Consider the following 56175-nt stretch of genomic DNA (forward strand, 5'->3'; position numbering starts at 1 on the left):
GCGTCCCCGAAAGACAAGGGAAGCTACGCCCAAATCGCAAGCACGCGTCGGGCACATTTCCAGCCATCGCGCTCTACTCGTGGACTCTGGCGGCAGGCACCGCGGACTCTGGCAATTTGGCAGGCGGCGGAGTGGAATCCAGGTAATGCCCGAAACGCTCGAGCAGTCGAGCACCGGCCTTCTCCAAGAACTCCACCGAAAATGGTTGGGCCATCCGCCGATTGACACCCGGCGCAATGCGCAGCATGAAGTAGCCCAGCCACGCCTCGGTGCGCACGGGCACGACGGCCAGGTCGAACCGCACCGCGCGAGTGACGGCGCGCGCCACCAGGTTCGGGCTCATCGGCGCGAACGGCAACTGCTCGGCGAACTCCTGAAGTCTGCGCTGGACCTGCAAGCCACGGTCGAGGAGCTCCTGATCGACGCCGACCGTGACCGCGTGCTCGCCGATGTTGGTGTTGATCACCCCGGGGCAGATCGCACTCACGCCAATTCCCTTGGGGCCCAGCTCAAGGCGCAGACATTCGGTCAGCATCTTCACCCCGGCCTTGGACACCGAATACGGCGCCATCACCGGTGTCGGCGTGAACGCCGCCGCCGACGCGATATTGACAATATGCCCGCCGCCCCGCTCGACCATCTGCGCACCGAACACCCGGCAGCCGTGCACCACACCCATCAGGTTCACACTCAGCTGGTGCTCCCAGTCCGCGGGGCTCAGCTCCAGGAAGGGCCCGCCCACCACCATTCCGGCGTTGTTGACCAGCACATCGGTGAAGCCGTGGTCAGCGAGCACGTTACGGGCAAACGCCTCCCAATCGTCGGGATCGGTGACGTCGAGGCGTGCCGCCGATGCCCGGTGCCCGTAGCCGCGGATCATCGCCGTGGTGGCCTTGGCGGCATCGAGGTCGATATCGGAGACGACGACGTGCGCGCCCTGCTTGGCGAACCGGATGGCCGTGGCTCGGCCGATACCGCTGCCGGCGCCGGTTACCACCACCAACCGCGGTTGAAGTCTGTTGAGCTTCACGCGTTCTCCTTCACACCCACGACCGACGACTCGGACGGCAACGCGTCCGGGGCGCTATAGCGATAGACATTCAAATCGTAATGACGGTTGTGCCAGTACATTTCGCCGTGCGTGGACGGCCGGAACGGGGAATCGCCGTGATGATCCAGATAGTAGGTGTTCGACCCCGCGCAAGTATCGGTGAACAAGAAGTTGCGCTCCTGGCGCTTCAGGCACTTCTGGAAATACTCGTCATGGGCTTCCTGACGGATCTCACACACCGTCGCGCCCAGACGCTTTGCCTCGGCGATGGCGCGAGAAAGATGCGCCGACGTCGCCTCGATCATCCACAGGTAGGAGCCCAGCACGAATCCGTACGGACCGGTGATGGTGAACATGTTCGGGAATCTGGGCACTGAAACACCCTGGTACGACTGGAATCTCTGCTCATCCCAGAACGTGCCGAGGTCCAGCCCGTCGCGTCCGATGACGGGGAACGGCGGCACCGCTCCTTTGTCCCACAGCTTGAAGCCCGTCGCGCAGATCAGCACGTCCACCTTGTGCTCGACGCCGTCGACCGTACGCACACCGTCGGGCGTGATGCACTCGATCGTTTCGGTGACCAGGCTGACGTCGTCGCGGTTGAACGTTTTCAGGTACTCGTTCGACATCGACGGACGCTTGCAGCCGAGCCCGTACCGCGGAATCAGCTTCTCCCGGGTCACCGGATCCTTGACCTGGCTTCCCTCCAGGCGCGGGTGGGCACCTCGGCCGCCTGTCGGCTGAGGTTCATCAGCCACGACGGGCCGGTCAGCATGCCGCTCATCCCGACCTCGGTGGCGACGGTTCCGATCAACCGGACGGCGGAGCGAATGTGCTTGCGCTCCATGACCCACCGGCTGAGGCCGGTGATCTCCATGTCGAATTTCGGGAACACCCAGATCGGTGTCCGCTGAAAGACGGTGAGGTGCTCGACCTCGTCGACGATGGCCGGCACCAACTGTAAGGACGTCGCGCCGGTGCCGATCACCGCCACACGTTTCCCGGCCAGCGCGACGTCGTGGTCCCACAGAGCGGTGTGCATGAGCGTGCCAGCGAAATCGTCGAGGCCCGCAATGTCGGGCATCTTCGGCCGCTCCAACCCGCCGACCGCCATCACCGCGAACCGGGCCGTGACTTCCTCATTGCCATCAGTTGTCAACCGCCACAGGCTGTTATGCTCATCGAACACCGCCGAGGTGATGGTGGTGTTCAGACGCAGCTTCTCACGTAGCGAGTACTTGTCCACCATGTCGTCGGCATAGTCCCGAAGCTCTTCGCCCGGGGCGAACACCCTTGACCAATCGCCTCGTTGTTCGTAGGAGAAGCTGTAGATGAACGACGGAATGTCCACCGCGACGCCCGGGTAGGTGTTGGCGTGCCAGGTGCCCCCTACCCGATCCCATTTGTCGACGATCACGAAGTCGTGAATGCCTCTGCGCTGCAGGGCGATACCTGCGCCGATTCCACCGAACCCGGCCCCGACGATGATCACCTCGTGGTCGGGTGTCACTCTCTCGGCGGTCGGCGCTTCTTCGATATCGATGCTCGTGGTCAATGGATTCCCCCGCTACTTCAGATGGCCGACGAGCGCGCCCTGCGTACCGAACAATTCCTTGCGCCACTTGTCCAGCAGCGCTGTGGTGTCGACGTCATCGGGATGGAACCCCGGTTTCATGTAGACGCGCAGATCGCGCATCAATCCTTTGACCAAGGGCCCGCGGAAGATTCCGTAGGTCTGGCGCAGTACCTTGAACGGCCGCCATCCGCGGGGATCGGTGGCAATCGACACCATGACGACGACCGTCACGAGCGGCAGCGTGAGCACGTACATGATTCCCATCACGCCGATGCGGATCCATTCCGGCCTGCCGACATGGCGGTACACGTCGAACGCGACGGACTTGTGCTCAAGCTCCTCCATCGCGTGCCAGTTGAGCAGATTCCATACCTCGGGATCGCCTGGGATGGCCTGCATCTCGTCGAGGAATAGGCGCTCGGCCAGCGTCGCCGTGTAGTGTTCGGCCGCCGCGGTGAACGCCAGGTGGACCTTCGCCGGGACCATGTTCTCGATGCGCATCAACGCCCGTTGCCGTCGGCTGTCGTGGTCGAACATGAAGAAGCGCACCAGCGGAAAGCCCATATCGATCAGCTTCTCGTTGAGGTGGCGGTGCTCCTGGCCGTGCACGGACTCCTGACCGATGAACCCGGCCACCCGCTTCTTCAGCACCGGATCGGTGATCTGGTCGGCGAATTTGCGCACCGACCGGATGAACGACTCCTCGCCTGGCGGAAAGGCTCCCGACAGTATCGCGACGAGGTGGGTCAAGGGGATGTTTCCCTCGACGAAGTGCCGGTTCATCGGCGTGGGCTCGCCGAACCGGAACCGGATTCGCCGCACCTTCGGGTATGTGCTCGGAGATGCCTCGCCGTTGCGGGCGGCGACCGCCTGTTGAGCAACCATGGCTCGTCTCCTTTGATCTATCGGCTATTTCAGGTGGTCGACCAGGGCGCCGTCGGCGCCGAAAAGCTCGGCCTGCCAACGTTCGAGGAGCGCCGAGGTGTCGATGTCGTCGGGATGAAATCCGGGGCGCAGGTACTTTGCGAGTTCGGGCATCAGACCCTTGAACAGCGGACCGGTGAACAGCCGGTATGCCTCGCGAGCCAGCCGCACCGGTTGACGCCGGGCCTGCGGGTCACGCGCCACCGACACCGCCAATGCGGACAGCGTGAACGGGAATGTGAGCGCAATCATCGTCGCCATCACCGCAATTCGGCGGGCCTCCGAACCGCCCGTCGCGCGGTAGACATCGAAGGCGACTGATTTGTGCTCCAACTCTTCGAGCGCATGCCAGTTCAGCAGGTTCCACACTTCCGGCTCACCCGGGATCGCCTGCACCTCATCGCTGGATAGCACCCGCTGCGCCAGGACGGCCGTGTAATGCTCGGCGGCCGCGGTCATGGCCAAGTGCGTGTGGTCTTTGATTCTCTGCTCAAATCGCTTTTGTGCCTGGATGACTGAGTCACGATCGAACCATTCGATGCCGTAGCCCATGTCGATGAGCCGCTCGTTAAGCCGGCGGTGTTCTTGCCCGTGCATGGATTCCTGCCCGATGAATCCGGCCACCCGCTTCTTCAACACCGGGTCGGTGATCTGATCGGCGAATCGACGCACCGAGCGGATGAACGCTTCCTCGCCGGGCGGAAAGCCGCCCGACAGTCCGGCGACGAAGTGGCTGAACACCATGTCGTCGTTGACGAAGTACTTCCCGGACGAGTCGTTCTCACCGAACTGGAAGCGGATCCGCCTGGTCTTCGGATACCTGGACTTGACTGCCACGTTGCTCGCCATGCCCGCGCCCTTTCTCGAACACTCAGTAGCTAGTACTGTGGGTATCGAGTACTGTACGTCCGCCGCCAGACAGGCACAAGGGATTGGCGAAATTGGCAAGCCGACGGTGGGACTCAGGGACGCAATGGCTTTGGGTCGAGGATTGTGGCCAAATAGTGGCTCGAATCCTCTACCTAATCGATGTCGTCAGCCGATAACAGCTGTTCGTCGGGGTCGAGGACGACGCCACGCGACGCGGCGGCCGCCGAGAACCCGCCCCAGATGAATGTGGTCAATTCCTCGACAAGCGCGTCCTTGTCGATGGTCGGGTTGTTCAGCCAACGCAGCACGCCAAGGCCAACCGCGCCGAGCTCCGCGTCGATCACGTACCCGAGTTCGTCGTCCCGGCCCCCGCGCGCACGCAGCACGGCCCCGACGACTTCGGCGATGGCGTCCGACAGCGGCCGGCCACTGTCGATCAACGAGCTGGGCGAACGGCCTTCGGTGAAATGCGAATTCACCAGGAAGCGAAAGATGTTGGGCCGCTCGTCGACGAGATCGATATAGGCGATCAGGGCCGAGCGGACGAAGTCCAGCGCGGTGCCGGTCAGGTCGAACTGAGGCATCACCCGCTCGATGACCATCTCCTGTACCCGCTCGCCGACCGCAGCGAACAGCGCGTCTTTGTCGTCGAAGAACCGGTACAGCTTGGGCCGCGGTATCTGTGCGGTCCTGACCACGTCATCGATGGACAGATCCGGGCCGTACTCGTCGATGGCGCGCAGTGTCGACTCGATGAGTTCCGCCCGCACTGCGGCGCGATGCTCGCGCCAGCGGTCGACCCGGGCGTCTCCCGTCAGTTCCGGCAGGCGCCCACGACCTGTAGATACGCCCGTCGACACGAGGCAATGCTAATCCACCACGCCAGTTGCCGTGGTCACGCCGCTTTCGGCGCCGACATCTTGACAGAATGACATATCAGTCTGATTATTTGTGGGCGTCTTGTCTACCGCTTCCCGGGGGGTTCAATGCATCCGTCGCCCGACTACAACGTCGCCATCATCGGCGCCGGCCCGGGCGGCATCGCCGCCGGAGCCCGGCTCAAACAGGCCGGGAACGACGACTTCGTCATCCTGGAACGGGCGAGCGAGCTGGGCGGCAGCTGGCGCGACAACGATTACCCCGGCATCGGGGTCGACGTGCCGTGCTTCACCTACCAGTACTCATTTGCCAAGAACCGCAACTGGTCTCGAATGTTTCCGCTCGGCGCCGAGGTCAAGGAGTACCACATTGGCGTCGCCCGTCAGCACGGGCTCTTCCCGCACATCCGGTTCGGCGTCGACGTCGTCAAGGAAGTGTGGCACAACGGCGCTCAGCTGTGGCGGCTGTACACGGCCTCCGGCGAGACGATCACGGCTCGGTTCGTCATCAGCGCGATCGGTGCGTTCATCAACCCGAAAATCGATCCGGGCATCCCGGGGTTCGAGTCGTTCCGCGGCAAGGTGCTCCGTCCGACCGCGTGGGACCACAGTTATGACCTGACCGGCAAGCGCGTCGGCGTCATCGGCACCGGTGCCAGTTCGGTGCAGATCACCCCGTCCATCGCTCCCCGCGTGGCCACTCTCACGGTGTTCCAGCGGACGCCGGTGTGGTGCCTACCCAAGCCCGACTTCCGCATCGGCCCGGCTCTGCGCCCGCTCGTCGGATCCCCAACCACCCAAACGGTTTTGCATGCCACGGCGCTGGGATTGGTCGAGATGCTGACCAGGATGCTGGTGTACACGCCGCCACGGCTGGCCAATGCCGCGATGGTCGTCATGGACGGCGGAGCGCGGGCGTTGTATCGGGGGTACCTGCGCGCCGTCGTCCGTGATTCGCATGCCCGACGCGCCCTGCTTCCCCGCTACGGCGTACTGGGCAAGCGGCCGACGTTGTCCAACAGTTTCCTGCAGGCGTTCAATCGCGACAACGTCGACCTCGTGGACGCCGCCGTCACCGAGATCACCCCCGACGGCGTCCGCACGGCTGACGGGCGGACCATCGAACTCGATGCGTTGGTGCTGGCCGTGGGCTACGAGTTGTTCTCCGATCCCGAGACGTACCGCCGCGGAGCGGTGGTGGGCGCCAACGGGTTTGACCTCGGCGCGTTTTACGCCGAGAACCGACTGCAGGCCTACGAGAGTGTCGCCGTGCACGGGCTGCCGAACCGGTGGATGCTGGTCGGACCGTACTCCTGGACCGGCACCGGCTGGCACTTCATGGTCGAGTCGTCGGCGCAACACGCCGTCCGCGCCATCACCGAGGCCAACCGTCGTGGCGTGGGCGTGGTGGAAATCTCCGCGAGCGCACAGCGCGACTACCACCGCAAGATCCGCCACCAAGGCCGAAACATCCAGCACTACTTCAATGTTCGCAATCGGGGGCTGCGGACGTACTACGTCAACTCCCAAGGTGATATGCCGTATATCCGGCCCACCACCGCGATCCAATCCCGGCGCGCCGCAGCGTCGTACCCGTTCGACGACTACGAGTGGCATCCCGCCGTCGCGTCGGCGCTCGGGGAGGCGGGATGACACGCGCGTATCCGGAGATCCCGCTGACCGGCGCGGTGGTCGCCGTCACCGGCGCCGCCCGCGGGATTGGGTTGGCTACCGCACAGCGGTTCGCCAAGCGCGGTGCCCGGGTGGCAATCGGTGACCTCGACGGGGCGGCGGCTACAGACGCTGCGGGCGCCATCGGGCCGCAAGCACGTGGCTACCAGGTCAACGTCACCGAGCGTGACAGCTTCGAAGAGTTCGTCGACGCGGCGGAGCGCGACCTGGGAGCCGTCGACGTGCTGGTCAACAACGCCGGCATCATGCCGATCGGCCCGTTTCTCGACGAGCGCGAGGAGGTCAGCGCAACGACCTTCGACGTCAACGTCTTTGCCCACATGCACGCCGCGCGTATTCTCGCGCCGCGGATGATCCGCCGTGGCCGCGGCCACATCGTCAACGTCACCTCCGCGGCGGGGCGGCTGCACTCCCCCGGGTTAGCCACCTACACCGCGTCGAAACACGCCGCGCTCGCCTTCAGTCGCAGCCTTCGCGAGGAGATCCGTCCGCACGGCGTCTCGGTCACCGCAGTGCTGCCCTCGGCGGTCAACACCCAACTGGTCGATGGAATCCCGTTGGGCTTCATCCGGTTCGGCGTTATCCCCCCGTCGATGGTGGCGCGGCGCATCGTCGCCACGGTGCGCAGCCGTCCACCACTGGCCGGCGCGCCGATCGGGATGACGCCGCTGCTCGCCGCGGCGAACCTGGTCCCGGAACGGCTGTGGCTGTTGGGCCGTCGCATCGTCAACGCCGACCGCACGATGGGGCCGATCGACCGCGACGCCCGCGCCCAGTACGACGCGCGCATCGACGCCAACCTGCGAGCTGCCCCGTGACCGTCACCGAAGCACGAGCCGACGTCACGACCACCGCCCGGCGTCAGCCCGATATGCTCGTCGCCATCATCGGCGGCGGCATCGGGGGCCTCGGCGCGGCAATTCAACTGCGGCGGAACGGTTATACCGCGTTCACCATCTTCGAACGCGCCGACGACATCGGCGGCACGTGGCACACTAACCGCTATCCCGATGTCGCCGTTGACATTCCCGGCATCGTCTATCAATTCTCGTTCGAGAAGAACCCGTCCTGGTCGCGGACCTTCCCCAAGGGGTCCGAGGTGCAGAGCTACATCGCGCATCTCGCCGACAAGTACCGGCTACGCGAGCACCTACGACTGCGCACCGAAGTGATGCGCCGGGAATGGGATGAGGACAACCACTACTGGATTCTGACGCTCAGCGACGGCACGACGGTGACCGCGCGGTTCGTCATCACCGCGCTCGGCGCTTTCGTCGAACCGCGAGTGCCGGACATCCCCGGGCTGGAGGATTTCTCCGGGCGGGTGATCCAGACCCAGGCGTGGGATGACGACGCCGATCTGACCGGCAAGCGGGTGGCCGTGATCGGCACCGGCGCGACGGCGGTGCAGGTTGTCCCGCAGCTGGCTCGGACCGCCGCGCAGCTCGACGTCTATCAGCGGCGGGCGATCTGGGTGTTCGCCAAACCGGACTTCGCGATCCCCAGACCCGTACAGGTGGCGTTCAAGTATCTGCCGTTCCTGCAGAGCGCGATCCGCGGTGTCGTAGCCGGCTTCGTCGAGCTCGGCCTGGTCGGAATCACCGTGTACGGCAAGCAGATCGCCCCACTGGCGAAGATCCCGGAGTGGGGCTGCCGCGCCTACCTCTTCACGCAGGTTCGCGATCGCGAGCTGCGCCGCAGACTCACGCCCGACTACGGCTTCGGCTGCAAACGCCCCAGCGTGTCCAACGTCTACTACCGCACCTTCACCGAAGAGAACGTCTCGCTGATCACCGAGGCGATCGAATGCATCACCCCGACTGGAATCCGAACCCGCGACGGCCGGCACCGCGAGATCGACACGCTGGTGCTGGCGACCGGATTCGAGATGTCCAACAGCCCGATCGTCTATCAGCGCCGTCCCGTCAAGGGCCGCAACGGCTTCGATCTCGCCGCTTTCTACGAGACGCAACGCGCCGCGGCGTACGAAGGGGTTTCGATGCCCGGTCTGCCGAACACGTTCATGATTTTCGGTCCGTATTCGTGGTCGGGTAGTTCGTGGCATGTCATGGTGGAGAATGCGTCCCGGCATGCGCTGCGGGTTATCGACGAGGCCCTGCGCCGCGGTGCCACGGCGGTGGAAATCTCGACAGCAGCCAACGACCGATTCCATCAGTTCGTCAGCAAGCGAGGCTCCGAGACGCTCATGCACGGGGCCGCGTGCGTCGGCTCCAACAGCTATTACCTGGACCGCAACGGCGACTTCTCGTTCTTACGCCCCACCACCGCCTACCAGTCCACGCGGGCGTCGAAGACCTTCGATCTCGACGACTACATCTACGAGAAGTAGAGTCTGCTCGCGCTACGACGCCTTGCGCCGCGAACGCCACTGTGCCTCGGCAACCCCGAGCGGGGTGGCCGGTGGCGTGTCGTAAATCCATTCGGAGGCAATGCGATACCAGTTACCACCCGCTCCAATGTGGCTGATTGTGCCGAATACGAGAAAGTCAAGGCGTCGCGAGAACAGATGCTCCGGCGGTAGGCGCTCGCTGCGCATCGACTGGAACGAGCGCGTCGCGGGGCTCACCACACCCAGCATCGCCGAGCTGACGTCGATCGGCTCGACGACGACATACTCGTCGACGAAATTCCAGCCGGCCGCGTCAAGCGTGTACTGCAGGCACTGCTCGGCGGTGACACTCGAATTCGGCCTGACCACACCGGCTTCCATCAACAGCTCGCGCAACCCTTCGCCGTCTGCGGCGCTGCACAACTGCGCGGCCCGTCGCTCCATGGCGACGGCTTCCGGCGACATCTGTTTGTAGAGACCGAAATCCAGGAAGGCAACCCGTCGGTCGGGCATGTACACGAAGTTTCCCGGATGAGCGTCGCCATTGAATTCGCAGTCCTGAAACAGTGATCCGATGTAGAAGCGGTAGATGATCTCACCGACGCGGTCGCGCTCCTCGGAAGGCAACTGCGCGACCTGCTGCGCGTTCATCCCCTCGACGAATTCGGTGGTGAGCACCGAGTCCGAGCACAGCTCCTCGACCGGGGCCGGCACATGGATGAAGGGGTGATCATGAAACCGCTCCGCGAGGCGGGCCTGATTGGCGCATTCCTGGCGGTAATCCAGTTCGCTGGAAAGCCCGTCGGTGATCTCCTCGAGAAAGTCCTGGGCGGCGACGGTCGGCACCGTCGACTTCCACATCCGCAGGAACAACGCCAGGTTCTTCAGATCCGCGCGGACGGCCGAGCGCACACCCGGGTACTGGATCTTCACCGCGACATCGCGACCGTCGTGAGTGCGGGCACGATAGACCTGACCGATCGACGCCGCGGCGAATGCATCGGTGTCGAACGAGGCGAACAATTTGTCGACGGGCCCGAGCTCGGATTCGATCACCGGACGGACGGTTTCGAACGGCATGGCGTCGATCGAAGCCTGCAGCCGGGAGAGCTGACGACGAAACGCTTCCTGAGACCGCTCGTCGACGATGCCCAGGTCGATGACCGACAGCATCTGGCCGATTTTCATTGCGGCACCGCGCATTTGACCCAAAACGGCCGCGAAATCGCGTGCCATCCGTTGATCTGCCTGGTTGAGCAACTGCTCCCGTCGAGTCTCCGACACGGCGATCGTGCCCGCCTTGACGATGACCCGCCGCAGCGTCTGCTTGGCGGCAAGCTTGCCCAGTGCGGCGCCGCGACTCACCCGCGACGTGGCGATCGAAGAACCTTCGCCGGCGGTGGTCATCGTCGTACCCTTATCACCGAGTGCGGTGTACCCATCGTGTTATATTAGATTAGGTGCCTGACGGATCAGTCGGCTAATTCTGGGAGTGTTCCTCTAGCCCTGCATCGAGTTTGCAACATCGCCCGGTTCAGCCGCCCGGTACAGATGAGGTCACGGTGACGCCCAGTTCAGACCACGGCGGCGCTGTCGCCGATGCCGCAGCCGTCGCCACCGATGCTCCACGTCGCGGTCGCGGCCGTCCCCCGACCCCGGGACTGGAAGAGCGCCGCCGGGCACAGATCATCGAATCCGCGGTGGCGGTGTTCGTCGAACGCGGCTACCACGCCACAACGATGGCCGACATCGCCGCCGATGCCGGCATCGGGCAGGGCACCCTCTATCGCTACGTGCCGAGTAAGCGGGAACTGCTCGATCTGGTCTTCGACTATTCCGTCGAGGAACTGATGGGCGTCGTGCATCCGGTGCTGCACCCCGACAAACCGCTGAAGTCGCCCGCCGACATGATCGCCCGTATCGATGCCGCGCTCGACGCGTTGACCGACACCTTCGACCGCCGCCCCGAACTGCTTTCGTTGGTGCTGGTGGAAGCCGGCGCCATCGACGAGGAACTCAAAATGCGGATGCTCGGCTTGGAGGCCACCGTGGCGCGCATGGCGGTTCGGCTGTGCGAGGACGCGCAGGATGCCGGGTTCCTTCGCCCGGGAGTCGATCCCGAGGTCTTTGGCCATTTCGCGACGAAAATGTTGCTGCCGCCGGGATTGCAGGAGGTCCTCGGACGCGCCACCGCAGAGACTCGTGCCCGGTACCGCGGCGCCATCATCGACCTTGCCGAGCATGCCCTGCTCGCCCCGGAGTGGCAGGGCAAGCGATGAGCCCACGCACGATCAAGGACCGTCGAATGCAGCTGACCCAAGCCGCCTTCGACGTCTTCACCAGCCGCGGTTACCGCAACAGCTCGGTTGCCGACATCACCAGCGCCGCCGGGCTCAGCCACGGATCCTTTTACAACTACTTCGCCAACAAGCGCGAGATCCTGGACGCCACAATCGATTTCGGGCTTGAGTCGTTGGGACCCCAACTACTGCCGTCGGACGAACCGGCCGACAACCTCGAGGACTTCCTGGAGGCCATGGCGGCTCCGCTGCGCGCGCTGCACGAGTTCTCGCTGACCAACGATCGGCTGATGTCGCTGATCGTGTTCGACGCCGCAGCCATCGACGAAGCGCTGACCGCGCGCGTCGTCGAGATCTTCGACTCGTTCGCGAAGACCTCGCAACAGCACATCGACCACGGCGTGGCGGCGGGCTATCTGCGGCCCGGCATCGACACCCGGGTGATCGGCGAGTGCCTGGTGGCACTGAGCCTGGTGGTGTTGCTGCCCGGACAGGGCGGCGCTCCCCTGCCCGGTGGTATCGACCACGTCATCGATCAGTTCACCGACTTCCTGCGCGCGGGCCTGGCCCTCAATCCCGCGGACGCCGATCTCTGACCGACAAAACCGTGACAGCGGGCCGCATCGCATGCTTCACTAGAGCGGATTGACAAGTCAGTCCGGTATTTAGGGGGGTATCGACGTGTCGCTCACTGCCGTTTCGGCCGAGCCCACATCCGAACGGGCATCCGCGGTGGTCCGATTTCCTGGACCAGGTGCAATGTCTCTGGTACTGGCCACGGCGCTGGCCGTCTTCGTACGCCCGGTCATCAGCGCGTTCGCGCGTTGGCCCCACGGACCGTGGCCCTTCGGAGCAGTCGACGCGATGGCGCGGTTGCTGCTGCGGCCACGACACACCTACCGCCGCGCCGTGCGGCTGCCAAACTGCCCCGCCGAGATGATCACACCGGTATCCGCCCGCCCCGGCGACGCAATCCTGTACCTGCATGGTGGCGGCTTCATCACCTGCGGGCTCAACACCCATCGCAGGCTGGCGGCCGATATCGCACGCGCGGCCGCGTCAACCGCGCTCGCCGTCTGCTACCGCCAACTGCGGAAGGCCAAGCTGGCCGAGGCGCTCGACGACGCGGTCGACGGGTACCGGGAACTTCTCGCCAGGGGGCACGCACCGGGCGACATCAGCATCGTCGGCGACTCGGCCGGCGGCTACCTGGCGCTGGCGACGGCACTCGCGGTCCAGCGCCTCGGCCTGGGCCGCCCCGGTGCGGTCGTGGTGATATCGCCGGTGACATCGGTGGATGCGGAGGCGCCGAGTCTCATCGACTTCGACGATCCGCTGCTCACCGCTCCCGCACTTCGCGCGATCTGGCGGATGCTCTCCGACGGCGGGCCGGACGCCGACCGTTACCTGCCGCTGAACGAGCTGGCCAACCTTCCGCCCACGCTGATCCAGGTCGGCACTCGCGAGGTCGTCTACCCGGGCAGCCTGGTTTTGGCCGGACAACTGGCGGTCGCCGGTGTGCCGCACCAGTTACAGATCTGGGAGGGGCAGTTCCATGTCTTCCAGGCGGCCGCGCCGGTGCTGGAGCCCGCTCGCCGTGCCGTGGCCGAAATCGGCACATTCCTGCAGGACAAGACATTTCATCACTGACAGTGCCGTCATCGATCACCACGATGAAGGATTCTTCTTGTGGGCAAACCGCTTTCGCCTGACCCGGTGCCACCGCTGGCGCCCGACACACGGTTCGACATCGGCCCGCAGCAATATCCAGCGATCCATCGCGATACCACGATTGCCATCCCGATGTCGGACGGCGTCGTGCTGTGCGCCGACCTGTTCCGGCCCGCACGCCATCCGGCGACGCCCGTGGCCGAACCGTTGCCCGTGGTCGTGAATTTCACCTCCTATAACAGGTTGGGCAATCGCTACGTTGCGCTGCTCGCTCGCACCGCAGAGCGCGCAGCACAACGGATCACGTCGTCGGACTGCCAGCGCTTCGGCGCCAGAGACCTGCTACATACTCCCGCCGGCGGGGCCCTCGACGTGTAGGCCACCAATCGCACGCTGGTTCCGCGCGGCTACGCGATATTGGTGGTCGACGTGCGGGGCACCGGATCATCCACCGGCACATGGGATTTCTTCAGCCCGCGCGAGCAGCAGGACTATCTTGAAACGCTCCGGTGGGTGGTCGTGTCGGCCAGCCAGAAGACCCGTAACCTGCAGCACCCACAGCCACGCGTCTCGCTGATCCTGCTACAGGCCACCCTCAACAAGGTCGACGGCAGGTGGCAGGTCTCCGATATCGGCCCGAAGACCGGAACGCAGGCGCCCGACGCCCGCGCGATACCGCCCGGTCCCTAGGCGCGGCGAGCCGGTCTTCGAGTGTGCGCTGACCGCATCCAGTGTGCGCTGACTGCGCGTTTTGTCGACGATCAACGCAGTGGCTTCACTCTCGGCGCGGTGTGTGCACACTCGCTGGCGTAGCGCCGAGCTGCACTCAGATCGCGTAGGTGACCCCGGTCATCTTCTCCGACTCCTCCCAGAGCCGACGCCACAGCTGCTGATTCTGCGACAGCCGGCTCGACGGCGACGGCTTCACCGGGCCGCGCGCCTGCATCAAACCGGTTGGGCCCCAGTAGATATTTGGATCGGCGTCGGGCATCGTCGCGGCGAACAACGTTGAGTGTGCGGCCAGCTCCGGCGGATGTCCCACCAGCCGTGCGCCGTGTTTGGCAAACAGGTCCAGGATCGTTTCGGTCCTGGTGAACAGGTCGGTGCCCGACACACCGGGATGCACCGCATACGATCGTTTGGCCGACCCGGCTGCAGTGAGCCGGCGCTGCAACTCACGGGCGAACATCAGATTGGCCAACTTTGACTGAGCGTACGCCAAATTCCTTTGGTAGCGCCGTTTCTCGTAGTTGAGGTCGTCGATCCACAACTTCGGCGTCTGTTTATGGGCAATGCTCGACAGGGTCACCACCCGATCGGCGATCTTGTCGAGCAGCAGACCGGTCAGCGCGAAGTGGCCGAGGTGGTTTACCCCGAACTGTGTCTCGAATCCGTCCTTTGTCCGGCTGAACGGGATGTTCATCAGCCCCGCGTTGTTGACGAGGACGTCGAACGGGCCTTGCCGCGCGGCGAATTCGCGGACCGAACTGAGGTCAGCCAGGTCCAGCTGCTCGACACGGACATCGCCGTCGATCCCGTCGGCGACCGACTGTGCCTTCTGCGCGTTTCGGCATGCCATCACCACGCTGGCACCCTTGTCCGCGAGGACGCGGGTGGTGATCTCGCCGAGCCCGCCGTTGGCACCCGTCACCACGAAGGTGCGGCCGCGTTGATCCGGGATCTGTTCTGGTCGCCATGCCATTGGCGCTACTCCTTGGTTGCTACGACGGTCTGCGACAGTCCGCCGATGTGCCGCTCGATCTGGGTGAAGCCGACGTCGCTGACCAACCCGGTCACCTCGTCGCGGCCGAACCATCGGATCCCACTGATGGTGTCCAATGCCGATGCTCGAATTCCTCGGGGCGCCAGGCTCGTCAGAATCACCAGTCTGCCACCCGGTTTCAGCACCCGGGCAAACTCGCTGATGGCCTGGGCGGGCTGGTTGATCAGGTACAACGCTGCCAGACAACTCACCGCATCGGCGACGCCGTCGGCGAACGGCAGATGCTCGGCGTCCCCGCGCAGATAAGCAGTGCAGGGGCCGCAGTTGTCCACAACGGCACGGCGCAGCATCGCATGCGAGGCGTCCACGCCGACCGCAAGCCCGTCTGGCGCTACCTGCGAACCGAACCAACCGGTGAAATTGCCTGGACCGCAGCCGACATCGAGGACGACGGAATCTGCGCCGAGGCCGAGCCACGCTGCCACTTGTGTCCGGTCCTGGTCTCGGCCCGGCGCTTGCCGGCCGCTCACCAGCTTGCGTGCGATGGGACGACCGATCTGGTAACCCGTTGAATAAATCCTCGAGCGCATGAGGCGCTGGACGATGCTGTGCACGGGCGGATCGCTGTCGCCGAGCACGTCGTAATAGCCGTGGTTCGTCGCGTCGACCCGGGGGTACCGATCCGGATCGAGCAGCTTGAGGGTTCGTGCCGTTGCGGTTTCGCGGGTGGTGTCTGCCATTATCACGCCTTCTGTGCCATTGCCACGATGTAATCGGTGTTGAGTGCGGTGAGCTGAAACCCCAATGGAGTGAACGTATATCGCAGAACCGGATTGACATGACGCATGTCTGGGTCGCGGAGTCGGGTGCGCAAGAACCTGCCGAGAGGCGGGTAAACGTCGTCGCTGATACAACGGGTGAGTGCGTGCGCAAATCCGACGTCGAGCAGTAGGTCGCGGTAGCCGATGAGGTCCACGGCCTGGCGCACCGCTCTCGCCGAGGCCTGACGCCAACCGCGCCGCGAAACCTCCGCGCGGGCAAGCGCATTGAGAGGTGTCCGCTTCGGAACGATGTCAGCGGTAACCAATCGGCCGCCTGGTTTGAGCACCCGCAGCGCCTCTGCGAAGAAGTCCACCCGGGAGGGGAAGTGAAAGGCGGATTCCAGTGCCAGCACCTTGGTGCAGGATGCGTCCTCTTGCGGCAGTGCGGTGGCCGACGCCTGCACGTAGTCGATCCTCTTCCCCAAGCCCGCCTCTTTGACGCGGCGGGTGGCGATCTCGATCTGTTCGGAGGCTAGGTTCACTCCGGTGATGTGCTTGGGGCCAAACTCCTTGGCCCACAAAATGTCTTGGTCCCCGTAGCCGGGTCCGCAGTCCACGACGATGTCCGACTTGTTCAACTCCGCGGTGCGGGCGACCAGGCGCGCCAGGTCGCGACTGGCCTCGTCCAGAGTGACGGGATCGTTGGCCCAGTAGCCCAAGTTGATGAACAGCGATTCCTCGCCGAACAGGTTCTGCGGGCCGATAATGTCGTATATCTGCCCGGTCTTCGGCTGGTCGGAGGGCGATACCGCGACGCGAACCATCCGAATCCACTCGTCGGCCCAGCGACGCAGGCGGTCGCCCGTGGTTTCGTCGTCAACGTGCCGCGGAATGGTGACCTCCACCGCTCCCCCGTCCCACGCGCTGCTGTCCAGCGCGACCCAGCTTAGTTGAACACATAGTATCCGGTACCACAAGTACCGCATAGCGACGGGAGCAAGAGAAATGGCGACATCGACATCTGGCCGGACGCCCAGCGGATTGCGATCTAGCCATTCCCGTGATTTGCCGCACAGATTAGCCGCATCGGCGCTAAGTTAACGACTATTCAGTGGTTGTGACGAGGCACTATCTTGACGTAAGAGTGTGACCGGTGGCACACTCAATCAACTTGTTGGTGGGGGATTGATACGTCAGTCCAGATATTGGACGCGGCGTGCAGTCGAGGAATTTGTGGTAGCTGGGGGTTTGGCATTTGAGTCCGTTGGTCGCGCGCGCCGTGGGGGCTGAGCCCGACTCGAAAGCGGGTCGTTGACCGTCACCGACGGCTCGCGGCCCTCCGTCGACGAGCAATCGGCAGTCGAGGAGATCGGCGATTGGGGCCGGCGGTACGTCAGAAACCATCCGCTGGAGTCGCTGCAAACCGTCGGCGCCCAGATGGTGCTCGGCATCCGAGCGATCCAGTACTTGTTCATCGATCTGTTCACCGGTCGCTTCAGGGTCGGGGAGTTCATCCAGCAGGCCGCCTTCATGGCCGGAACAGCGTTTCTCCCAACAGTTCTCGTGACCATTCCGATCTGCGTCACATTGGCGATCCAGTTCAGCCTGCTGGCCGGGCAAGTCGGCGCGACCTCGCTGTCCGGCGCGGCGACCGGCCTAGTGGTCATCCGACAAGGCGCGCCACTGGTGGCCGCGATGCTGCTCGCCATGGCCGTGGGTTCCGCCGTGACCGCCGACCTGGGCGCGCGGACGATGCGCGAAGAAATCGCGGCACTGGAGGTCATGGGCATTTCCCCGGTGCGGCGGATGGTGGTTCCCCGGCTCGCCGCGCTGATCCTGATCGCGATCCTGTTGACCGGGATCACCACCTTCGTCGGGTACATCGCCAGCTACCTGTTCAACGTGTACCTACAGGACACCACCCCTGGTTCGTTCATCTCCACCTTCTCGTCCTTCGCCACCGTCGGCGACCTGACGCTGGCGCTGGTCAAAGCGGTCATCTACGGGACGATCGTGGCGATCGTTAGCTGTCAAAAAGGGCTGGATACCCGCGGCGGTCCCGCCGGGGTGGCCAACTCGGTGAATGCGGCGGTCGTGGAATCGATGCTGCTGCTGATGATCGTCAACGTCGTGCTCAGCCAGCTCTACATCATCGTCTTCCCACGGCAGACCCTCTGACTCATGGCAACACCTACCAGGTATCCGATCCGCGGCCTCGACCCGGCCATCCGGGCTGCCGGCGCGGCGAGCAAGGTGGTGTCGAAGGCCGGCCACATCATCTACTTCTTCGGGCGGATCCTGACCTCCGTTCCGACCATGTTCCTCAAGTTCCGGCGCGAGATGATGCGGGTGCTGGCCGATCTCTCCTGGGGTAACGGGTCGATCGTTGTCGGCGGCGGCACCGTGGGCGTCGCGGTGGTGCTGGGCGTGACCGCGGGCGCACTGGTCGCCATCGAAGGCACCAACGCGCTGGACTTGCTGGGACTCGGCCCGGCAACTGGCCTGGTCTCCTCATTCGCGGTTACCCGCGAACTCGCGCCGATCATGATCTCCCTGGCGTTCATCGCCCAGGCGGGATGTCGTTTCACCGCGCAATTGGGCGCGATGCGGATCAACGACGAAATCGACGCGATGGAGGTGTTGGGCATCAACTCCATCGCCTACCTGGTGACCACCCGGGTAGTGGCGTCCACCATCGCGGTCATCCCGCTGTTTCTGGTCACCCTCGCGGTCGCCTTCCTGTCCAGCCAGCTGGTCAGCGTGTTCGCCGCCGGACAGTCCGCGGGGTCGTATCTGCACTACTTCGGGTTGGGTGTCGCCGCGCGCGATGTGGTGTTCGCGACGCTGAAAGCGGTCGTCTTCACCTTCATCGCCTCGACACTGCAGTGCTACTACGGGTTCGTCGCCTCCGGCGGTCCGGCTGGTGTGGGTGCGGCCGCAGGGCGGGCGATGCGGGCGAGTGTCACCGTCGTGATGGTCATGAACATGTTGATGACCATGGCGCTGTGGGGCGTCGAGTCCGGGGCGAGGTTTGGGGGGTAGCGATGCCAAACTCATTCGACTTCGACCCGCGAAGCCCCTCCAACCGCCTACTTTTCGTGGTGGGTACGTGCTTCCTGGTGATCGCGGCCCTCATGGCGGTGTTGAATGGTCGCCAAATCCGAAGGCAGATTCGACAAGCTGGTGAAGGTCGACGTCCATCTGGTCAACATCGGCGACGGGCTACCGGAACGCTCGGATGTGAGGTTCCACGGTCTCATCGTCGGGTCGGTGCGAGATGTGATCCCCGCCGAAATCGGACGGCCCAACATCGTCAAAGTCGATCTCAAACCAGAGCAAGCCGCCAACATCCCCAATACCGTTACCGCGCGGGTGATTCCGAGCAACGTGTTCGCGGTGTCATCGGTGCAGTTGGTGGACAACGGGCCCGGTACCGGGTCGTTGCGCAACGGCTCGGTGGTGCCTGAGGACACCAGTCTGCCCACCGTGCTGTTCCAGAACGTGTTGGCCAAGCTCCGCGCGCTACTCAAGGACCTGGGACGCAAGCCCGACGACAACACCGTCGGCGTGATAGCCGCCATCGGCGAGGCAACCGAGGGTCGCGGCGACGAACTGACCGACTCCGGGCGTCAGCTGAATGAGATTATGACTCAGCTGAATACGGTGGTCAGCCTCGACGACGCCGGCCCGACCACGCTCTCGGCGCTGACCGCTGCGACGGAAGGTCTGCGCGACACGTCCCCCGAACTCTTCAATGCGCTCGACAATGCGGTCCGGCCGATGCGGACCATCGCCGAAAAACGTTCGCAGCTCACGAATTTCCTGTCGGCGGGACTCGGGACAGCCGGCACGCTCGGCGATGCCTTCGACCACGAGACGGACCGGTTGATCACCATCAGCACCGCGTTCACCCCACCGCTCGGTGTAATCGCCGATCACGCAGGCGATTTCCACGGCATCTCCACCCGGATGCAGACGCTCGCCAATAGGTTCTACGACGAGGTGTGGGATCCGGAGAAGAAGCAACTCGTCGCCAAGACAGTGATCGGGTTGACGCCTAGCCGTACCTACGTACGCGCAGACTGCCCCCGCTACGGCGCGCTGGAGGGTCCCAGTTGCAAGACAGCGCCGGAAGTGCCGACCGCTCCCGATCTGTTTCCGGCGTTGGGCTCCAAGGGATTCGAGCCCACACCGGGACTGTCGGAGAATCGCCCCAACGTGACCCCGCCGCGGCACTCGATGCCCGGGATGCCGCAGGGACCCCCTCTCCCCGGCCCACCACCGGGTCTCGCGCCGCCGCCTGCGGTGGACTACGAGGCCCCGCCACCGCCCCCACCCCCGCCGCCAGCCGCCCCACCGCCTCCCCCGCCTCTGCCTGCCGAATCCGCTGCAGTGCAACCGCAGTCCGCGATCATCGGCGGAAACGTCGGCCCGGTCGGTAGCCGCCACGAAAAAGAGCAACTCAGCCGCATTGTGGGTGGCCCGGCCAGCGCGGCCACCGAGCTGCTGTTGGGACCGTTGGCGCGCGGCGCGACCGTTCACATCGCACCTGACCCAGGAGGCGGCCAGTGAGGATGTATCGCAAGGCGCTCATCGGATTGGCCATCTTCATGGTCTTTGCCGTCACCGTCACCTGGATGGTGTTCGCCACCCTGCAGCGCAACATCGCGGGTCCGACGAACACGTATTCGGCGATCTTCACCGACGCGTCGGGGCTGAAGGCTGGAGACGACGTCCGGGTCGCCGGGGTACGGGTCGGCCGCGTGGACAAGATCGAACTCGAAGGCACTCTGGCCGAGGTCACGTTCCGGGTGCAACGGTCACAACAGCTGTACACCAACACCATTGCGTCGGTGACTTACCAGAACATCATCGGACAGCGATACCTCGGGCTGTCGGAGGGGCCGGACGGCGATCAGAGGCTGCTGCCCAATCACGCTCAGATACCCAAGGAGCGGACCAATCCGTCGTTCGACATCTCCTACATGCTCAACGGGTTTGAACCGCTGTTCACCCAGTTGGATCCGCAGCAGGTCGACAACATCACGAACGCACTCGTCCAAGCGTTTCAAGGAGATTCGGGTTCGATCCTGGCGTTGACGACCCAGGCGTCGGTGTTGGCGGAAACGTTGGCGGGGCCCGACGAGGTCCTCGGCGACCTGATCGGCAACCTGAACGAGCTGATGATCAGCCTTGCCGCGCAAAACGACAACCTGCAGACGATGATCCGCCAGGCCCGGGGTGTGATGGCCGACCTGGCGAGCCGTCGAGAGGCTCTTGTCGCGTCGGCGGGATCGATCAACTCCACGGTTGCCCGCTTGGCGACGATCGTCGACAACGTCACCCCGGATGCGCAGGAGTTCATCGCCCGGCAACCCGGCCTGCTCGGCTACGGCGTGAATGAGGGCCGGGAGCGGTTCGCCTATATGGGGGCCAACCTTCCGCACCTGCTCAAGTCCCTGGCACGCATCAGCCAGGACGGCAGTTACATCAACGCCTACGTGTGCGACGTCGACTTCGCCTTCTGGCGCGGCCTGTTCCACTGGTTCCGGGCCTTCATCGCCTCGGCGACCCCGGGCGACGGCGTCACCCCGGGTTACCTCAACAAGGTCAAACACTCCCCGATATGCAGGTAGCCACCATGTTCGAGCGTTTCAAGCGCCCACTGGAGTCATACAACAAGATGTGGCTCGGGACGATCGCGATTGTCGCCATCGCTGCGGTCCTCGGCGTCGTCGTCTTGTTCAGCACAACGAATGTGGGCAAAGCCCGCTACCACGCCGAGTTCGCTCAGGCCGCACAGATCGAAGCGGGTAACCAGGTCACCGTCGCCGGTATCCAGGTGGGCACCGTCGACGACGTGAAACTCGCCGGCGATCACGTCGTGGTCTCGTTCAACGTCGAAAAAGACGTGCACGTGGGCAGCGACAGCCGGGCGGCGATCAAACTGACCACGATTCTGGGCAGCCGCTATCTGGAGTTGTCGCCCGCCGGCGACGGACGCCTCGAGGATCAGACGATTCCGTTGGCCAACACCGAGGTCCCCTACGACCTGCAGAAGACCCTCGCCGGCGCGACAAGCACATTCGAACCGCTCGACGCCGAACGCGTCGTCGACTCGGTGAAAACGATGACCCAGAGCCTGCAGGGGGTGCCCGAAGCGCTGCCGGAAGCGCTGGACAACCTCCAATCGCTGGCCACCATCATGTCGGATCGGCGCGACCAGCTCGGCACCCTGCTGACCAACGCCGACGCGCTGCTGGCGATGCTGCGTGACCAGAAAGCCGATCTCGGAGTGCTCGTGCTGCAGGGCCGCGACCTACTGGGCGAGATCGCCACCCGGCGCGCCGCGGTCCAGCAGCTCCTCGACAGCGCCACCACGCTGGTGGACCGGGCCAACACGATTCTGGGCGACGAGCCTGCGCTCAATCAGCTGCTCGCCGACGCGCGCGAGTTCACCCGCATGATGGCCGAGCATGACGCGCTGATACGCAACATCTTGCAGTCGGCGCCCCCGGCCCTGCGCAACCTCGCCAACGCCACCGGCAGCGGCAACGCGATCACGGTCAACTTCCCGGCCGGTCCTTTTGTCGACTCGTGGATGTGTGCGCTCAGCGGGCGGGCCAAGCAATTCAACCTCGTCGAGTACTTCAAGGACTGCGAATGAGCCGACAGGTCAAGGTGATTGCCGTGGCACTGGCTGCCGCGGTTGCACTGGCGGTGGTGGGAGTGCTCGCGCTGAAGCCACGAGTGCTTCCGGAGCAGATCACGGTAACCGCACACTTCGAGGACGCCGTCGGACTCTATGAAGGCAACGGGGTTTCGGTGCTCGGCATGTCGGTGGGGAAAGTGACCAGCATCGTCTCCAAGGGCAGCTATGTGGAAGTGAAACTCGCGATCGACAAGGACGTCGACATCCCGGCAGACGTGCAAGCCGTGACCTTGTCGAAGTCGCTTCTGACCGACCGCCACGTCGAGCTCACACCGCCCTATCAAGGCGGCGCGAAGCTGAAGAACGGCGACGTGCTGGGCCTGGGCCGCACCCGCACACCGGTCGAGTTCGACCGGACCCTCTCGATGATCGACAGGCTGGGCAGCGCCCTGCGTGGCGACGAGCAAGGCGGCGGTCCGCTGGGGGATCTGGTCAACCTCGGCGCCGAGATCACGACCGGCAACGGACCCGACATCAAGGCAACGCTGGACAAGCTGTCGCAGGCGCTGCGCGTGGGCTCCGACAAGGGCGCCCGCAGCAAGGAAAACATCCAGCAGATCGTCACCAGCCTCTCCGAACTCACCCAGGCGGCCGTCGACAACGACGCCGCCATCCGCGAATTCGGGTCCTATCTGCGGCAACTCAGCGACATCCTCGCCGCCGAAGACCTCGGCACCGGCAGCACCGGCGCGAAGGTCAATCAGATTCTCGATGAGGCGTCCCGACTTCTGCAGGGCAACCGCGAGGGGCTGAAAGAAACACTCGCCGACACCCGATCCATCACCACCACGATCACCGATTACCGCCGGGATCTGGCGGAAACCCTCGACGTCGCGCCGCTGACAATCGACAACCTCTACAACATCATCGACCCCGTCGCCGGCAGCGCTCGTGCGCATGTGGTGACCGACAAGGTCATCTTCAACAGTCAGTTCGGCAAGGAAATCTGCAATCTCATGGGCCTCAAACAGCTGGGATGCGCCACCGGAACGCTGCAAGACTATGGCCCGGATTTCGGCCTGACCTCGGTGCTCGACCTGATGGCCAACGGGATCGGCGGTAGGCCATGAACCGCGTAAAGCGTCTTCTGCGCTGCGCCCTGGCGGCCGGCTTGGCCACCCTGTTGACGGGTTGCGCCGTCGGCCTGGAGCGCCTGCCGCTGCCGGCCCCGGTCGCCGGCGGCGAAAGTTACACGCTGACAGCGGTTTTCTCCAACGCGCTGAATCTGCCGGCCAACGCCAAGGTGAGGCTGTACGGCGCCGACATCGGCGAAGTCGAGTCGGTCGAAGCGAAGGACTTCACCGCGCATGTGCACATGCGGGTCGCCAGCGATGCGCCACTGTATGCGGGCGCCACCTCCGAACTGCGGTCGGCAACACTGCTGGGGGATGTCTTCGTTCAGATCAAACCCGACCCGAACCAGGCCCCGGACGCGCCGCGGCTGCGCGACGGTGACACCATCCCGCTGACATCCACCGCCGCCGCCCCGACCGTGGAAGAACTGCTCAACTCGATGGCGATGCTGGTCAACGGAGGCACGGTCGGTCACCTGGTGAAGACGCTCAACGGCGCGGGTCGGGCACTCGGCGGCCGTGGCGAGAAGGTCAACGCGCTGCTGCAGCAGACCCGAACTCTGTTGTCCCGCATGACCGCGCGGTCGGCGCAGCTGAACGAGGCCTTACATCGCACGTCCGAGATGTCGGCGGCGATGGCCGCGCGCCGGGGCACGCTCGACCAAGCGCTCAGCGCCGGCGCGCCGGCCGTGGCGGTTATCGCCGACAACGCCAACCGGATCGCCGACCTGACCGATGAGGTGGCACGGATCACCCGCCAACTCTCCCGTTTCCCGTCCATCCAGGGCACCGACACGCGCAGCCTGACCGCCGATCTCAACAATCTCGCGGGGGTGTTCAACGACATCGCCATCGACCCCAACCTGAGACTGCACGCGTTCAACCGGCTGATCGGCATCGTGATGAACAGCACCAACTCGACATCGATCCATGGCACCGGCGATATCAGAAAGCTTGCGCTGGTCCCCTGGCCCGACAAGAACTACCCCGGCGATCCCGGCTTCCATTGGTCGGATGGGACCGACTGGCATCTGATGATCGGCAGCCTGCGATACGAGTGGAACCTGTTGTTGGACAGGATCTATGGGGCGCAGCGATGGAACCCGGCGGCGCCGCCCCCGCCACCGCCTGGGGCGCCTGCACCACCGACGCCGGCTGCGCCGCCGGAGTCGCCCGCACCACCGCAACCGCCATTGCCGGCGGAATCGCCCGCACCGCCAGCACCGGAGGCGCCGCGATGACGGCGTCGCGCAACCCGGTGGAGTGGGCGGCCCGACTGGTCGTCGACGCGGTGAAGGCGGTCGCCAGCCGCCGGCTCCTGGTGTCAGCCGTCGCTCTGGCCCTCGCGCTGGTGGTGGCATTCGCCTACATCGCGATCGGTGGCCTGAGGATCAACCCGGCACGCAAGACGATCGCGGTGCGGGTGCTTCTACCGGAGTCGGGTGGGCTGCTGCCAAACCAAGATGTCACCCTACGGGGAATCCCGGTCGGCCGCGTCCGATCGGTCACCGTGACCCAGGATGGAGTGGAGGCAGTTGCCTCCATCAATGCCGACGCGCCGATTCCGAAGGACAGCCCCGTGCGTGTCTCGGGTCTCTCGGCGGCCGGTGAGCAGTACCTTGACTTTCGCCCGGAGCACGCCAACGGCCCGTATTTGTCCGACGGGACGGTGATCGGTGAAGGCCAGGCGACGATCCCGGTGACGCTGCCGCGGATCATCGACGACAGCCGCGGTGCGCTGGCTCAGCTAGACGAGAAGAAGCTGACTGCTCTCTTCAGTGAGGTGCGCGTCAGCCGCGAGGGTCCCGAGAAGCTGGCGGGCCTCTTCGACGGCGTGATCTTCTTGTCCTCCACGCTGCACGGCGTGCTCCCCGAAACCGTGAACCTGGTGCAGGACATGCAGAGCGTGGCCACCACGCTGTCTGACGTCAACGCGGGTCTGCGGCAGACGTCGGTGAACCTGCAAAACGTGCTGGGCGGTGTGAACAAAATGGACGGCGGGTTTCGCACCCTCGTGGACCGCGGCCAGGGCCAGCTCGCCGATGTCGACAATTTCATCGCCGACAACCGCGAAAACATGGTGCAGCTGCTGGGGAATCTGACCACGCTCGGTCAGTTGCTCTATCTGCGCACACCGGCGCTGCAGGCGTTGTGGAATCCCGAGCACGAGTCGCTGATCGACCGGCTGAACACGACCATCCGCGACGGCGGCATCTGGCTGATCGGTGACATCTACCCGAAGTACCGGTGCGACTACAACATTCCGCGGCTCCCACCGGCGCAAGCGGACTTCCCCGAGCCCTACCTCTACACCTATTGCGACAACCCCGACCCCTCGGTGCTGATCCGCGGTGCCCGCAACGCGCCCCGGCCCCCCGGCGACGACACCGCAGGCCCGCCGCCCGGACACGACCCCAACGCGAAGACCGACCCAACTCCCAACTACCCGCCGTACACGCTGCCCACCGAGTATGGGGGACCCCAGCTGCCGGCATGGGTACCGGAGTGACCACAAATCTGGAAGGCCCGATGACCCGCCATGTCTAAGCGAACATCAACCAAGTCCCGAGACGTTTTCGACAGGCTCGCCGAGCAAGATGAACCCGTCGAGGTCGAATCCGCCAAACCTGCAACGGAATCCGATGACGTCGAGGATTCGGAGCGTGAGACCACCCCGACCGACGGCGAATCGGACGACGAGGCCGATGTCGAGAGCGCGGACGGCACTGAGCAGGCCGCACCGCAGCCCGGTCGGCGTCGTCGCCGCATCGTAGCGGGACTACTGTGCGTTGTTTTCGTTGCGGCGCTGGGCTTATCGGCGTTCTTGGGGTGGCGGGTCAAACAGCTCGAGGCCACCGCAGCCGCTGGTGAGGCGGCACTGGAGGCCGCGCGCAACTACGCCGTCACGTTGACCACGCTCGATGCCAAAGACATCGACAAGCACTACCAACAAGCACTCGACGGCGCCACGGGAGTATTCAAGGACGAATACAGCCAGGGCTCCGCGCAACTGCGCCAACTTCTGATCGACAACAAAGCGACGGGCAAGGGCATCGTCATCGATGCGGCCGTGAAGTCGGCGACCGAGAACAAAGTCGAGGTGCTGCTGTTCGTCGACCAATCGATCACCAACGCCATCCTCCCCAGCCCGCGAATCGACCGCAACAGAGTGCGGATGACCATGGAGCTCATCGACAATCGTTGGCTCGCAAGCCAAGTCGAAATCACCTAGTAAAGGCTGAATTATGAACACCAAAACTCCGGAAACGGTTGACGCGTCGCCTGAGGTCGACAGCGTTGAGACCGTTGAGACCCGTGCCGAGGAGTCGGCAGCTCCGGAGAGGCGCAACTGGATCGGATCGGCGATCCGATGGGCCGCTGCCGCCGGCTTCGTCGTCGTGCTAGCCACAGCGGGCTACGAAGGGTGGCTGCTGTATCAGCAGCACCAAAAGGACGTCGCCGCTCGGGATGCACTCAACGTCGCGGAGCGCTACGCCGTCACGCTCACCAGCGCCGACCCCAACACGATCGACGAGAAGGTGACCGGCATCATCAACGGGGCCACAGGCGATTTCAAGGATAAGTATGCCAACGCCAGTTCTCAGTTGCGAAAACTGTTTCTCGACAACAAGGTGACCACGCAGGGCAGCGTCGTCGAATCGGCGGTCAAATCCGCCACCGCGAACAATGTCGAAGTGATGCTGTTCGTCAAACAAACGGTCACCAACTCGACCAATCCCGAACCGGCAGTTGATCTCACGGCCGTCACCATCACCATGGAGAAGGTGGACGGCCAGTGGCTAGCCAGCAAGGTCGACCTGCCCGGTGAGCCGGGGTAAGCGAGATGAAGCTTTCGGCGGGCCTAGCGGTAGTGGGGGCAGTGGCTGTCCTGGTCGCGACGGCGCCGGCCGCGAACGCATCCGCTGCGGAATTCTGCAGCGAACTCGGCGCGACGTGGGACGGGACGAACTGCACGACGCTGGTCACATCGACGCGCAACGCGGACAGGTTCATCTCGCTTGGCCTGCCGGTGCCGTTGCTGGACGACCCGACAGCTGGGCCCGTCCTGCGCGACTACTACCGCAGGCTGATGGACGGCTGGCGCAAGTCGGCCGCCGATACGCCCCGCGAGAGCAGCGCATCCAGCTACTACGAGATCTTGTCCGGGCCGGGTGCGGTGCAGTCAGTGGTCGTCCATGAGAACTTCGAGCCCTTCGGGATCCAGGCCAACAACGCCTATCGGACATTCGTCTTCGATATGGCACAAGGGCGCAGGCTCAGCCTCGCCGACCTGTTCAAGCCGGGCGTCGACCCGATGACGGCAATCCCTCCGGCCGCAGCACCAGTTCTGCCGGCGGCGCTCGACGCTGCCGCACCCCCGCACGCGCCCAACACCTACCCGTTCACCGTCCAGGAGTGGCAACCCGGCCCTGATGGCCCTAACTACACCGGCGAATACCGCGCCTTTGCGCTCTCGGCCGACCACCTGATGCTGTACATGCCCGACGAGCCGATGCAGCGCGAAGACCCCTTCCCCCGCGACCGGCTGGTCTGGTCCATGGACGGCGGAACCGTCAGAATCCGGGTGCCGCTTTCCGTGCTCGCCGGATCGCTACGCCCGGAATACGGTGGGACGTAAGGGAATTGGGGTCGATCAGCCATGGACCAACAGATTTCTCGTAACACCTCTGGGTTGCCGTCTCGAGTCGAGGGTACGGCCGACCCAAGTTTCACGTGGGCGGTGCGCGCATTCGCAAGCCTGTTTCCGCGCCGGCCGGGGTTCGGCGGTGGCGCGCTGGCGGTGTATCTGGACGGCGTGCCGGTGGTGGATGTGTGGACGGGATGGGCGGATCGCAGCCGCACCGTGCCGTGGTCGGCGGACACCGGTGCCGTGGTGATGTCGGCGACCAAGGGAATGGCCGCGACTGTCATTCACCGCTTGGCTGATCGTGGGCTGATCGACTACGGCGCCCCGGTTGCGCACCATTGGCCTGCGTTCGGCGCCAACGGGAAAGCGACTATCACCGTGCGAGACGTCATGGGGCATCGCGCTGGGCTATCGCGGTTGAACGGCATCACGAAGGCCGACTTCCTGGACCACCGCGCGATGGAGGAACGCGTCGCGGCGGCGGCGCCTGACCGGGTGTTGGGCAAGTCGGCCTACCACGCGTTCACCTACGGCTGGCTGCTGGCCGGCCTGGCGCGCGCGGTCACCGGCAAGAGCATGCGCGAGTTGTTCCGGCTCGAACTGGCTGCGCCGCTGGGTACGGACGGCCTGCACTTGGGCCGGCCGCCCGCGGGCGCGCCGACGCGGGCCGCGCAGATCATCACCCTGAAAAGAACGGTCGCCAATCCGCGGTTCAACTCCCTGGCGCCCAAGGTGGCGGCGTGGCCGCGGTCGGGCCTGTTCGGCGCGATGTACTTCCCCGAAGTGAGAAGCATTGTGCAGGGCGAGATTCCGCTACTCGACACGGAACTTCCCGGCGCGAACGGGGTCGCGACGGCGCGGGGGCTGGCTCGGATGTACGGCGCGATCGCCAACGGCGGAATGATCGACGGTCGGCAATTCTTGTCAGCGGGTGTGGTCGCCAATCTGACGGGTCGGCGCAGCCTGCGGATCGACGGCAACCTGTTGCTGCCGGTGGCCTTTCACCTCGGCTACCACGCGGTGCCCGTCCCCGGCGTGATGCCGGGGTTCGGTCACGTCGGGATGGGCGGTTCGGTGGGCTGGGCCGATCCCGCCTCCGGTCTTGCGTTCGCCTTCGTGCACAACCGGTTACATCCCTTAACGGTCAGCGACCAGGTCATGTTCGTTCCGCTGAACGCGTTAATTCGCCGAGGCGCCGCGCTGGCCCGCAACCGTGGCTTCGCAGCGGTGCCCGACTTTGGTGCCCCAATTACCGAGCCGCCGACGACGGCGGCGAGCTAGACGAGAGCCGTCAATGATGGATGCAATGAGCGTTGGTCGCGCGGATCAGCGGGCCGAATTCCCTTGCGCGCGCGGCTCGGCGCCGGATCGTGGCAATTTGCTGCTCGCCGACGCCTTGGTCGTTACCGTTCACAAGTGACCAACTTTTTCGATCGCCTCCATGTCGTCGAGCGCACCGCCGAGGTGGCCCGCTTCTGGCTCAATGTCACCAGTTGGACTGAGGAACAGCTGCGGCACCGGCTCGACGAGATCTCGCCGCCGGCGTCGACGCCTACGTCTGCGCCCGTGGACGCGCCGCAGCCCGCCCCCGCGGAGCAATCGTTGAGCGCCAAGATGAGCAGATTGCTGGACCGGGCATTGGACCAGAGCACACGCGGCGGCCAGGTCGAACTCTTCCACCGCATCCTCGATCAGTTGGTCGCCGATGAGGCCCGGATTATCTGCGCGCTCTCGGACGGATCTGCGTCGCCGTTGGTCAACGTTCACGCCTGGACACGGCCCCGCGTACCGGGCAGCGCCGTACTCGAAAATGCTTCGCTGATCGGCCGCACCGCCAACCTCGCACTGCCCGCCATGGTCCCGACGTACGTCGGCCACCTGCTGTCGCTCGGCCTGCTGGAGACGGGCCCCGAGGACCCGGAGATGAAGACGGACTACGAGGTGCTGATGGCCGAGACGATGGTCCTCGAGGCGATCAAGCGTGCCTCCCGCGGCCCGTTGACGGCAAAGGTGGAAAAGCTCACGCTGCGTCTGTCCGGGCTCGGCCAATCCCTGTGGGCGGCAACAATGCAGGAAGACTCGTCGTGAACGATGTCCTCCTCATCGGCATGCAGTCCTGGGAGGAGATCAAGCATGACATCGGCGCCAACTACCTGATCTATTTGTCCATGCCGCTGGTGGCTGCCTTCGTCGGGTGGAGCACCAAGATCGTCGCGATGGAGATGATCTACCGGCCGCTGGAATTCAAGGGCATCGGGCCGATCGGCTGGCAGGGCGTCGTACCCCGCCGCGCCGGCAAGGTCGGCTCCAAGACCATCGAGCTGCTGACCGCGAACCTGATCAAACCCGAAGAGCTGCTGGAGCGGATCGACGCCGGCGAGGCGGTCGAGGCCCTGCGAGCCCCGCTGGGCCAAGCGGTCGACGAAATTTCCCGTGACCTCGCCGAGCAGATCCGTCCGGGACTATGGGACTCACTTCCCGATGCCGCGCGGGCGGCGATCCAGGCCCGGATCCACGACCACGTGCCGCGGATCACCGAGAACATGCTCAACGAGATGAAGGCCGACCTGAGCCGCTACGTCGACCTCCAGTTTCTCGCCGTCACCACACTGGTGCGCAACAAGGACAAGCTGGTCAAGTTGATGCGCTCGGTGGCCGACGATGCGATGGCGTTTGTTCGGCGCAGCGGAATCTACTTCGGGCTGGGCATCGGTCTCGTACAGATGGTCGCGTGGGCGTTATTCAAGAATCCGTGGATCATGCCGGCGTTCGGTTTCGCAGTCGGCTTCCTCAGCGATTACATCGCACTGAACATGTTGTTCCGGCCGGTGCAGCCGACCAAGTTTCTCGGTTTCATCCCATACCAAGGGCTGCTACATGCCCAGCGGGACAAGATCACCCGCGACTACGCGAAAATCCTTGCAGAGGATCTCTTCTCACCCGAAATCCTTTTCGACGGCGTACTCAAAGGCCCCGGGTCGGACAAACTCTTCGCACTCCTGGCGAAGGAAGTCGATGCGGCGATCGATGCGCAAACCGGTGTCGCGCGCCCCATCGTCGTGCTCGCCGTGGGCACCGAGCGCTACCGCGCACTCAAGGACAAGGTGGTGCAAATGGTTCTCGATCGGCTCCCGTCAACACTGACTGAAGCGCAGGACTACGCGACGAGTGTGATCGATCTGGAGAACACCATCGTGGAGAAGATGAACCAGCTCAACAACGAGGAATACGAATCGATTCTGCGGCCGATCTTCAAAGACGATGAGCCGCTGATGATCACGGTCGGCGGTGTGCTCGGCGGCATTGTGGGCGAGCTGCAGGTCTTGGTCATGGAATTGCTCGCGCACTGACGCCGCGGTGCCGGCGTCCGAGTGTGCGATTGTGTCACGCTCTGCGCCGCCGAAGCGTGCCGGTAACCAACGTTCGGTCGGTGTTAGGTCAAGGGCGTATCGGCAAACACTGTGTCATCTGCGTGACATATTCGTGTGTCGTTGTGCGACGCTGTCTGTCCTGCTCGACGCCCGTCCTCTGGTCAAGAGCGCGGTCTCGTCCCTGAAAGGTTGAGCGCCGACAACCGGTCGGCACCGACCCGGTAAGGGGACAGCGAATGAACGCCGAGAATCTGGTCCGCGTCACGATCCAGGTCGACCTCTGGGTTGACCGCAGCCAGGTGGAGGACCGGCAGCGCCTCCACTCGATCGTTGGCAATGAGGTGCGCGCGCAGACAGACGAGGTGTGGCGCGCAACGGTGGCCGACTAGTCGCCGCACCGCCGCCCGGGCTGTTCAGCACCACGCAGTNGCAGACAGACGAGGTGTGGCGCGCAACGGTGGCCGACTAGTCGCCGCACCGCCGCCCGGGCTGTTCAGCACCACGCAGTACGCCGACAGCGGCGGCGCGTGTGGACCACCGCGTCGCGAGGTCCGAGGTGTGGACGCCGTGCCTGCACCATGACATCATGGTGTCATGACAGCCGAAGAATCGACCCCGCGCACCACAGGGGTGACCGTGCGCCTGCCCGCAGAACTGGCCGACGCGCTGAAGAACTACGCCTTCGTCACCGACACCTCGGCGAACGAGGTGATCAAACGCGCGCTGATTGAGTACCTGAAGATCCACGGGCGGGCCGAGATCATGGAGTCGGCGTTCCAGCGTGTCGTCCGCCAGCACAGCGTGGCGCTGGAGAAGCTGGAGAACATGTGATCATCTACCTGGTCTCCGACGATGTCGTGCTGATCAATCAGCGCTTCGTCGGCCCCGATCAACTGCGCGACTTCGGCCTCCTCGATGCAGCCGTCACCCGCCCGCAGATGAGCGCCTTCGGTGACGACGCCTTCCCGACCATCCACGAGAAGGCAGCAGCACTGCTGCACGGGGTGGCCCGAACGCACCCGTTCGTCAACGGCAACAAACGCACGGCCTGGACGGCCACTGCGATGTTCTACATGGTCAACGGTTACAACCTGTATGCGGAAGCGGGTGAAATCGTCGGTCTCACAGTGGATGTCGCAGAAGGCCAGCTTGGCGTACAGGACATCGCCGCCACCCTCAAGGGATGGGCTCAGGAATTCGAAACGCCTGACGAGTGGAGCGACGTCGAATGACCGCGCACGTCGCACGAAAGTTGCCAGTGGCGCAACCAACTAAGAATCTGCGTGAAGGGTACGTCGCTCGGCGCGACGATGTACATCGACGGGCATTGCACAGCGAGAAGGCACCGCTGCTGAGCTTTCTCGCGGATGTTCACCACCCAACGCCGGACAAGGTCTACCACTGGCGCATTCAACTGGACTGCGGCTGCATCGTAGACAGGCTGGGGCACACGAACGAAGTGACCTGGCTGGCCGACTACTCCGACGACTACTGGCCCGGCGGCAGAAACAAGACGAAACTGCCTGTTGGACAATGGATCTGTTACAACACCAAGTGCCCGCGATACCGTGAGACCGGTGGCCCGATGCGCGACATCGTTGAGTGGGTCAGTCGCGACGCAGAGCCCTACATTATGGAGGCATTTGAGATCAACGGCGAGGTTGTCAGTCCCGAAAAGACTTTTGCGCGTTGGGACGTGGCGCTCAGTTGCGGTCATCGGAATACCGAACTGGTTGGCGATCTCGACTGGCGGCCGGAGAACGGACTGACCTACGGTCCCGCACCTAAGCAGCGGGTTTTGCGCACAGTGCTCAAGGAGGTTTGCAGGAACGCCGACGACGAGGAGTTTTGGCGGCGCATATATACCGAGAACCATCCAAGACCAAGGCCGTTCACGCAGTGTCATACATGTGCCGACGTTCGCACCGTGAACGCGTATCAGTGCGTGGGAACACTTGCGCCGAAACCGAAGTCAAAATCGCTTCCACCGCCATCGCAACCGAGGCGAGCCACCCTTGAGCGAAGCCTGAAGAAGGCCGAGGCGCAAGTGGCTGAACTTCAGGAGCGGCTGCGCAAACTCGACGACGAGGGATGACATCGCCCAGCCATTACTTCACCACGAATCTGGTTGATGCCCAGAATAATTCGTTACCGCCCGGCCAATTCAACACGCTGCAGAGCGCGATGCTCTATGCCGACGAGCGACCCACCGAAGTGACCGGCGAGATCCTCTACATCGAAGACGAGAACACCTCGCCGCACCCGATGGTGCATTACACCGATTGCGACGTCGAGGACGTCGAATAGAGCCCGGCCCCAGACAAGCCCGTGGAGCGACCAGCGCGGCTGTGGCGGTGTGAACACATGGTCGTGCGTCCTAGGCGGCACCGACTCGCTGAAGTTACCTCCGGGGACTGCCGCTGACCCGCGGCCCCGATGCTAAAGCAGGTCGTGCCAGGGCGCTTTTACGCCAACGCTAGGCGGGAGATCCGCACCCTCCTGCTTGAGCCACGAGTAGTACTCTTCTCGGATTAATTCCTCTGCCTCAGACCAATCGGTGACCCTCGCGAGGACGTATTCACTTTCGGGCAGTCCTGTCGCGTTGGCGGAGTTGCCATAGACGATGACTTTTCGTTTTTGCTCAACGAGTCGGCCGATGTTCTCTGGGGTGTCCTCAACGTACAGGTGCGCGTCGACCGCCTCCTTGTCGCGCATGAAACACAGGTCCCAGTACGGGACGGCATGGTTGTCTAGCCAGCGCACGGTTTGTGCGACGGCGATCTCGTGAAACCATCGGATGAAGAGCCGGTGGGTAATTATTCGGATCCTGATTCCTTCGGTCCCAAGACGTCGGATTGACTGCGGGGCACCGGGGACGGGAGCCATTTCCTTGAACAGGTCTCGCTGGGTGACAGCGAATCGGTGGAGGCGTGGGTATTCGTTGGGTAGAAGCTTCCACTCGGGCATGCCGTACGAGACGTCTGGAGTTAGTTCCTCGACCGGGACGCCTGTCCACTCTGCCGCGACTTCCCGCATGTAGCCGTAAAAGTCGGCGACACAACCATCGAGGTCCAGACCCAGGACGAACCTCTCGCTGGGCGGTCGTATCGCTTGCTCGCTCTCTTTGCTCACGCGAGGATGTTACGTCGGCGTCTAGGCCGCCACAGCAAAACCAGTGAGCATTGCGCGCCCCGACCCGAAGCGCTCAAGCACCGTGCTCGACTAGCCGCAATGCCGCTCAGTTAAGGGTGTGACTGTTGGGTCAAGTGTGACGTGTGCGGCGTGTCGGCAAGTTGGGCAGCGGAACTCCCGGTATCGATGGGTGTCCTCACAAGACGACCCTTCACCCAGGAGTTCCGCTGTCTGTTCAGTCTGTCATTCGTGGTTCGGTGGTAGTTGCTGCGGGTCCGTTCGCGCCTGGTCACCTCGGCGAGCTGACCCAGATCGTCCCGTTCGAGATGGTCGATGCGGTGTTGGAATCGACCCGGACGGTGCAGGCCAGGGTCCGGGCGTTGCCGTCGCGGGTGGTGGTGTACCTGCTGCTGGCGGCGGCGCTGTTCGCCGAGCTCGGCTACGGCCAGGTGTGGGCCCGGATGACCGCGGGCCTCGACGGGATCGAGGTGGCCGATCCGGTGTCGTCGGCGTTGGCGCAGGCCCGTCGCCGCATCGGTGTCAAACCGCTGCGGGAACTGTTCGACCTGGTCCGCGGCCCCGCCGCCGGTGCGGCGCGATGGCGGGTCCTGCTGGTGTGCGCGATCGACGGCACGTCGATGTTCACCCCCGATACCCCGGCGAACCTGGCCGCGTTCGGCCGGGTCGGCGGCGGCAACGGCCCCTCCGGGTATCCGATGCTGCGGATGCTGACCGTGGTCGCGTGCGGCACCCGCACCGTACTCGACGCCGTCTTCGGCACCTTAAGTGCGGGCGAAACCACCTATGCACCAAAGCTTCTGGGCTGCCTGCACCAGGGCATGCTGCTGCTCGCCGACCGCAACTTCGCCGCCGCAGACCTGATCGAGCAGGTAGCCGCCACGGACGCCGACCTGCTGTTCCGCAGCCAAGACCAACCGCAAACTCCCCGTGATCGGGCACTGCGGCGACGGCTCGTGGCTGTCAAAGATCGGCACCACGACCGTGCGCGTGATCGACGCTCAGCTCGTCGTGCGACTCGCCGGCGGCCCACGTCGCACCGAGCGCTACCTGCTGATCACCACCCTCACCGACCACCGGCGATACCCCGCCACCGAACTGGTCGCCCTCTACCACCAGCGGTGGCAGATCGAAACGTCCTATCTGGAACTGAAATCCACCATCCTCGGCGGCCGGGTGCTGCGCGCCCGCACTCCCGACGGGATCGCCCAGGAGATCTATGCCCTGCTGGTCACCTACCAAGCGCTGCGCATCGCGATGTCCGACGCCACCGGCACCACCACCGCTGACCGCGCAGGCTTCAGCATCGCCCTCAACACCGCCCGCGACCAGGTCATCCAGGCCGCCGGCGTCATCGCCGACACCACCATCGACGTCATCGGCAAGATCGGCCACGCCGTGCTCGATCACCTGCTCCCGGCCCCCCGCCACCGAACCAGTCCCGCGTCGTCAAACGCGCCATCTCCAAACACCGGGCCAAAGGCGACATCGACCGCAACAGCTACAAGATCGCCATCGACCTCACCATCAACGGCCAGTTGACAACCGGCCCATGAACTTAACTGAGCGGCATTGCGACTAGCCGACGACTAGCCGCCGCGACGGCTACAGCCAGCGTTGAAACTCAAGCGGGATCGGCCCGCCACCCAACGGATCAGGTTCTGTCGACCCGCCGCAGGCCCGTGCCGTCCACGCCCAGTACTGCCACGCCAGCGCCTCGAATTCGGAGCTGTCCATAGCGGGCAGCGCGCCTGACCGCGCACGGCGGGCGGCGGGACCATCGGCCACCGGCATCAGCCCACGCCTCGCTTCCGCTGCGCACCTCAGCGCGACAGCGCGGCGGCAAGCCGCGCCGCCCTTTGCGTCCTGCCATGGGTGTTCCTCATCTGCGCCATCTGAGTGCCATGTCATCTGTCTCAGCAAGTCTCTGTAAGACACTGTCTGTCGGAGTGAAACTAGAGTATCAGAGCCGCTCAGAAGGGTAATCGCGCAGCTTGACGGTACACCCGATTTTGCCAGAGCGGCAAACCCCAGGTTCGGCGAGCGACGCCAACCCCTTGGGCCAGTCCAGGGCTGGCGCAAACATTTCGTGATGGACATTTCGTGATATTCATGTCACGATAAAGACGGGCACCCGGGGAGTGTGCCCCAACGCGCGAGCAAAGGAGCTTCTCAGATGGCCATCTCACTAGCCGAAGTCCGCAGGATCGCCGATCAGCACCTGGTCAAGGACATGGAACGGATGAACGCGGTCCGGCTTGCTCCGCGACCGGACAACGGCTTCTACGGTCCGGAGACCATCACTTGGAGAATGACCGACCGTCCGCTATGCCTGATGGCGGGCATCCTGCGGGGAGCGATCGAGGTGCTCTTCGACCCGAAGGTCGCCGCGGCGACGAACGGGCACAGTGTGATGCACTACGACCCGCTCACGCGGGCGCGGCGCTCCATCATGTTCTTCCAGATGGCGACGTTCGGCGACGGGGAATCGGCAATTGCCGCCGGCCGCACCCTTTTTCGGGTGCACTCGCACATCAACGGCATCGACCCGGTCACCGGCGGTCGCTACGACGGCACCGATCTGGAGATGGCGTTGTGGACGCATGCCCTTGGCCTGGTGGCCATCTCGGATTGCTACGACCAGTTCGGACGAGGGCTGAGCAAGACCGAGAAAGATCAATTCGTGGCGGAGAACTGGCCGTTTGCCCAGCTGGTCGGCATTGCGCCCGAGAACATCCCCACCACGATGGACCAATGCCGCGATATCGCGCTTGGCTGGATGCCACGGATGGCGTTGGGCGTGTACGGCGTACGTGATGTCGACTTCCTGCTGCGATCCCCGATGACCCCGGCCTGGCCGATGGCGGTGGCCGGCCCCGTGTTGCGGGTCGCTGCCCGAGCGTTCGCGCGCCGCCTGACACCGGACCTGTTGGAGCTCGCGCGGTTCCACCCGTCGCGCGTCAGCATCCGACTGGCAGAGGTCGCGATACGGGCGGCTGTCCTGGCGACGTCAGGCACCAACACGCGCAAGGCGTTGACGGTGGTCAGCCCCGAGGGCATGGGCATGATGTTGCAGGCATTGGAGGCCGATCCCCATCTGCCCCTTGCGGATCCGAAGCTGCGCGAGGACCTGCACCTGGTGGTCCGCCGGCCCGGTGTCGGCAATAAGTACTCCGATTTCGAGCATTCCCCGTTCGTGCACGACCAGGCGCACAGCTACGACCTGGAACGGCACGACACCGATGCCCGCAATCGGGAGTCGGCCCACGCCTGAGCGAGGTCTGCCCGATGGCTTATGTGATCGCCGAACCGTGCGTGGACGTGATGGACAAGGCGTGCGTCGAGGAATGCCCGGTGGATTGCATCTACGAGGGCCCGCGCAAGATGTACATCCACCCCGACGAGTGCATTGACTGCCGGGCCTGTGAGCCGGTCTGCCCGATGGACGCGATCTACTACGTCGAGGATCTGCCTGCCCAGTGGGCGCCATACGCACACGCCAACGCCGACTTCTTCGCCGGATTGGGCTCACCGGGTGGTGCGTCGTCGATCGGCAAACGGGAGATGGATGCGGCGTTCATCGCGGCGCAACCGAAACGCGCCGTCACCGCACCGCCCAAGAATGAGCCGCCGCCGGTGCTGGTGTCCCTGGGACGGATGGCGCGGAAATGGCTGAAATGACGATCACCAGCGCCACGACGGAGGTCCGATACCCTCGGCGGGTGGCCTCCGACACCGCACCCGCTCGACGGCGCGGGCGGCCGCGCGCGACGGCGGAAGAGGTCGAGGCGCGTCGACAAAAGTTGATCCGCGCCGCCTATGAAGTCTTCCTCGACAAGGGCTATCACGCAACATCCGTCGCGGACATCACCGCCCGGGCTGGACTCGGATTCGGCACCTACTATAAGGCGTTCACGAACAAGCGTGAGATCCTTGACCCCGTCATCGATTTCGGCGTTGAACAGATCCTTTCCGAGATTCTGCAAGATGTCACCACCGACGCCGCGACATTCGCCGAATACGAACAGCAGTTCCGAACCTTCGCAGCCCGTATCAACGCGGCATTCACCGAACGACCGCGTCTTGCGAAATTTCTGATGTTCGAGGCGACCACGGTCGACGAAGAGATCACCCGCCGCTGGCAAGGAGTCATCGAGCTCGGGGTATCACTCATCGCCGGCTACCTGGAAGACGGTGTGCACCAAGGCATCCTGCGCGCAGATCTGGCAACGGACGAAACCGCCCGCGCCATCTTGGGAATCATTCTCATGGCGGTGATGCAGACCGCCTACGGCCTCACCGAGCCCAGACAGAACGACGAATACATCGACGCCGCCCTAGCGCTCATCAGCGACGGCACCAGAGGTAGAAGTTGACCCATGACCCAACAACGCAATCCCCTTCTGGCCGAACTCAAGGAACCGCGCGACGTCCTCGCCCAATTGTCGCCCGAGGAGTCGGTCCTGTTGCACGGCCTGCTGCGCAAGGCAAAAGTTGCTCAGCAGCGAAGCCTCGACAGTTCATTGGACGACGCACTCAAGGCGCTGCCACGCCTGATCCGACCCGCCGCCCGCAAGATTCTTTTCGGAAAGTGAATGTGCATGGCTGACTTGTTGACTCGCGCGCAAATCGCGCTACTCGCCGACCTTCTGCAGACAGATGCCGCATCACTTGCCAGCCTCGAGCATCTCGGCGCCGACGGTGTGTATGCCCTGCGCACCAGCATGTCCGATGCGCTGTTCGACTCGATGGCAGCGGGCTTCGCGCGAGTGAGCAAGCTGGCTCCGCTCATCCCGAACGCCGTTGTCGTTGCCGTCGTGCAGAAAGCGCTGCCGCCCGAGGTCGCCGGCCGCGCCGGTGGCGCCCTGGGACTTGCCCACGAGGACAGGGCCGTTGGTGTGTTGTCGGGGTTGAAGCCGACATATCTCGCCGACGCGGCGCCGTTTGTCGACCCACGGGTGATCCCGCATTTCGCGCCGAAGCTGCCGGCGCACTTGCTGATTCCCGCCGCCAAGGAGTTGCTGCGCCGACGCGATTATCTGACCGCGTCGCGCTTCATCGAGTTCGCCACCGAGGAACTCGTCATCGACTTTGAGAAGGCCATTGATGACGACGAAGGGATCGTCCGCACCGGCGCATTGGTTTCCCGCACCGACGTTCTCAACGACATCCTTCGTATCGTGGGCCCTGCCCGCCTCACACGCATGGCCGCAGGTGCCACAGCCGGCACTCCCGAATTCGTCGTGGCGATGCTGTCGGTCCTGACGCGAATCGATGCTGACCTCGCCGCCCCCGCGGTCGAGGAGTTGCTCGGTTCCGACGGCGAGGCCGCATCGCGCGTGCTTGGCATCGCGGCCCGCGACGACGCCCTGGGCGAACTGCTCGACCTGACAGCGCTTCTCGACGACGACGGAATAGATCGCCTTGCGGATGCGGCGATCCTTCGCGACGCGTCATTCGCGGGAGTCATCCGCGATGCGGCCGACACGCCGGATCGTCGGAAATCGTGGAAACGCGTCCAACGCGCAATCAGCGCCGTGGCGTAGCACCTACTCCCCTGCGCGAGCAGACGCGAAACTGCACTATTTCACGCCGAAATGGGCAGTTTTGCGTCTGCTGGCCGGAAAGAAGTTACCCCTCGAGCTTGTAGCCCAGTCCGCGCACCGTCACCAGGTGCACCGGGTTGGCCGGGTCCGCTTCGATCTTGGACCGCAGCCGCTTCACGTGCACGTCAAGCGTTTTGGTGTCCCCGACGTAGTCCGCGCCCCACACCCGGTCAATGAGCTGACCGCGGGTGAGCACCCGGCCGCTGTTGCGCATCAAATACTCGAGCAGGTCAAACTCCTTGAGCGGCAACGTGATCGGCTCCCCGTTCACAGACACGACGTGCCGCTCGACGTCCATCCGCACCGGGCCCGCCTCCAGCACACCGTCGCCGATGCCGTTGTCGTCGTTGTCGGCGCCGCGCCGCAGCACGGCCCGGATGCGGGCGATCAGCTCACGCGCCGAGTACGGCTTGGTGACGTAGTCGTCGGCACCGAGCTCCAGCCCGACGACCTTGTCGATCTCACTGTCCCGTGCCGTCACCATGATGACCGGAACGCTTGAGCGAGAACGCAATTGCTTGCACACGTCGGTGCCGCTCATGCCGGGCAGCATCAGGTCGAGCAGCACGATGTCGGCGCCGGACCTCTCGAATTCGGCCAGGGCCGACGGCCCATCGCCTACCACGGTGGCCTCGAAGCCCTCTTTGCGCAGCAAGAAGGCCAAGGGATCGGCCAGCGACTCTTCGTCCTCCACGATCAGCACACTGGTCATGGGTGTAGTTAGTCCTCTCGTTCGTCCGACTCGGTGTCGGGGTATGCCGGAATCGACAGGGTGAACGTCGATCCCGTTCCCGGCTGACTCCACAGCCGGATGGATCCGTTGTGATTGGCGGCCACGTGCTTGACGATCGCCAGACCGAGCCCGGTGCCGCCAGTGGCACGCGAGCGGGCCTTGTCGACGCGGAAGAACCGCTCGAACACCCGCTCCTGATCTTCGCGGGCGATACCGATACCACGGTCGGTGACCGAGATCTCGATGTTGTCACCGCGCCGGCGTCGGCTGATCGACACCGGAGATCCGTTGGGCGAGTATGCAATTGCGTTGGACACCAGGTTTGCAATCGCCGTCACCAACAGCGACTGGTCGCCCAGCACGCGGTAGCCCGTCGGCGCGTCGGTGGTGATCGCGATGTCCGCGTTATCGGCGGCCACCTTGTACCGCGACAGCGCCTCGGCGACCACGGTGTCGACGTCGACGGCTTCCAGGTCGGGCAACCGCTCGGCGCCCTGCAGCCGCGACAGCTCGATCAGCTCGCCGACCATATTCGCCAGCCGGTTCGATTCGGTGACCATCTTCTCGGCGAACCGGCGCACGGTGTCGGGATCCTCGGCCGATGCCAGCAGCGCTTCGGACAGCACGCCCATCGCACCCACCGGGGTCTTGAGCTCGTGGCTGACATTGGCGACGAAGTCGCGGCGCGTCGCCTCCATCCGGGCATGCTCGGACTGGTCGTCGGCGTAGACGACCGCGAAGCGGCGGTCGTCCTCGGTCAGCAGCCGGGAGTGGCCGCGGATCGACAATCCGGAGCGGCCGGGGTTGGCGCGTTTGCGCGGCGCCAGGTCGACCTCGACGTCCTCTCCGGTGGCCAGGGTGCGCTCGGCGGCGAGCCACGCGCGGTCGTCGAGCAGCCGGTCGCTGACCAGCCCGAGCTCGCGGGCCCGCTCGTTGGAATAGACGACGTCGCGGAAGCTATCGACCACGACGATGCCGACCGTGGCCGCGGAGACGATGTGTTCCAGCATTTGCGAGATGGTGATGCCGGCCTGCTCGGCGGCCCGGCGCTCCCTGCGCTCCCTGATGCGCGGTATCAGGCCTACCCCCACCCCGACGCCGACCGCCAGGGCGAGTAGGGCCACGGCTGCCGTCAAAAGCAGCGCCGATACCACACTCACGGGCAAATCGTACGTTTCGGGTGAACGTCATCCCAGCAGCGTGCGGCGAAAACTGGATAAGTCACACACTGAAGCGCAGGTATTCGATTGCCGTTAACCCGCAGTTTGCCGAACAGGGCTACTTCGCGGCCCCTTGCGCCGCCACCGCGGCCGCGCCGGCGGCAGCCGCTTCAGGGTCCAGATACTCCCCGCCGGGCCGGATCGGCTTCAAATCGGCATCCAGGTCGTAGCGCAGCGGGATGCCGGTCGGGATGTTCAACCCGACGACGTCTTCGTCGGACATGCCGTCGAGGTATTTCACCAGCGCCCGCAGCGAGTTGCCGTGCGCGGCGATCAGCACGGTCTTGCCCAGCCGCACGTCGGGCACGATCACGTCGGTGAAGTACGGCAGGAATCGGTCCACCACGTCGGCCAGGCATTCGGTCAGCGGGCCGCCGCCGATGTTGGCGTAGCGCGGGTCGGCGTCCTGGCTGAACTTGCTGCCCCGCTCGATGGGCGGTGGTGGGGTGTCGTAGCTGCGCCGCCAGGCCATGAACTGTTCTTCGCCGTATGTGGCCTTGGTCTCGGCCTTGTCCAGGCCCTGCAGCGCGCCGTAGTGGCGTTCGTTGAGCCGCCAGCTGCGGTGCACCGGGATCCAGTGCCGGTCCGCGACGTCCAGCGTCAGGTTTGCGGTGTTGATGGCGCGCCGCAGCAGCGACGTGTAGACCACGTCGGGCAGCAGCTTGTGTTCGACGAGCAATTCCCCGCTGCGGATCGCCTCGGCCCTGCCCTTGTCGGTCAGGTCGACGTCGACCCAGCCGGTGAACAGGTTCAGCGCATTCCATTCGCTCTCGCCGTGGCGGAGAAGCACGAGCGTTCCCACGTCAGCCATGGCAGGCATCTTCTCACGAGCTCGATTCGTCGATCAGGTGCTGGAACGCCCGCAGGTTGGCCAGCGACTCGCCGCGCGACACCCGCCACTCCCATTCCTTCTGGATGGATGACCGAAAACCCAACTCCAGCAACGTATTGAAGTCCGAGTCGACGGCTTCTAGCACCTGGCCGAGCACCCGGTCGATCTCCTCGGCCGTGACGGCATTCAACGGCATCCGGCCAACCAGATAGATGTCGCCGATGTTGTCCAGCGTGTAGGCCACGCCGTAGAGCCGACGGTTGCGCTTGAGCAGGAACTGGTACACGGCCTGGTGGTTCTCATCGGGTTTGCGGCAGACGAACGCCTCGACCCGCACCGAATGCTCACCGATCGTCAGGATGGTGTTGGTTTTCAGCCGCTTCTCACCGGGCAGCTCGACGACGACCACCGGCAACCCGCCGTGTGCCTGCGTCGAGTAGGTCAGCTCCTGGCTCTGCAGGGTCTCCTCGATGACCTGCTGAATGCTCACGCCCGTACACCCCGTCGTATCGAGAACCGGCGCCCGTTGCGGCGTGCGGTGACGTCCCGACGGTCGTGGCGGGCGCGGTAGTCGCTGATCGCCCGCCCGTAGCTGGCCAGCAGCGCATCGACGGTGTGCGCCCAGGAGAAGGTGGCGGCATGTTCGACGGCCGCCCGGCTGAAGGTCTCGGGGCCGCGTCGCAGCAGGGCATCGATGGCTTGGGCCCAGTCATCGACGTCGTGGCCGTCGACCAAGGTCCCGCTGACGCCGTCGCGCACCGCGACCGGCAGCCCGCCGACCGCAGCGGCCACCACCGGGGTGCCGCAGGCTTGCGCCTCGACGGCGACCAGCCCGAAGGACTCGGAGTAGCTGGGCACCGCGACCAGATCGGCGGCCCGGTAGACGTTGACGAGCTGTTCGCGCGACTGCGGCGGCAGGAAAGTCACCCGGTCGGCGATACCCAGTTCGTCGGCGAGCCGAACCAGCCCGTCGGGCGCCGCAAGCCCGCTGCCCGACGGACCGCCGGCGATGACGACGTGGACATCGGGCAGCTTCGCCGCGGCGCGCAACAGCACATCGGGCGCCTTGAGCGGCTGGATGCGCCCGACGAACGCCACCGTCGGCGTGGCGGCCGGAAGTCCCAACGCGGCCCGGGCGGCAGCCTTGTCGCCGGGGGTGAACACGTCCAGGTCGACGCCCGGGTGCACGACGTCGATGCGCGTCGGGTCGGCGTGATGCAGTGAAATCAGTTGCTGCGCTTCGTGTTCGGTGTTGACGATCAACCGATCGGCCTCGTCGACCACCTGCTGCTCACCGACTGCGCGCAGCGGGGGTTCGGGAGAATCACCGTCGGCCAGCGCGGCGTTCTTCACCGCGGCCAGGGTGTGCGCGGTGTGCACCAGCGGCACCGCCCAGCGGTCGCGGGCCAGCCAGCCGACCTGTCCGGACAGCCAGTAGTGCGAATGCACGATGTCGTAGTAGCCGGGCTCGTGGGTGGCCTCGGCACGCAGCACACCCGCGGTGAACGCGCACAGCTGGGTGGGCAGGTCGTACTTGTCGAGGCCCTCGAACGGCCCGGCCACCACGTTGCGCACCAGCACGCCGGGCGCCACCTTTACCGTCGGCGGATCCGCCGATGAAGTGGCGCGGGTGAAGATCTCGACCTCGACGCCGCGGCGCGCCATCTGCAGCGCGCTCTGCAGCACGTAGACGTTCATGCCGCCGGCGTCGCCGGTCCCGGGCTGGGCGAGTGGCGAGGTATGCACCGATAGCACCGCAACGCGGCGGGGCAGGTCCGTCGCTAGGCGCACACACTCATGTCTACACCGTTGCAGCCCGGGCATTCGTTCTGCACCGTGCCAGCCGATACCCTACGTAGTACCCTACGTTCATGAAGGCTAAAACGAGCGTGTACCTCGAACCTGAGCAGGCTTCCCGTCTCAAGGAGGCCGCGGAGCAGTCTGGACGATCGGAAGCCGATCTCATCCGAGAGGGGATCGACCTCGTGCTGCTGCGCACGCACACCGTCCGCCGAAGGCGCCCATGGCCATCGTTCGACTCCGGCGATCCGAGTTTCGCCGCCGACAGTGAGGAGCGGCTTCGCGAAGCCTACGGACAGTGAGCATCCTCATCGGCGACACCTCGGCGCTCATCGCCGCATACGATCGTGCCGCCGAATTGCACGATCGGGCACGAGATTTCCTCGCCACATCGGTAGCCGTCATATCACCGCTTGTGCTCGATGAGATCGATCATCTGTTGATAGCGCGCTTCGGTAAAGACCGTCGCATCGCCGATCTCGTCCTCGACGACCTTCTCGCCTCGGCCGAGGAAGGCGCGGTAATCGTCCCGGCGGTTGACCTTGACGACCTCCGAGTAGCCCAGAAGATCATCGAACAGTACCGGGGACTCCGGCTAGACCTCGCCGACGCGGTCAACGTGGTACTCGCTGAGCGCTATCTCACCAACGACATCCTGACGTTGGACGAGAAGGATTTTCGCGCCATCAGACCACTCACGTCCGATCACGGCTCGTTTCGGCTTCTGCTTCAGGATGAATAGCGCCCTGTGATTTCGGCGTAGTTGCGACGGGCGCGCCGCATCGCCCCGATCGGGTCGGCGTACAGCCCGCCGAGTGACACCACCCCGGCGCCCGCCTCCTGCACGCGGTTGCCGAACGTCGTGACGCGAATCTCCCGCGGCGGCAGTACCGATCGGGCGGCGAATGCCGCAGTCACGTCCTCCATGCCCTCCGGGTATTCGGTGAACGCCTGCCCACCGACCACCAGATCGTCGGGGTTGAGCATATCGCGCAGCAACGCCACCGCCTCCCCGAGCACCCGCGCCCGTTCCGCCAGCAACGCGCGGGCCTGCCCATTGCCCCGCCGGGCCGCCGTCAGCACCGCCGCCAGCGTCGACGTCGGCCCTTCGGCCGGCACGAGACGCTGTCTGCGGGCCGCCGTCAGCACCGCCTCGTCGCTGACCGTCGACTCCAATTGCCCTGTGCCGCCAAGCAATTCGGAGTGCGCGGGTAGCGCGGCGATGGTGCCCGGCCCACTTGCCGGCGAGTGCACCCGACCGCCGATCGACAGCGCGTAGCCGACGGTTTCGCGGGCGTAGACGTACAGGCTGGTGGTCGACGGTCCAGCCGGCCGGCGCGCGCTGAGCAGCAGTTCGGCCCCGGCCATCGCGTCGACGTGCGACGCCACCGACACCGGCAGCCCCAGCGTCTCGGCCAGCACGGGCCCCACCGGCGCGTCCGACCACCCCAGCCGCGGGTGGTCGAGATGCCCCGTGGCGCTGTCGACCACACCGCCCGCGGCGACCCCGACCCACAGCGGGCGCCGGCGGTGCCAGCGGCTCAGGTATCGCCTCGCACTGTCGGCCAGCGACGCCAGAGCAGCGGCCTGGCCCGCGCGCGGGGTCGGCGTCTCCACGACGTCGAGCGTGCGGCCGAACAGATCGGTGGCCACGATGCTGGTGGTCCGCGCGCCGATGTGCAGACCCAGCGTCAGGAACGGTTCGTGGTTGACCTCGACGGGCACCCGGGGTCGCCCGATCGCACCGGAGACGGCCAGGTCGGCGCGCTCACGCAGGATCCCGGCGTCCAGCAGCGCGGTCACCTGCCGGTTCACCGTCGCGATGGACAGCTGGGTGACCTTGGCGATGACGTCGCGGGCGATCGGACCGCGCATCCGGGCGGCACCGAAGACGGAGGCGGCCGCGGCGTCGGCCACTCGCAATGACGGCGCGACGATGTGGTGGCGGGAGAGCAACGCCCGCTTGGTGTGCGATGGGAGGAGGGTGGCAGTCACGGGATGTCCTTCGTTGAAGTCGTCGGCGGGGACTGGCCACACCTGGCGACTCAACGGTTGACTGCGAAAGTTATCCGGGGTCGGTCAGGCGCGGCGGATCGCGCAGCGACAACAACAGCTCCGGAACACACGGCGAACTTAGCACGCCAATTAAAGTTGAGCAGATGACGACACCGCCAGCCGACAAGCCGGTCGCCGTGGTCACCGGCGCCAGTGCGGGCATCGGTGAGGCAACGGCGAGAACCCTTGCCGCCCAGGGATTTCACGTGGTTTGCGTGGCCCGGCGGGTAGACCGGATCACGGCGCTTGCCGACGAGATCGGCGGCACCGCAATTGTGGCGGACGTCACGTCGGACGAGTCCGTGGCGGCGCTCACCGCCGGACTGGACCGGGTCGACGTGCTGGTCAACAACGCCGGCGGGGCCCGCGGTCTGGAGCCGGTGGCCGACGCCGACCTCGAGCACTGGCGCTGGATGTGGGAGGCCAACGTGCTGGGCACGCTGCGGGTGACCCGCGCGCTGCTGCCCAAGCTGATCGACTCCGGAGACGGACTCATCGTCACGGTCACCTCGATCGCGGCGTTCGAGACGTACGACGGCGGGGCCGGCTACACCTCGGCCAAACACGCCCAGGGCGCGCTGCATCGCACGCTGCGCGGCGAGCTGTTGGGAAAGCCGGTGCGGCTCACCGAGATTGCGCCGGGCATGGTGAAGACGGACTTCTCGCTGCGCCGCTTCGACGGCGACGAGGAGCGCGCCGCCAAGGTGTACGAGGGCGTCACCCCGCTGGTCGCCGAGGACGTCGCCGAGGTAATCGGATTCGTCGCGTCCCGCCCGTCGCACGTCAATCTCGACTTCATCGTGATCCGCCCGCGCGACCAGGCCAGCGCGTCGCGCTTCAACCGCCGCTAGCCGCCGGGCCGGCCGTTGACCGGCTGCGGCGCGCCCGACGGCGTGGCCGGCGCCGTGCTGGGAATCTCCGACGGCCCGGGTTGCGCCGATAACGCTGACATTGCTACCCATTCGTCCCACGGCACCACCCAGTCCCAGATGTCGCCGTCGGCGTAGGACAGCTCGATGCGCGTGCCGGTGACCTCGACCGGGTCGCCGTAGATGGCGCTGTGGAAGTACTGCTCGGCATTCTCGAGCGACAGGTTGATGCAGCCGTTGGTGACGTTGGTATTGCCTTGCGCGCCAAGGCTTGCCGGGTTGGCGTGGATGAACTCGCCGTTGTTGGAGATCCGCACCGACCACCGCTCGCCCAGATTCGCGTAGCCCGCGGCCGGGTTGGTCATGTAGAAGTCTTCGTACTTCTCGGTGACGACGTGGATGCCGCTGCGGGTGACGTTGCGGTCCAGATCGCCCTCCCCGTAGCTGCACGGGAAGTCCATGATGACGGCGCCCCCGGCGTCGAGCACCTGCAGCCGGTGCGACGGCGCATGCGCCTTGACCACCTGACGACGACCGATCTCGAACTGCAGCGTGGAGTCGGCCGCGCCGTACGCGCCGTCGCCGAACGCCACCCCGTACAGGCGGGCGTCGACGTTGACCTTGGTGCCGGCCGGGAAGTACTCGCGGCTGCGCCAGTGCATCCTCGATCCGCCGACCTCGTCGGGCAGCCACGCCCAGCTGCCCTCGACGGGCGGTTCGGTGGTGACCTTGACGGCCTTTTCGACGGCCGCCTTGTCGCTGATCGACGCGTCGAATTGCAGGATGATCGGCGCCGCCACCCCGACCACCTGGCCGTCTGCGAGCTGGAACTGCCCATTGACCTGAACAGCAGGATTGATGGTGGTGAACGCGCCCTCGACGGGCATGGCCTTGCCGTCGCGGCCGACCACCGAACCGGTCCAGGTGTATTCGGTGCCGTAGCCCAGCGGCTCGGTCGTGGTGAACGCGGTGCGGTCGCGGTTGAGCACGCCCGCGACGGGCTTGCCCTCGGGGTTGGTCAGCGCCACCCGCTGGAACCAGCCGCCGCTGACCTGAACGCCGACCGGCACGGTCGGCAGCACATCGGTTTGGTCGTTGTCGGGCGTGAACGTCAGCGACGGGGCCTGCGGCGCCGCCTCCCCGTCGGGTTGTTTGCTGGACTTACTAAGGCACGCGGCCAGCGTGCTCGGAGCCACCACGCCGACCGCCAATGCGGTCAGAGCCCGCCGCCGGTTGACAGGCGGCAAAGGGCGGGCTGGGCTCACGCCTATCCAAGATACCTACAAGGAGCACCCGATCAGCGACGGCTCGGGTGTGAGTTCGATCCCGAAAATGGTTCTCACACCGTCGCGAACCGTTCTGGCCAGCGAAATCACGTCGGCTGTGGTGGCCCCGCCCCTGTTGGTCAGCGCCAAGGCATGCTTTGTCGACAATCGCACCGGCGCCCCGTCGCCCGGATATCCCTTTCCGAAGCCGGCCCGTTCCACCAGCCACGCCGCGGCGAGCTTCACCCCGTCGCCGGCCGGGTAGTTCGGCACGGGCCCGTCGATACTGGCGCTTAGCCGGGCAAATTCGGCGGCCGATACGACCGGGTTGGTGAAGAAGGAGCCGACGCTCCACGTGTCGTGATCGGCTTCGTCGAGCACCATGCCCTTGCTGACCCGCAACGCCAGCACCTCCTCACGCACGCGCGTCGGGTCGCTGCGCGATCCGGGTTCGGCGTCCAGGGCCCTGGCCAGTTCGCCGTAGCGCAGCGGAGCGCTGAGGCCGTCGCGGTCCAACTCGAATTCGACCTCGAGCACGATGGCCGCAGCCGAGTGTTTGAGAATGCTTGTGCGGTAACCGAAGTGAAGCGCTTCCGGGGCCACCCAGCGGTCCTCGCCGGTGCGCCGGTCGAACAGCCGTACCCGCCGGATGGTGTCGGCGACCTCCGCGCCATACGCCCCGACGTTCTGCACCGGTGTCGCGCCGGCCGAGCCGGGGATCCCCGACAGGCACTCCAGCCCGCCGAGCCCGTGCGCCAAGGACGTGACCACGACGTCGTCCCACAAGGCGCCCGCTTCGGCGCGCACAACGTTGCCGTCGACGGTGATCTCGGTGTTGGCCACATACACGACGGTCAATCCGACGAGGTCGTCGGCGAGCACCACGTTGGATCCGCCGGCCAGCACGAGCACGTTGTCACCGTCGACCGCGCGCAGCACGTCGACCACTTTCTCGGTGGTGTCACACGTGATCAGCCGCCGCGCCACCGGTCCGACGCGCAGCGTGGTCAACGGCGCCAGCGGCACATCCTCGGCCACGGCCGCGCCTGAAATATCCGAACTGACCACGGGCGGTAACGGTAGCCTGGCCAGCTATGCCGCGCTCATTCGACATGGCCGCCGAATACGAGGGCAGCGTCGAACAGGTCCACCGGGCGTTCAGCGACGAACAGTATTGGCTCGCACGGTTGGAGGACTCCGGCGCCGACGATTACACGCTGGACGCCATGGAGGTCGGACCCGACGGCCACATCGACGTCGCCACCACCCAGATCCTGCGCGCCGACCGACTGCCCGGCTGGGTGCACCAGTTCTACCGCGGCGAAGTGCGGCTGCTGCGCACCGAGAAGTGGAGCCCGGTCGAGGACGGCAAGGCGCACGCCGAGGTCACCGGCAGCGTGCCCGGTGCGCCGGCGTCGCTGTCGGGCAAAGCCGTGTTGCGGCCGACGGAGACGGGCTCGCGGCTGGAGTTCAACGTCACCGTCGAGGTCGGGATCCCGCTCGTCGGCGGCAAAATCGAAAACTTCATCGGCGGCCTGCTGGCCGACCTGCTGATCGCCGAACAGCGTTTCACCACGGTGTGGTTGACGGAAAATGCCTGATGCGGCGGTACACATGCCAAACACCACCAAGCCGGTCGGGCTGCCGACCCGTGGCACCACCGGACACAATCGGTTGCGCCGCAGCGACCGGTGGCTGGTGCACTCGCCGCGGGTGCGCACCGGGCTGCTGTCCGCCACCGATCCGCTGGTGATCGACCTCGGCTACGGCGCGCTGCCGGTCACCACCCTGGAACTGGCGGCGCGTCTGCGGGTGGTCCGGGCCGACATCCGCGTCGTCGGCCTGGAAATCCACCCGGAGCGGGTGGTGCCGAGCGTCGATGGCGTCGAATTCGCTTTGGGCGGTTTCGAATTGGCAGGTTTGCGGCCCGTGCTGGTGCGCGCCTTCAACGTGCTGCGCCAGTATCCGGTCGAGGCGGTGCCCGAGGCGTGGGCGGCGATGCAGCAGCGGCTCGCGCCCGGCGGCCTGATCGTCGACGGCACCTGCGACGAGCTGGGCCGCCGCTGCTGCTGGGTGCTGCTGGACGCCGCAGGCCCGGTCAGCTTCACCCTGGCCTGCGATCCGTTCACCGTCGAGCGCCCGTCGGATGTGGCCGAGCGGCTGCCCAAGGTGCTGATCCACCACAACGTGCCCGGCCAGCCGGTGCACGCACTGCTGAGCGCCGCGGACCGGGCGTGGGCCAGTGTCGCCGGGCACGGCGTATTCGGGCCGCGGGTGCGCTGGCGCGCGATGCTCGACCTGCTGCGCGATCAGGGTTTTCCGGTAGAACCGCCGCGGCGGCGGATGCGCGACGGCGTGCTGTCGGTGCCGTGGGCGGCGGTGGCTCCCGTCTAAGTCGCACGTTGACTTTACGGCTATGGCGCGAAAGTGCGCGAGAGGACTGCGCCCCTTCATGACATCAACCGGCAACTAGGCTGGCGGGCATGCGGATCGCCCTCGCGCAGATCAGCGCCGGCACCGAACCGCCGGCCAATCTCGCGCTCGTCGAGGACTACACGAACCGTGCCGCCGACGCCGACGCGCAATTGGTGCTATTCCCCGAGGCGACACAATGCCGGTTCGGCGTACCGCTCGGCCCGGTCGCCGAGCCGCTGGACGGGTCATGGGCGTCGGGTGTGCGCGCGATCGCCGAGCGCGCCGGCATCGTCGTCGTCGTCGGCATGTTCACCCCGGCCGACGACGGCCGCGTCGCCAACACGCTCGTCGCGGCGGGACGGGGAGTAGACGCTCACTACCACAAGATCCATCTCTACGATGCCTTCGGCTTCACCGAATCACGCACTGTCGCACCGGGTTTCGAACCCGTGATGATCACCGTCGACGGCGTGGGCGTCGGGCTGACCACCTGCTACGACATCCGCTTCCCGGAGCTCTACGTCGAACTCGCGCAGCGCGGCGCCCTGCTCACCACCGTGCACGCGTCCTGGGGCTCCGGCCCGGGCAAGCTCGAACAGTGGACGCTGTTGGCCCGGGCGCGGGCGCTCGATACGACGGGCTTCGTCGCCGCGGTGGATCAGGCCTATCCCGGCGACGAGATCGCCGCGACGGGCCCGACCGGGGTGGGCGGCAGCCTGGTCGTCTCGCCGACGGGCGAGGTGCTGGCCTCCGCGGGCGCCGACCCGGAATTGCTCGTCGTCGACATCGACCTGGACAAGGCGCGGCACGCCCGCGACACCATCGCGGTGTTGCGCAACCGCTCAGCGTTCGCTCATGCGAGTAAGGCAGAATCGCGGGCGTGACCGATCCCTGGGCTCGCCCGGCGAATCAAGCGCCGCCCGTCCCACCACAGCCACAGTTCCCGCAAGGGCCCGGGAGCCGCCCGGCCGGCGACATCCAGCAACCGCCGGGCTACGCTCCGCCGCCGTCCGCCGAACCACCTAAGGACACCTCGCTGTTGGCGAAGATCAAAGACTTCTTCCGTGATCCGCTGTCGATCGTGCTGGCTGTCGTCATCGTCATGGCGCTGGTCGCCGCCGGAGTGCTGGCCGGCGAGCTGTATGCCCGCAACCGGGCCGACACCGTGGTGGCCCGCGTCGTCGAATGCGTGGTCCAGGACCAGGCCAAGGCGTCGTTCGACCCGCTGCCGCCGTTTTTGATGCAGCACGTGTCGGGCCACTACACCAACATCAACATCGAGACGGCCGGCAACCAGATCCGCGACGCCCAGGGCATGAAGGTCGCCATCGATATCAAGGATGTGCGGCTGGAGGACACGCCGACGTCCAGCGGGTCGGTCGGCTCACTCAACGCGATGATCACCTGGTCGGCCGAGGGCATCAAACAGACCGTGCAGGAGGCCATCCCGTTGTTCGGCAGCTTCCTCACCGGTGTGTCGACGAACCCGTCGGCCGGCACGATCGAGTTGGAGGGCGCGCTGGGCAGCATCACCGCCAAGCCGGAGGTCGCCGAGAACGGCATCGCGCTGGAGGTGACGGAGCTCAGCGGGTTGGGCTTCTCGCTGCCCCGCGAGACGGTGCAGCCCGCGCTGGACGCGTTCACTTCGCAGCTGACCAAGAACTACCCGATGGGTATCCACGCCGACAGCGTGCAGGTCACCGATACCGGTGTGGTCAGCCACTTCTCCACGCAGAACGCGTCGATCCCGAAGAGCACCGACGATCCCTGCTTCGCCGGGCTCTGATCGCGAGATTGCAGGCAGGCAGCGAAAATACGAGTGGCGGCCTGCCTGTGCGCAATCTCGCGACGGGCTGAGTTAGCCCAGCCCGTCGAGCACGGCGCGGGTGCCGGATAGCCCCAGCCGCGTCGCCCCCGCCTCGAGCATCGCGACGGCGTCGGCGGCGGTGCGGATGCCGCCGCTGGCCTTGACCTCGAGCCGAGGACGCACGGTGGCGGCCATCAACTCGACGGCCCGCACCGAAGCTCCACCGGCGGAGTGAAAGCCCGTCGAGGTCTTGACGAAGTCGGCGCCCGCCCCCTCCGCGGCCCGGCACACGTCGATCACCCGCTGCTCGCCCGAAAGATTCAGCAGCGCAGCCGATTCCACGATCACCTTGAGGACCACCTGGTCGGGTATGGCATCGGAGACCGTCTGGATGTCGGAACCCACCTCGTCGAGAAAGCCCGACAGCGCCAGGCCGACGTCGATGACCATGTCGATCTCATCTGCCCCGGCCTCGACCGCGAGCCGCGCCTCCTCGGCCTTGATCGCCGAAAGATGTTTGCCTGACGGGAATCCCACCACCGACGCGATCTTCAGGTCATCGGATCCGAACGACTTCGCGACGTGCACCATCGTCGGCGATACGCATACCGCGTACACGTCGAGTTCGGCGGCCTCCTCCACCAGCGTGACGACGTCGGATTCGGTGGCCTCCGGTTTGAGCAGCGTGTGGTCGACGCGCGCGGCGACGGCAGCGCGGGTGTAGGGCGCCATCAGAACGGTTCTTCGGTGCCGCCCGGGTTGCAGCCCGCCGCCACCATCTCCTCGAACGGAACTTCGGGCCGCCACGGCTCGAGATTCCAGCTGGTCTTGCCGGGCTCGCCGAACTCGGCGAACCGCCAGTGGCAGACGAACTGCTCCCGCATGCCCGGGATGTCTGCATCGGGCGAGAGTGTGAGCACCTCGGTCCAGGCGGCCTCGGCCTGCGCATCGGTACCGAGCTGACGGGCGGCGAGGCGGGCCGACTGCGTCGGGTACACCCGCAGGCTGGACAGATCGCCCCACTTGGCCCATTCGACGTGCTCGACGTACGGCGGGGCGGGCACCGGGTTGGCGGACGCGACGGGCGCTGAGATAGGCAGTGCGAGCACAGCAACCAGCGCCGCGCCCAACGGGAGTAGGCGCATCGAGCTAGCGCGACTTCCCTTGGATTTCCAGGATCTTGGGCCGGACGTCGACGAGGTAGACACCGGCGGCGCACGCCGCGATCACGGGTCCCAGCGCGGGGCCCAGCACCAAGGCCAGCAGCACGCCGACGCCGAGGATCACCAGCCACACCGGCTTGGTCAGCTTGTCGGCGGCGGTGTAGGCGTCGGGGCGTTGCATCGCCGCATGGACGAACGCATAGACCGTCGTCACCAGCACAGCGATCTGCAAAACGAAAAGGACGGTACCCACAAGGTGGCTCACAATTAGTAAGCCTATGCGGGTACCGCCCTAGACGTCGACTGGGTTAGCTCCCCAGTCCCGGGTTACTTCTGGGTGACCTTCTTGGCCGGCGCCTTCTTGGCCGGAGCCTTCTTGGCGGCGGCCTTCTTGGCCGGGGCCTTCTTCGCCGGCGCGGCCTTCTCGGCCTTCTTCGGCAGCTCCACGCCCACCAGCTTGGCGGCGCGCTCGCCGACCGCGCGGGTCCGCTCGGACACGCTGCCCAGCGCCTCCTGCGTCAGCTCGACGGCCTGGTCCGAGTAGCGCTCGACGCGCTCGCGGCCCTCTTCCAGCGCGGGGGCGGTGCGCAGCCGCTCGAGGGCGGCCTCACCGCGCTCGACGAGCTTGCTGTAGGTGGTCTGGGCGGCCTCGGCGTAGCCCTCGGCAGCCTTGCGCAGCTCCTCGGTCGACAGCTTCTCGCGCAGCTCGCCGAACTGGGCGGGCAGCTCTTCCTGCAGCTTGGTCAGGCGAGCGCGACGCTCCTCAAGGCGCTCGGTGGCGTCGGTGCGGGCCTCTTCGGCACGCTCGCGCAGGGTCGCCACGATCTCGTTGACGGTGGCCAGCGCCAGGTCAGCGGCGCCGACCGCGGCGAGCAGCGGGGCCTTCAGGTCGTCAATGTCGAGGTTCTGATTCTTCTCGGGCATCTCTTTCGGTTCCTTTCCAGGGTTTTCCAGGGTCGGTTGACGGACTCTTACTTCGGTTGCTCCGGCGCCGTCAGCTCCTCGGGCTCCTCATCGGCGGGGATGCCTTCGGCTTCGTTCTGCTGGCAGAACGACGTGTAGATGTCGAGCAACACCTGCTTCTGCCGCTCGGTGATCGCCGTGTCGGTGACGATGGCGTCGCGGACCTTGCTGCCCTCGCTGGGCTCGAGAATCCCGGCCCGCACGTAGAGCACTTCCGCGGACACCCGCAACGCCTTGGCGATCTGGTTGAGCACGTCGGCAGACGGTTTCCGCAATCCCCGCTCGATCTGGCTGAGGTAGGGATTACTGACGCCGGCCTTCTCGGCCAGCTGTCGCACGGATACCTGAGCCGCCTCGCGCTGTGCTCGGATGAAGCTGCCGATGTCCTGCGCAGCGTTGGACACCACGGCGGCAAGATCTTGGTCCTGCGGCATGGGTAGCCCCCTCGGTGCGTCGGTTATCCGTTGGAATAACTCCAGTGCGACGAGACCAACCGTACGACGGGGTGCTAACTTTTGCAAGCACTAGTTAGCGCAGGTCAGAAGAGTAGCTGAGCTATCGAATAGATGATCAGCCCGGCGAGGGCACCGACGACCGTGCCGTTGATCCGGATGAATTGCAGGTCACGGCCGACGTGCAATTCGATGCGTCGGCTGGCCTCGTCGGCATCCCAGCGTTCGATGGTGTCGGTGATGAT

General features: G+C 65.5%; 64 protein-coding genes and 2 pseudogenes (1 of these 66 only partly in view). 41 read left to right on the top strand and 25 right to left on the bottom strand.

What is annotated here, in order from left to right; translation table 11 throughout:
• Window positions 1-73: 73 nt before the first annotated feature.
• The 5 genes and pseudogenes from CWS39_RS18450 to CWS39_RS18470 form a co-directional block, all read right to left on the bottom strand.
• Entirely contained in the window at window positions 74-1030 is a 957-nt protein-coding gene (locus tag CWS39_RS18450; RefSeq protein ID WP_102144384.1) for an SDR family NAD(P)-dependent oxidoreductase, read from the bottom strand.
• A pseudogene (locus CWS39_RS18455) lies at window positions 1027-2594 on the bottom strand (flavin-containing monooxygenase). Before CWS39_RS18455 ends, CWS39_RS18450 begins: the two are co-directional and overlap by 4 nt.
• 24 nt (window positions 2595-2618) lie before the next feature.
• A complete protein-coding gene (locus CWS39_RS18460; RefSeq protein WP_102144385.1) occupies window positions 2619-3512 on the bottom strand; it encodes a metal-dependent hydrolase in 894 nt (297 codons plus the stop codon).
• Window positions 3513-3536: 24 nt separating this feature from the next.
• Window positions 3537-4400 carry a metal-dependent hydrolase gene (locus tag CWS39_RS18465; RefSeq protein ID WP_102144386.1) on the bottom strand — a complete coding sequence of 288 codons (864 nt, stop codon included), beginning with the start codon at window positions 4398-4400 and terminating at the stop codon, window positions 3537-3539.
• A 173-nt stretch (window positions 4401-4573) separates the two neighbouring features.
• Complete coding sequence (locus CWS39_RS18470; RefSeq protein ID WP_102144387.1) at window positions 4574-5281, bottom strand: TetR/AcrR family transcriptional regulator; 708 nt, start codon at window positions 5279-5281, stop codon at window positions 4574-4576.
• Between the two features lie 126 nt (window positions 5282-5407).
• On the opposite strand from CWS39_RS18470, the gene CWS39_RS18475 reads away from it, so the two are divergent.
• Genes CWS39_RS18475 through CWS39_RS18485 form a run of 3 tightly spaced genes read left to right on the top strand, consistent with a single transcriptional unit; the run spans window position 5408 to window position 9341 of the window.
• Window positions 5408-6952 carry a flavin-containing monooxygenase gene (locus tag CWS39_RS18475; protein WP_102144388.1) on the top strand — a complete coding sequence of 515 codons (1545 nt, stop codon included), beginning with the start codon at window positions 5408-5410 and terminating at the stop codon, window positions 6950-6952.
• Entirely contained in the window at window positions 6949-7809 is an 861-nt protein-coding gene (locus CWS39_RS18480; RefSeq protein ID WP_102144389.1) for an SDR family NAD(P)-dependent oxidoreductase, read from the top strand. Before CWS39_RS18475 ends, CWS39_RS18480 begins: the two co-directional genes overlap by 4 nt.
• A 53-nt stretch (window positions 7810-7862) precedes the next feature.
• On the top strand, window positions 7863-9341 hold the full coding sequence (locus tag CWS39_RS18485; RefSeq protein WP_102144452.1) for a flavin-containing monooxygenase: 1479 nt from the start codon (window positions 7863-7865) through the stop codon (window positions 9339-9341).
• Between the two features lie 12 nt (window positions 9342-9353).
• On the opposite strand, the gene CWS39_RS18490 is transcribed toward CWS39_RS18485, so the two are convergent.
• The gene (locus CWS39_RS18490; protein ID WP_102144390.1) at window positions 9354-10748 is read right to left on the bottom strand and encodes an ABC1 kinase family protein; all 1395 of its coding nucleotides are present in this window, start codon (window positions 10746-10748) and stop codon (window positions 9354-9356) included.
• A 155-nt stretch (window positions 10749-10903) separates the two neighbouring features.
• On the opposite strand from CWS39_RS18490, the gene CWS39_RS18495 reads away from it, so the two are divergent.
• The 5 genes from CWS39_RS18495 to CWS39_RS18515 all read left to right on the top strand — a co-directional run bounded on the left by CWS39_RS18495 (window position 10904) and on the right by CWS39_RS18515 (window position 14002).
• Entirely contained in the window at window positions 10904-11620 is a 717-nt protein-coding gene (locus tag CWS39_RS18495; RefSeq protein WP_158240371.1) for a TetR/AcrR family transcriptional regulator, read from the top strand.
• 26 nt (window positions 11621-11646) lie between these two features.
• Complete coding sequence (locus CWS39_RS18500) at window positions 11647-12237, top strand: TetR/AcrR family transcriptional regulator (protein WP_158240372.1); 591 nt, start codon at window positions 11647-11649, stop codon at window positions 12235-12237.
• A gap of 163 nt (window positions 12238-12400) precedes the next feature.
• The gene (locus CWS39_RS18505) at window positions 12401-13291 is read left to right on the top strand and encodes an alpha/beta hydrolase (RefSeq protein ID WP_102144393.1); all 891 of its coding nucleotides are present in this window, start codon (window positions 12401-12403) and stop codon (window positions 13289-13291) included.
• 39 nt (window positions 13292-13330) lie between these two features.
• Window positions 13331-13690, top strand: a complete 360-nt coding sequence (locus CWS39_RS18510; RefSeq protein ID WP_102144394.1) for a hypothetical protein — start codon at window positions 13331-13333, stop codon at window positions 13688-13690.
• A gap of 15 nt (window positions 13691-13705) precedes the next feature.
• Window positions 13706-14002 (top strand): CocE/NonD family hydrolase, encoded by a 297-nt coding sequence (locus tag CWS39_RS18515; protein WP_102144395.1) that lies wholly within the window; start codon window positions 13706-13708, stop codon window positions 14000-14002.
• A 136-nt stretch (window positions 14003-14138) separates the two neighbouring features.
• On the opposite strand, the gene CWS39_RS18520 is transcribed toward CWS39_RS18515, so the two are convergent.
• The 3 genes from CWS39_RS18520 to CWS39_RS18530 are packed head-to-tail and all read right to left on the bottom strand — an operon-like array spanning window position 14139 to window position 16701.
• Window positions 14139-15014 carry an oxidoreductase gene (locus tag CWS39_RS18520; RefSeq protein WP_102144396.1) on the bottom strand — a complete coding sequence of 292 codons (876 nt, stop codon included), beginning with the start codon at window positions 15012-15014 and terminating at the stop codon, window positions 14139-14141.
• A gap of 5 nt (window positions 15015-15019) precedes the next feature.
• The gene (locus tag CWS39_RS18525) at window positions 15020-15775 is read right to left on the bottom strand and encodes a class I SAM-dependent methyltransferase (protein WP_102144397.1); all 756 of its coding nucleotides are present in this window, start codon (window positions 15773-15775) and stop codon (window positions 15020-15022) included.
• 2 nt (window positions 15776-15777) lie between these two features.
• Entirely contained in the window at window positions 15778-16701 is a 924-nt protein-coding gene (locus tag CWS39_RS18530; protein ID WP_233213566.1) for a class I SAM-dependent methyltransferase, read from the bottom strand.
• Between the two features lie 406 nt (window positions 16702-17107).
• Here CWS39_RS18530 and CWS39_RS18535 point away from each other — a divergent pair, with 406 nt between their 5' ends.
• The 19 genes from CWS39_RS18535 (at window position 17108) to CWS39_RS18620 (ending at window position 33907) form a co-directional block, all read left to right on the top strand.
• Entirely contained in the window at window positions 17108-17974 is an 867-nt protein-coding gene (locus CWS39_RS18535; RefSeq protein ID WP_233213567.1) for an MlaE family ABC transporter permease, read from the top strand.
• A 3-nt stretch (window positions 17975-17977) separates the two neighbouring features.
• Window positions 17978-18838, top strand: coding sequence for an ABC transporter permease (locus CWS39_RS18540; protein ID WP_102144399.1), 861 nt, complete (start codon window positions 17978-17980; stop codon window positions 18836-18838).
• A gap of 105 nt (window positions 18839-18943) precedes the next feature.
• Complete coding sequence (locus tag CWS39_RS30170; protein WP_158240373.1) at window positions 18944-20368, top strand: MlaD family protein; 1425 nt, start codon at window positions 18944-18946, stop codon at window positions 20366-20368.
• Window positions 20365-21432 (top strand): MlaD family protein, encoded by a 1068-nt coding sequence (locus CWS39_RS18550; protein ID WP_431306146.1) that lies wholly within the window; start codon window positions 20365-20367, stop codon window positions 21430-21432. The genes CWS39_RS30170 and CWS39_RS18550 overlap by 4 nt, the downstream gene beginning before the upstream one ends.
• On the top strand, window positions 21423-22463 hold the full coding sequence (locus CWS39_RS18555) for an MCE family protein (protein WP_233213568.1): 1041 nt from the start codon (window positions 21423-21425) through the stop codon (window positions 22461-22463). The genes CWS39_RS18550 and CWS39_RS18555 overlap by 10 nt, the downstream gene beginning before the upstream one ends.
• Window positions 22460-23578 carry an MCE family protein gene (locus CWS39_RS18560; protein WP_102144401.1) on the top strand — a complete coding sequence of 373 codons (1119 nt, stop codon included), beginning with the start codon at window positions 22460-22462 and terminating at the stop codon, window positions 23576-23578. The genes CWS39_RS18555 and CWS39_RS18560 overlap by 4 nt, the downstream gene beginning before the upstream one ends.
• Window positions 23575-24822, top strand: coding sequence for an MlaD family protein (locus CWS39_RS18565; RefSeq protein WP_199178188.1), 1248 nt, complete (start codon window positions 23575-23577; stop codon window positions 24820-24822). The genes CWS39_RS18560 and CWS39_RS18565 overlap by 4 nt, the downstream gene beginning before the upstream one ends.
• On the top strand, window positions 24819-26090 hold the full coding sequence (locus CWS39_RS18570) for an MlaD family protein (RefSeq protein WP_102144455.1): 1272 nt from the start codon (window positions 24819-24821) through the stop codon (window positions 26088-26090). Before CWS39_RS18565 ends, CWS39_RS18570 begins: the two co-directional genes overlap by 4 nt.
• Window positions 26091-26120: 30 nt before the next feature.
• Window positions 26121-26813 carry an Mce protein gene (locus tag CWS39_RS18575; RefSeq protein ID WP_199178189.1) on the top strand — a complete coding sequence of 231 codons (693 nt, stop codon included), beginning with the start codon at window positions 26121-26123 and terminating at the stop codon, window positions 26811-26813.
• Between the two features lie 13 nt (window positions 26814-26826).
• On the top strand, window positions 26827-27420 hold the full coding sequence (locus CWS39_RS18580) for an Mce protein (protein WP_102144402.1): 594 nt from the start codon (window positions 26827-26829) through the stop codon (window positions 27418-27420).
• A 41-nt stretch (window positions 27421-27461) separates the two neighbouring features.
• Window positions 27462-28220, top strand: a complete 759-nt coding sequence (locus CWS39_RS18585; RefSeq protein WP_431306147.1) for a mannan-binding protein — start codon at window positions 27462-27464, stop codon at window positions 28218-28220.
• Window positions 28221-28241: 21 nt separating this feature from the next.
• Window positions 28242-29510, top strand: a complete 1269-nt coding sequence (lipL, locus tag CWS39_RS18590) for an esterase/beta-lactamase LipL (RefSeq protein ID WP_102144404.1) — start codon at window positions 28242-28244, stop codon at window positions 29508-29510.
• Window positions 29511-29645: 135 nt separating this feature from the next.
• Window positions 29646-30317: an Abi-alpha family protein gene (locus CWS39_RS18595; RefSeq protein ID WP_102144405.1), complete on the top strand. Its 672-nt coding sequence runs from the start codon at window positions 29646-29648 to the stop codon at window positions 30315-30317.
• Window positions 30318-30337: 20 nt separating this feature from the next.
• On the top strand, window positions 30338-31579 hold the full coding sequence (locus CWS39_RS18600; protein ID WP_102144456.1) for a DUF445 domain-containing protein: 1242 nt from the start codon (window positions 30338-30340) through the stop codon (window positions 31577-31579).
• A 257-nt stretch (window positions 31580-31836) separates the two neighbouring features.
• Window positions 31837-31989, top strand: a complete 153-nt coding sequence (locus CWS39_RS28920; RefSeq protein WP_158240374.1) for a hypothetical protein — start codon at window positions 31837-31839, stop codon at window positions 31987-31989.
• A gap of 205 nt (window positions 31990-32194) precedes the next feature.
• Window positions 32195-32431: a ribbon-helix-helix protein, CopG family gene (locus CWS39_RS18605; protein ID WP_102144406.1), complete on the top strand. Its 237-nt coding sequence runs from the start codon at window positions 32195-32197 to the stop codon at window positions 32429-32431.
• The gene (locus CWS39_RS18610) at window positions 32428-32832 is read left to right on the top strand and encodes a type II toxin-antitoxin system death-on-curing family toxin (RefSeq protein WP_102144407.1); all 405 of its coding nucleotides are present in this window, start codon (window positions 32428-32430) and stop codon (window positions 32830-32832) included. The genes CWS39_RS18605 and CWS39_RS18610 overlap by 4 nt, the downstream gene beginning before the upstream one ends.
• Complete coding sequence (locus CWS39_RS18615; RefSeq protein ID WP_142386886.1) at window positions 32829-33695, top strand: hypothetical protein; 867 nt, start codon at window positions 32829-32831, stop codon at window positions 33693-33695. The genes CWS39_RS18610 and CWS39_RS18615 overlap by 4 nt, the downstream gene beginning before the upstream one ends.
• Window positions 33692-33907 carry a hypothetical protein gene (locus CWS39_RS18620; RefSeq protein WP_102144409.1) on the top strand — a complete coding sequence of 72 codons (216 nt, stop codon included), beginning with the start codon at window positions 33692-33694 and terminating at the stop codon, window positions 33905-33907. Before CWS39_RS18615 ends, CWS39_RS18620 begins: the two co-directional genes overlap by 4 nt.
• Window positions 33908-34039: 132 nt before the next feature.
• On the opposite strand, the gene CWS39_RS18625 is transcribed toward CWS39_RS18620, so the two are convergent.
• Complete coding sequence (locus tag CWS39_RS18625; protein WP_199178190.1) at window positions 34040-34732, bottom strand: 5' nucleotidase, NT5C type; 693 nt, start codon at window positions 34730-34732, stop codon at window positions 34040-34042.
• A 326-nt stretch (window positions 34733-35058) separates the two neighbouring features.
• On the opposite strand from CWS39_RS18625, the pseudogene CWS39_RS30340 reads away from it, so the two are divergent.
• A pseudogene (locus CWS39_RS30340) lies at window positions 35059-35703 on the top strand (transposase domain-containing protein); the annotation flags it as partial.
• 58 nt (window positions 35704-35761) lie between these two features.
• The gene (locus tag CWS39_RS29660; protein WP_431306148.1) at window positions 35762-36292 is read left to right on the top strand and encodes a transposase; all 531 of its coding nucleotides are present in this window, start codon (window positions 35762-35764) and stop codon (window positions 36290-36292) included.
• Window positions 36293-36355: 63 nt separating this feature from the next.
• Here the strand turns inward: CWS39_RS29660 and CWS39_RS18635 are convergent, their stop codons facing one another.
• Window positions 36356-36544, bottom strand: coding sequence for a hypothetical protein (locus CWS39_RS18635; RefSeq protein ID WP_102144410.1), 189 nt, complete (start codon window positions 36542-36544; stop codon window positions 36356-36358).
• Between the two features lie 382 nt (window positions 36545-36926).
• Here CWS39_RS18635 and CWS39_RS18640 point away from each other — a divergent pair, with 382 nt between their 5' ends.
• From CWS39_RS18640 to CWS39_RS18660, 5 genes are read left to right on the top strand one after another with little or no spacing between them, the layout of a single operon-like run.
• Entirely contained in the window at window positions 36927-38024 is a 1098-nt protein-coding gene (locus tag CWS39_RS18640) for an oxygenase MpaB family protein (RefSeq protein ID WP_102144411.1), read from the top strand.
• Between the two features lie 14 nt (window positions 38025-38038).
• Window positions 38039-38431, top strand: coding sequence for a ferredoxin (fdxA, locus tag CWS39_RS18645; protein ID WP_102144458.1), 393 nt, complete (start codon window positions 38039-38041; stop codon window positions 38429-38431).
• A 41-nt stretch (window positions 38432-38472) separates the two neighbouring features.
• Window positions 38473-39126, top strand: a complete 654-nt coding sequence (locus tag CWS39_RS18650) for a TetR/AcrR family transcriptional regulator (RefSeq protein WP_158240375.1) — start codon at window positions 38473-38475, stop codon at window positions 39124-39126.
• 3 nt (window positions 39127-39129) lie between these two features.
• The gene (locus CWS39_RS18655) at window positions 39130-39345 is read left to right on the top strand and encodes a hypothetical protein (protein WP_102144413.1); all 216 of its coding nucleotides are present in this window, start codon (window positions 39130-39132) and stop codon (window positions 39343-39345) included.
• Window positions 39346-39351: 6 nt separating this feature from the next.
• Window positions 39352-40296: a hypothetical protein gene (locus tag CWS39_RS18660; RefSeq protein ID WP_142386887.1), complete on the top strand. Its 945-nt coding sequence runs from the start codon at window positions 39352-39354 to the stop codon at window positions 40294-40296.
• An 85-nt stretch (window positions 40297-40381) separates the two neighbouring features.
• Here CWS39_RS18660 and regX read toward each other — a convergent pair whose 3' ends face one another.
• The 5 genes from regX to mshA form a co-directional block, all read right to left on the bottom strand.
• Window positions 40382-41068 (bottom strand): two-component sensory transduction protein RegX, encoded by a 687-nt coding sequence (gene regX / locus CWS39_RS18665; protein WP_102144415.1) that lies wholly within the window; start codon window positions 41066-41068, stop codon window positions 40382-40384.
• Window positions 41069-41076: 8 nt separating this feature from the next.
• Complete coding sequence (locus CWS39_RS18670; protein ID WP_102144416.1) at window positions 41077-42249, bottom strand: sensor histidine kinase; 1173 nt, start codon at window positions 42247-42249, stop codon at window positions 41077-41079.
• 118 nt (window positions 42250-42367) lie between these two features.
• Window positions 42368-43120, bottom strand: a complete 753-nt coding sequence (locus tag CWS39_RS18675) for a phosphoglyceromutase (RefSeq protein ID WP_102144417.1) — start codon at window positions 43118-43120, stop codon at window positions 42368-42370.
• Between the two features lie 13 nt (window positions 43121-43133).
• A complete protein-coding gene (locus tag CWS39_RS18680) occupies window positions 43134-43631 on the bottom strand; it encodes a type III secretion system chaperone family protein (protein ID WP_102144418.1) in 498 nt (165 codons plus the stop codon).
• Complete coding sequence (gene mshA / locus CWS39_RS18685) at window positions 43628-44932, bottom strand: D-inositol-3-phosphate glycosyltransferase (protein WP_102144419.1); 1305 nt, start codon at window positions 44930-44932, stop codon at window positions 43628-43630. The genes CWS39_RS18680 and mshA overlap by 4 nt, the downstream gene beginning before the upstream one ends.
• A gap of 80 nt (window positions 44933-45012) precedes the next feature.
• On the opposite strand from mshA, the gene CWS39_RS18690 reads away from it, so the two are divergent.
• Together CWS39_RS18690 and CWS39_RS18695 are read left to right on the top strand one after the other, a co-directional pair.
• Entirely contained in the window at window positions 45013-45243 is a 231-nt protein-coding gene (locus tag CWS39_RS18690; protein WP_102144420.1) for a ribbon-helix-helix domain-containing protein, read from the top strand.
• The gene (locus CWS39_RS18695; protein WP_233213571.1) at window positions 45240-45683 is read left to right on the top strand and encodes a PIN domain-containing protein; all 444 of its coding nucleotides are present in this window, start codon (window positions 45240-45242) and stop codon (window positions 45681-45683) included. Before CWS39_RS18690 ends, CWS39_RS18695 begins: the two co-directional genes overlap by 4 nt.
• Here CWS39_RS18695 and CWS39_RS18700 read toward each other — a convergent pair.
• The gene (locus CWS39_RS18700; protein ID WP_431306149.1) at window positions 45671-46897 is read right to left on the bottom strand and encodes an ROK family protein; all 1227 of its coding nucleotides are present in this window, start codon (window positions 46895-46897) and stop codon (window positions 45671-45673) included. The genes CWS39_RS18695 and CWS39_RS18700 overlap by 13 nt on opposite strands.
• Window positions 46898-47100: 203 nt before the next feature.
• On the opposite strand from CWS39_RS18700, the gene CWS39_RS18705 reads away from it, so the two are divergent.
• A complete protein-coding gene (locus tag CWS39_RS18705) occupies window positions 47101-47847 on the top strand; it encodes an SDR family oxidoreductase (RefSeq protein ID WP_102144422.1) in 747 nt (248 codons plus the stop codon).
• Here CWS39_RS18705 and CWS39_RS18710 read toward each other — a convergent pair.
• Together CWS39_RS18710 and CWS39_RS18715 are read right to left on the bottom strand one after the other, a co-directional pair.
• Window positions 47844-49130 (bottom strand): L,D-transpeptidase, encoded by a 1287-nt coding sequence (locus CWS39_RS18710; RefSeq protein ID WP_102144423.1) that lies wholly within the window; start codon window positions 49128-49130, stop codon window positions 47844-47846. The genes CWS39_RS18705 and CWS39_RS18710 overlap by 4 nt on opposite strands.
• 15 nt (window positions 49131-49145) lie before the next feature.
• Complete coding sequence (locus CWS39_RS18715; protein ID WP_102144424.1) at window positions 49146-50198, bottom strand: UDP-N-acetylmuramate dehydrogenase; 1053 nt, start codon at window positions 50196-50198, stop codon at window positions 49146-49148.
• Between the two features lie 26 nt (window positions 50199-50224).
• Between CWS39_RS18715 and CWS39_RS18720 the strand changes: the two genes are divergently transcribed.
• The 4 genes from CWS39_RS18720 to CWS39_RS18735 all read left to right on the top strand — a co-directional run bounded on the left by CWS39_RS18720 (window position 50225) and on the right by CWS39_RS18735 (window position 53331).
• Window positions 50225-50731 carry a DUF2505 domain-containing protein gene (locus tag CWS39_RS18720; RefSeq protein ID WP_102144425.1) on the top strand — a complete coding sequence of 169 codons (507 nt, stop codon included), beginning with the start codon at window positions 50225-50227 and terminating at the stop codon, window positions 50729-50731.
• 13 nt (window positions 50732-50744) lie between these two features.
• On the top strand, window positions 50745-51524 hold the full coding sequence (locus tag CWS39_RS18725; protein WP_102144426.1) for an SAM-dependent methyltransferase: 780 nt from the start codon (window positions 50745-50747) through the stop codon (window positions 51522-51524).
• An 89-nt stretch (window positions 51525-51613) separates the two neighbouring features.
• The gene (locus tag CWS39_RS18730; RefSeq protein WP_102144427.1) at window positions 51614-52429 is read left to right on the top strand and encodes a carbon-nitrogen hydrolase family protein; all 816 of its coding nucleotides are present in this window, start codon (window positions 51614-51616) and stop codon (window positions 52427-52429) included.
• Window positions 52426-53331: an LmeA family phospholipid-binding protein gene (locus tag CWS39_RS18735; protein ID WP_102144428.1), complete on the top strand. Its 906-nt coding sequence runs from the start codon at window positions 52426-52428 to the stop codon at window positions 53329-53331. Before CWS39_RS18730 ends, CWS39_RS18735 begins: the two co-directional genes overlap by 4 nt.
• Before the next feature lie 72 nt (window positions 53332-53403).
• On the opposite strand, the gene deoC is transcribed toward CWS39_RS18735, so the two are convergent.
• The 6 genes from deoC to CWS39_RS18765 all read right to left on the bottom strand — a co-directional run.
• Entirely contained in the window at window positions 53404-54084 is a 681-nt protein-coding gene (gene deoC / locus CWS39_RS18740; protein ID WP_102144429.1) for a deoxyribose-phosphate aldolase, read from the bottom strand.
• On the bottom strand, window positions 54084-54497 hold the full coding sequence (locus CWS39_RS18745; protein ID WP_102144430.1) for a DUF2599 domain-containing protein: 414 nt from the start codon (window positions 54495-54497) through the stop codon (window positions 54084-54086). The genes deoC and CWS39_RS18745 overlap by 1 nt, the downstream gene beginning before the upstream one ends.
• Before the next feature lie 4 nt (window positions 54498-54501).
• Window positions 54502-54780, bottom strand: a complete 279-nt coding sequence (locus tag CWS39_RS18750; protein ID WP_102144431.1) for a DUF2516 family protein — start codon at window positions 54778-54780, stop codon at window positions 54502-54504.
• A 62-nt stretch (window positions 54781-54842) separates the two neighbouring features.
• Complete coding sequence (locus tag CWS39_RS18755) at window positions 54843-55439, bottom strand: heparin-binding hemagglutinin (RefSeq protein WP_102144432.1); 597 nt, start codon at window positions 55437-55439, stop codon at window positions 54843-54845.
• 47 nt (window positions 55440-55486) lie between these two features.
• The gene (locus CWS39_RS18760; RefSeq protein WP_102144433.1) at window positions 55487-55912 is read right to left on the bottom strand and encodes a helix-turn-helix domain-containing protein; all 426 of its coding nucleotides are present in this window, start codon (window positions 55910-55912) and stop codon (window positions 55487-55489) included.
• Between the two features lie 104 nt (window positions 55913-56016).
• On the bottom strand, window positions 56017-56175 hold the final stretch of the coding sequence (locus CWS39_RS18765; protein ID WP_102144434.1) for a DUF445 domain-containing protein. The gene runs 1179 nt beyond the window's last position; only the last 159 of its 1338 coding nucleotides appear in the window; its start codon lies off the right edge, out of view; it ends in the stop codon at window positions 56017-56019.

This window comes from Mycobacterium hubeiense, assembly GCF_002838065.1.
Taxonomy (GTDB): domain Bacteria; phylum Actinomycetota; class Actinomycetes; order Mycobacteriales; family Mycobacteriaceae; genus Mycobacterium; species Mycobacterium hubeiense.

Bases quoted from the DNA above. Each gene is read 5' to 3' on its own strand.
- CWS39_RS18525 (WP_102144397.1), bottom strand. From the start codon at position 15,775: ATGGCAGACACCACCCGCGAAACCGCAACGGCACGAACCCTCAAGCTG.
- CWS39_RS18655 (WP_102144413.1), top strand. From the start codon at position 39,130: ATGACCCAACAACGCAATCCCCTTCTGGCCGAACTCAAGGAACCGCGC.
- CWS39_RS18490 (WP_102144390.1), bottom strand. From the start codon at position 10,748: ATGACCACCGCCGGCGAAGGTTCTTCGATCGCCACGTCGCGGGTGAGT.
- CWS39_RS18640 (WP_102144411.1), top strand. From the start codon at position 36,927: ATGGCCATCTCACTAGCCGAAGTCCGCAGGATCGCCGATCAGCACCTG.
- deoC (WP_102144429.1), bottom strand. From the start codon at position 54,084: ATGGCGCCCTACACCCGCGCTGCCGTCGCCGCGCGCGTCGACCACACG.
- CWS39_RS18555 (WP_233213568.1), top strand. From the start codon at position 21,423: ATGCAGGTAGCCACCATGTTCGAGCGTTTCAAGCGCCCACTGGAGTCA.
- CWS39_RS18690 (WP_102144420.1), top strand. From the start codon at position 45,013: ATGAAGGCTAAAACGAGCGTGTACCTCGAACCTGAGCAGGCTTCCCGT.
- CWS39_RS18560 (WP_102144401.1), top strand. From the start codon at position 22,460: ATGAGCCGACAGGTCAAGGTGATTGCCGTGGCACTGGCTGCCGCGGTT.
- CWS39_RS18485 (WP_102144452.1), top strand. From the start codon at position 7,863: ATGCTCGTCGCCATCATCGGCGGCGGCATCGGGGGCCTCGGCGCGGCA.
- CWS39_RS18500 (WP_158240372.1), top strand. From the start codon at position 11,647: ATGCAGCTGACCCAAGCCGCCTTCGACGTCTTCACCAGCCGCGGTTAC.
- CWS39_RS18465 (WP_102144386.1), bottom strand. From the start codon at position 4,400: ATGGCGAGCAACGTGGCAGTCAAGTCCAGGTATCCGAAGACCAGGCGG.
- CWS39_RS18565 (WP_199178188.1), top strand. From the start codon at position 23,575: ATGAACCGCGTAAAGCGTCTTCTGCGCTGCGCCCTGGCGGCCGGCTTG.
- CWS39_RS18480 (WP_102144389.1), top strand. From the start codon at position 6,949: ATGACACGCGCGTATCCGGAGATCCCGCTGACCGGCGCGGTGGTCGCC.
- CWS39_RS18635 (WP_102144410.1), bottom strand. From the start codon at position 36,544: ATGCCGGTGGCCGATGGTCCCGCCGCCCGCCGTGCGCGGTCAGGCGCG.
- CWS39_RS18620 (WP_102144409.1), top strand. From the start codon at position 33,692: ATGACATCGCCCAGCCATTACTTCACCACGAATCTGGTTGATGCCCAG.
- CWS39_RS18660 (WP_142386887.1), top strand. From the start codon at position 39,352: ATGGCTGACTTGTTGACTCGCGCGCAAATCGCGCTACTCGCCGACCTT.
- CWS39_RS18725 (WP_102144426.1), top strand. From the start codon at position 50,745: ATGCCAAACACCACCAAGCCGGTCGGGCTGCCGACCCGTGGCACCACC.
- CWS39_RS18755 (WP_102144432.1), bottom strand. From the start codon at position 55,439: ATGCCCGAGAAGAATCAGAACCTCGACATTGACGACCTGAAGGCCCCG.
- fdxA (WP_102144458.1), top strand. From the start codon at position 38,039: ATGGCTTATGTGATCGCCGAACCGTGCGTGGACGTGATGGACAAGGCG.
- CWS39_RS18460 (WP_102144385.1), bottom strand. From the start codon at position 3,512: ATGGTTGCTCAACAGGCGGTCGCCGCCCGCAACGGCGAGGCATCTCCG.
- CWS39_RS18605 (WP_102144406.1), top strand. From the start codon at position 32,195: ATGACAGCCGAAGAATCGACCCCGCGCACCACAGGGGTGACCGTGCGC.
- regX (WP_102144415.1), bottom strand. From the start codon at position 41,068: ATGACCAGTGTGCTGATCGTGGAGGACGAAGAGTCGCTGGCCGATCCC.
- CWS39_RS18600 (WP_102144456.1), top strand. From the start codon at position 30,338: ATGCAGTCCTGGGAGGAGATCAAGCATGACATCGGCGCCAACTACCTG.
- CWS39_RS18745 (WP_102144430.1), bottom strand. From the start codon at position 54,497: ATGCGCCTACTCCCGTTGGGCGCGGCGCTGGTTGCTGTGCTCGCACTG.
- CWS39_RS30170 (WP_158240373.1), top strand. From the start codon at position 18,944: ATGGTCGCCAAATCCGAAGGCAGATTCGACAAGCTGGTGAAGGTCGAC.
- CWS39_RS18540 (WP_102144399.1), top strand. From the start codon at position 17,978: ATGGCAACACCTACCAGGTATCCGATCCGCGGCCTCGACCCGGCCATC.
- CWS39_RS28920 (WP_158240374.1), top strand. From the start codon at position 31,837: ATGAACGCCGAGAATCTGGTCCGCGTCACGATCCAGGTCGACCTCTGG.
- CWS39_RS18580 (WP_102144402.1), top strand. From the start codon at position 26,827: ATGAACACCAAAACTCCGGAAACGGTTGACGCGTCGCCTGAGGTCGAC.
- CWS39_RS18760 (WP_102144433.1), bottom strand. From the start codon at position 55,912: ATGCCGCAGGACCAAGATCTTGCCGCCGTGGTGTCCAACGCTGCGCAG.
- CWS39_RS18505 (WP_102144393.1), top strand. From the start codon at position 12,401: ATGTCTCTGGTACTGGCCACGGCGCTGGCCGTCTTCGTACGCCCGGTC.
- lipL (WP_102144404.1), top strand. From the start codon at position 28,242: ATGGACCAACAGATTTCTCGTAACACCTCTGGGTTGCCGTCTCGAGTC.
- CWS39_RS18730 (WP_102144427.1), top strand. From the start codon at position 51,614: ATGCGGATCGCCCTCGCGCAGATCAGCGCCGGCACCGAACCGCCGGCC.
- CWS39_RS18475 (WP_102144388.1), top strand. From the start codon at position 5,408: ATGCATCCGTCGCCCGACTACAACGTCGCCATCATCGGCGCCGGCCCG.
- CWS39_RS18705 (WP_102144422.1), top strand. From the start codon at position 47,101: ATGACGACACCGCCAGCCGACAAGCCGGTCGCCGTGGTCACCGGCGCC.
- CWS39_RS18520 (WP_102144396.1), bottom strand. From the start codon at position 15,014: ATGGCATGGCGACCAGAACAGATCCCGGATCAACGCGGCCGCACCTTC.
- CWS39_RS18615 (WP_142386886.1), top strand. From the start codon at position 32,829: ATGACCGCGCACGTCGCACGAAAGTTGCCAGTGGCGCAACCAACTAAG.
- CWS39_RS18575 (WP_199178189.1), top strand. From the start codon at position 26,121: ATGTCTAAGCGAACATCAACCAAGTCCCGAGACGTTTTCGACAGGCTC.
- CWS39_RS18675 (WP_102144417.1), bottom strand. From the start codon at position 43,120: ATGGCTGACGTGGGAACGCTCGTGCTTCTCCGCCACGGCGAGAGCGAA.
- CWS39_RS18570 (WP_102144455.1), top strand. From the start codon at position 24,819: ATGACGGCGTCGCGCAACCCGGTGGAGTGGGCGGCCCGACTGGTCGTC.
- CWS39_RS18720 (WP_102144425.1), top strand. From the start codon at position 50,225: ATGCCGCGCTCATTCGACATGGCCGCCGAATACGAGGGCAGCGTCGAA.